At 74.0% G+C, this 57,671-nt stretch carries 37 protein-coding genes (2 of these 37 running past the window's edge); 26 read left to right on the top strand and 11 right to left on the bottom strand.

Annotated elements, in window-relative coordinates:
• The 15 genes from AC0665_RS21120 to AC0665_RS21190 form a co-directional block, all read left to right on the top strand.
• Positions 1–2,976: the final stretch of an amino acid adenylation domain-containing protein gene (locus AC0665_RS21120; RefSeq protein ID WP_478705559.1), read on the top strand. It extends 3,501 nt beyond the left edge of the window; the window shows 2,976 of its 6,477 coding nt (coding positions 3,502–6,477); the start codon falls outside the window, past its left edge; it ends in the stop codon at positions 2,974–2,976.
• Positions 2,977–2,989: 13 nt separating this feature from the next.
• Positions 2,990–3,970: an ornithine carbamoyltransferase gene (locus AC0665_RS21125; RefSeq protein WP_478705560.1), complete on the top strand. Its 981-nt coding sequence runs from the start codon at positions 2,990–2,992 to the stop codon at positions 3,968–3,970.
• A complete protein-coding gene (locus AC0665_RS21130) occupies positions 3,967–5,388 on the top strand; it encodes an MFS transporter (protein WP_478705561.1) in 1,422 nt (473 codons plus the stop codon). Before AC0665_RS21125 ends, AC0665_RS21130 begins: the two co-directional genes overlap by 4 nt.
• Before the next feature lie 162 nt (positions 5,389–5,550).
• Positions 5,551–6,345, top strand: coding sequence for a Tat pathway signal sequence domain protein (locus tag AC0665_RS21135; protein WP_468402661.1), 795 nt, complete (start codon positions 5,551–5,553; stop codon positions 6,343–6,345).
• Between the two features lie 175 nt (positions 6,346–6,520).
• On the top strand, positions 6,521–7,723 hold the full coding sequence (locus tag AC0665_RS21140; protein ID WP_478705562.1) for an inositol-3-phosphate synthase: 1,203 nt from the start codon (positions 6,521–6,523) through the stop codon (positions 7,721–7,723).
• Positions 7,720–9,147, top strand: coding sequence for an SCO3242 family prenyltransferase (locus tag AC0665_RS21145; RefSeq protein ID WP_478705563.1), 1,428 nt, complete (start codon positions 7,720–7,722; stop codon positions 9,145–9,147). The genes AC0665_RS21140 and AC0665_RS21145 overlap by 4 nt, the downstream gene beginning before the upstream one ends.
• Positions 9,144–10,205 carry a sugar phosphate isomerase/epimerase family protein gene (locus tag AC0665_RS21150; RefSeq protein WP_478705564.1) on the top strand — a complete coding sequence of 354 codons (1,062 nt, stop codon included), beginning with the start codon at positions 9,144–9,146 and terminating at the stop codon, positions 10,203–10,205. Before AC0665_RS21145 ends, AC0665_RS21150 begins: the two co-directional genes overlap by 4 nt.
• A complete protein-coding gene (locus AC0665_RS21155) occupies positions 10,202–10,897 on the top strand; it encodes an EboA domain-containing protein (protein WP_468402669.1) in 696 nt (231 codons plus the stop codon). Before AC0665_RS21150 ends, AC0665_RS21155 begins: the two co-directional genes overlap by 4 nt.
• A 30-nt stretch (positions 10,898–10,927) precedes the next feature.
• A complete protein-coding gene (locus AC0665_RS21160) occupies positions 10,928–11,785 on the top strand; it encodes a TatD family hydrolase (RefSeq protein ID WP_468402671.1) in 858 nt (285 codons plus the stop codon).
• Positions 11,786–11,794: 9 nt separating this feature from the next.
• Complete coding sequence (gene eboE / locus AC0665_RS21165) at positions 11,795–12,955, top strand: metabolite traffic protein EboE (RefSeq protein WP_478705565.1); 1,161 nt, start codon at positions 11,795–11,797, stop codon at positions 12,953–12,955.
• On the top strand, positions 12,952–14,340 hold the full coding sequence (locus AC0665_RS21170; RefSeq protein WP_478705566.1) for an alkaline phosphatase family protein: 1,389 nt from the start codon (positions 12,952–12,954) through the stop codon (positions 14,338–14,340). Before eboE ends, AC0665_RS21170 begins: the two co-directional genes overlap by 4 nt.
• Before the next feature lie 31 nt (positions 14,341–14,371).
• Positions 14,372–15,187: a 4'-phosphopantetheinyl transferase family protein gene (locus AC0665_RS21175; RefSeq protein WP_478510818.1), complete on the top strand. Its 816-nt coding sequence runs from the start codon at positions 14,372–14,374 to the stop codon at positions 15,185–15,187.
• A 138-nt stretch (positions 15,188–15,325) separates the two neighbouring features.
• Positions 15,326–16,006 carry a hypothetical protein gene (locus tag AC0665_RS21180; protein ID WP_468402679.1) on the top strand — a complete coding sequence of 227 codons (681 nt, stop codon included), beginning with the start codon at positions 15,326–15,328 and terminating at the stop codon, positions 16,004–16,006.
• A 296-nt stretch (positions 16,007–16,302) separates the two neighbouring features.
• Positions 16,303–17,082 (top strand): ABC transporter ATP-binding protein, encoded by a 780-nt coding sequence (locus tag AC0665_RS21185; RefSeq protein ID WP_468402681.1) that lies wholly within the window; start codon positions 16,303–16,305, stop codon positions 17,080–17,082.
• Positions 17,082–19,643 (top strand): FtsX-like permease family protein, encoded by a 2,562-nt coding sequence (locus AC0665_RS21190; RefSeq protein ID WP_478705567.1) that lies wholly within the window; start codon positions 17,082–17,084, stop codon positions 19,641–19,643. Before AC0665_RS21185 ends, AC0665_RS21190 begins: the two co-directional genes overlap by 1 nt.
• Before the next feature lie 85 nt (positions 19,644–19,728).
• Here the strand turns inward: AC0665_RS21190 and AC0665_RS21195 are convergent, their stop codons facing one another.
• Positions 19,729–20,727, bottom strand: a complete 999-nt coding sequence (locus AC0665_RS21195; protein ID WP_363121941.1) for a TauD/TfdA family dioxygenase — start codon at positions 20,725–20,727, stop codon at positions 19,729–19,731.
• 196 nt (positions 20,728–20,923) lie between these two features.
• On the opposite strand from AC0665_RS21195, the gene AC0665_RS21200 reads away from it, so the two are divergent.
• Positions 20,924–21,952: a 4'-phosphopantetheinyl transferase family protein gene (locus AC0665_RS21200; RefSeq protein WP_478604291.1), complete on the top strand. Its 1,029-nt coding sequence runs from the start codon at positions 20,924–20,926 to the stop codon at positions 21,950–21,952.
• Positions 21,953–22,027: 75 nt separating this feature from the next.
• Positions 22,028–22,570: a hypothetical protein gene (locus AC0665_RS21205; protein WP_478705568.1), complete on the top strand. Its 543-nt coding sequence runs from the start codon at positions 22,028–22,030 to the stop codon at positions 22,568–22,570.
• Between the two features lie 122 nt (positions 22,571–22,692).
• Here the strand turns inward: AC0665_RS21205 and AC0665_RS21210 are convergent, their stop codons facing one another.
• The 3 genes from AC0665_RS21210 to AC0665_RS21220 form a co-directional block, all read right to left on the bottom strand.
• A complete protein-coding gene (locus AC0665_RS21210; protein WP_478705569.1) occupies positions 22,693–24,543 on the bottom strand; it encodes an AfsR/SARP family transcriptional regulator in 1,851 nt (616 codons plus the stop codon).
• 220 nt (positions 24,544–24,763) lie between these two features.
• Positions 24,764–25,039 carry a DUF3253 domain-containing protein gene (locus AC0665_RS21215; RefSeq protein ID WP_468402691.1) on the bottom strand — a complete coding sequence of 92 codons (276 nt, stop codon included), beginning with the start codon at positions 25,037–25,039 and terminating at the stop codon, positions 24,764–24,766.
• A gap of 63 nt (positions 25,040–25,102) precedes the next feature.
• Entirely contained in the window at positions 25,103–28,339 is a 3,237-nt protein-coding gene (locus AC0665_RS21220) for an AfsR/SARP family transcriptional regulator (protein ID WP_478705570.1), read from the bottom strand.
• A 174-nt stretch (positions 28,340–28,513) separates the two neighbouring features.
• Here AC0665_RS21220 and AC0665_RS21225 point away from each other — a divergent pair, with 174 nt between their 5' ends.
• From AC0665_RS21225 to AC0665_RS21240, 4 genes are all read left to right on the top strand, one after another.
• Complete coding sequence (locus AC0665_RS21225) at positions 28,514–29,188, top strand: NADPH-dependent FMN reductase (protein WP_468631493.1); 675 nt, start codon at positions 28,514–28,516, stop codon at positions 29,186–29,188.
• On the top strand, positions 29,131–29,919 hold the full coding sequence (locus tag AC0665_RS21230; RefSeq protein WP_478705571.1) for a thioesterase II family protein: 789 nt from the start codon (positions 29,131–29,133) through the stop codon (positions 29,917–29,919). The genes AC0665_RS21225 and AC0665_RS21230 overlap by 58 nt, the downstream gene beginning before the upstream one ends.
• Positions 29,920–29,948: 29 nt before the next feature.
• A complete protein-coding gene (locus AC0665_RS21235; protein ID WP_478705572.1) occupies positions 29,949–32,513 on the top strand; it encodes a BTAD domain-containing putative transcriptional regulator in 2,565 nt (854 codons plus the stop codon).
• Positions 32,514–33,059: 546 nt separating this feature from the next.
• The gene (locus tag AC0665_RS21240) at positions 33,060–33,653 is read left to right on the top strand and encodes a hypothetical protein (RefSeq protein WP_478604271.1); all 594 of its coding nucleotides are present in this window, start codon (positions 33,060–33,062) and stop codon (positions 33,651–33,653) included.
• Here AC0665_RS21240 and AC0665_RS21245 read toward each other — a convergent pair.
• Both AC0665_RS21245 and AC0665_RS21250 read right to left on the bottom strand, forming a co-directional pair.
• Positions 33,606–36,011 carry a BTAD domain-containing putative transcriptional regulator gene (locus tag AC0665_RS21245; protein ID WP_478705573.1) on the bottom strand — a complete coding sequence of 802 codons (2,406 nt, stop codon included), beginning with the start codon at positions 36,009–36,011 and terminating at the stop codon, positions 33,606–33,608. The genes AC0665_RS21240 and AC0665_RS21245 overlap by 48 nt on opposite strands.
• Before the next feature lie 193 nt (positions 36,012–36,204).
• Positions 36,205–37,806 carry an aspartate aminotransferase family protein gene (locus AC0665_RS21250; RefSeq protein WP_478705574.1) on the bottom strand — a complete coding sequence of 534 codons (1,602 nt, stop codon included), beginning with the start codon at positions 37,804–37,806 and terminating at the stop codon, positions 36,205–36,207.
• A 188-nt stretch (positions 37,807–37,994) separates the two neighbouring features.
• On the opposite strand from AC0665_RS21250, the gene AC0665_RS21255 reads away from it, so the two are divergent.
• Positions 37,995–38,540, top strand: coding sequence for a flavin reductase family protein (locus tag AC0665_RS21255; protein ID WP_468402706.1), 546 nt, complete (start codon positions 37,995–37,997; stop codon positions 38,538–38,540).
• A 133-nt stretch (positions 38,541–38,673) separates the two neighbouring features.
• Here AC0665_RS21255 and AC0665_RS21260 read toward each other — a convergent pair whose 3' ends face one another.
• From AC0665_RS21260 to AC0665_RS21280, 5 genes are all read right to left on the bottom strand, one after another.
• Positions 38,674–39,867, bottom strand: a complete 1,194-nt coding sequence (locus AC0665_RS21260; protein ID WP_478705709.1) for an acyl-CoA dehydrogenase family protein — start codon at positions 39,865–39,867, stop codon at positions 38,674–38,676.
• A 57-nt stretch (positions 39,868–39,924) separates the two neighbouring features.
• Complete coding sequence (locus tag AC0665_RS21265) at positions 39,925–40,362, bottom strand: YybH family protein (protein ID WP_468402710.1); 438 nt, start codon at positions 40,360–40,362, stop codon at positions 39,925–39,927.
• Positions 40,363–40,409: 47 nt separating this feature from the next.
• Positions 40,410–41,834, bottom strand: a complete 1,425-nt coding sequence (locus AC0665_RS21270) for a flavin monoamine oxidase family protein (RefSeq protein ID WP_468631505.1) — start codon at positions 41,832–41,834, stop codon at positions 40,410–40,412.
• Between the two features lie 108 nt (positions 41,835–41,942).
• Complete coding sequence (locus AC0665_RS21275) at positions 41,943–42,323, bottom strand: YybH family protein (protein ID WP_468631506.1); 381 nt, start codon at positions 42,321–42,323, stop codon at positions 41,943–41,945.
• Between the two features lie 260 nt (positions 42,324–42,583).
• Entirely contained in the window at positions 42,584–43,171 is a 588-nt protein-coding gene (locus AC0665_RS21280; RefSeq protein ID WP_468402716.1) for a maleylpyruvate isomerase N-terminal domain-containing protein, read from the bottom strand.
• Positions 43,172–43,417: 246 nt separating this feature from the next.
• On the opposite strand from AC0665_RS21280, the gene AC0665_RS21285 reads away from it, so the two are divergent.
• The 4 genes from AC0665_RS21285 to AC0665_RS21300 form a co-directional block, all read left to right on the top strand.
• The gene (locus tag AC0665_RS21285) at positions 43,418–44,593 is read left to right on the top strand and encodes an acyl-CoA dehydrogenase family protein (protein ID WP_363121960.1); all 1,176 of its coding nucleotides are present in this window, start codon (positions 43,418–43,420) and stop codon (positions 44,591–44,593) included.
• 85 nt (positions 44,594–44,678) lie between these two features.
• A complete protein-coding gene (locus AC0665_RS21290; RefSeq protein WP_468402718.1) occupies positions 44,679–45,566 on the top strand; it encodes an NAD(P)-dependent oxidoreductase in 888 nt (295 codons plus the stop codon).
• 189 nt (positions 45,567–45,755) lie between these two features.
• Positions 45,756–47,177 (top strand): flavin monoamine oxidase family protein, encoded by a 1,422-nt coding sequence (locus AC0665_RS21295; protein ID WP_478705575.1) that lies wholly within the window; start codon positions 45,756–45,758, stop codon positions 47,175–47,177.
• Positions 47,178–47,426: 249 nt separating this feature from the next.
• A protein-coding gene (locus AC0665_RS21300; protein ID WP_478705576.1) for a type I polyketide synthase crosses the window boundary here: on the top strand, positions 47,427–57,671 show its 5' portion. Its footprint extends 3,441 nt past the window's final position; 10,245 of the gene's 13,686 nt are visible here — the first part of the coding sequence; its start codon is at positions 47,427–47,429; its stop codon lies beyond the right edge, outside the window.

A 57,671-nucleotide genomic window follows, 5' to 3' on the forward strand; every position in this document is an offset into this window, starting at 1 on the left:
GAACTCCCCTTCGACCCGGCCGCGTTCCAGCGGGCCGCCGACCTGATCGCCGAGCGGCACGAGGTGATGCGCACCTCCTTCGCCCTGACCGGGTACTCCCAGCCGCTCCAGCTGGTGCACGCCGCCGCCCGCATGCCCGTCGTCCACGAGGACCTGCGCCACCTCCCCGAGGACGCCCGGCAGCAGGCGCTGTGGGACTTCGCCGACCGGGACCGGGCCGAGCTGTTCGACCTGACCCGGGCACCGCTGATGCGGATGGCCGTGCACCTCCTCGACGACGAGAGCTGGTGGCTGTCGATCACCGAGTGCCACCCCGTCATCGAGGGCTGGAGCTACCACTCCCAGCTGATGGAGATGCTCCGCGCCTACCGCGCCCTGCGCACCGGCGGCGAGCCCGCCCCCGCGCCGCCCGCGCCCGCCGTCCGCTACGCCGACTTCATCGCCGGGGAGCTGCGCGCCCTCGACGACCCGGCCGACCAGGAGTTCTGGCGCGGGATCGTCGAAGGACACGACAAGTTCACCGTGCCGCCCGGCTGGGCGGGCGACCCCGCGGGACCCGACGAGCGCTACCGCATCGACCTGCCGCTGACCGACCTGGAACCTGGCCTGCGCGCCCTGGCGACCGCCGCCGAGGTGCCGTACAAGAGCGTGCTGCACGCCGCGCACAGCAAGGTGCTGTCGCTGCTGACCCGCTCCGCCGCCTTCCGCGGCGGCATGGTCGCCGACGCCCGGCCCGAGGAGGCCGGCGCCGAGACCGTCTCCGGCATGTACCTCAACTCGGTGCCCTTCCCCTACGAGCGGACCGCCCGCACCTGGGGCGAACTGGCCCGGCAGGTCTTCGGGCACGAGGTCGCGCTGTGGCCGCACCGCCGCTACCCGATGCCCGCGATGCGTGTGCCCGGCGGCGAGGCCCATCTGATCGACGTGCTCTTCCACTACCTGGACTTCCACCAGGTCGACACCGAGCTGATCGACATCATGGCCAGCCGCGACGACAGCCCCAACGAGTTCCCGGTCGTCGTCGGCACCCCCGTGCGCGGTCACCTCTCCCTCGCCTCCCGCACCCGCACGCTCTCCCGGACCGCCGCCGACCGGCTGGCCGCGCTGTACCGCGCGGTGCTCACCGAGATGGCCCGCGCGGGCGCCGACGGAGACAGCACCGGCGCCTTCCCCGACCGTTACGAGAGCGCCCGCCTCAAGGCGCCCGCCCTGCCCCACCCCGAGACCCCGGCCGACGTCCTCGGCGCCTTCGAGGCTCAGGCCGCCCGCACCCCGGCGGCCACCGCCCTGCACGGAGAGGACTTCCGCCTCTCCTACGGCGAGCTCGACGCCCGCGCCAACCGGATCGCCCGCCGGCTGCTCGCCCTCGGCGCCGGCGCCGAGACCCGGGTGGCGGTGCTGCTCGACCGCGGCCCGGACCTGGTCGCCGCCCTGCTCGGCGTGTGGAAGGCGGGCGCCGTGCAGGTGCCCCTCGACCCGGGCGCACCGGACGCCCGGCTCGCCGGGACCGTGCCGCGGATCGCCGTCACCCAGCGCTCGTACCTCTTCCGGCTGCCCCTCGCCGAGGTGCTGCTCGCCGAGGACGCCGCCCACGAGGGCGACCGCTCACCACTCGGCCTGCGGCACGACGCGGACCGGCTCGCCTACGTCCTGCACACCTCCGGCTCCACCGGCACCCCCAAGGCCGTCGAGGTCTCCCACCGGGCCCTCGCGCACTACCTCGACTGGGCCGTGCGCCAGTACACCGAGGCCGGCCCCGGCGGGGCGCCCTGGTTCACCCCGGCCGGCTTCGACCTCGGGATGCCCGCGCTGTACGCGCCGCTGATGACCGGGCAGCCGGTACGGGTGCTGCCCCAGCGGTACGGCACGGAGGAGTTCGGGCCGCTGCTGCTGCGCGGCGCGCCGTACGCCTTCGTCGGCCTGACGCCGGGCCATCTGGCGCTGCTGGAACACCAGCTGACCGACCGGGAGCTGGCCGGGCTGGCCGGGCTCGCGGTCTGCGCCGGGGACGCCTACCCCACCGCGCAGGCCGAACGGGTCGCGGCCCGGATCCGCGCCGGCGGCGGGGGCATGGCCCTCGGCGCCGAGTACGGGCCCACCGAGGCCACCGTCGCCGCCACCTACGGCCCCGTACGCACCCGGTCCGCGCGGGCCCTGGTCCCGCTCGGCGCCGCACTGCCCGGCGTCCTGGTCCGCGTCCTCGACGCGGAGCTGCGGCCCGTGCCCGACGGCGTCACCGGCGAGGTGTTCCTCGGCGGCGACGGACTCGCCCGCGGCTACGGCGGCCGCCCCGACCTGACCGCGCTCGCCTTCCTGCCCGACCCGTACGGACTGCCCGGCAGCCGCCTCTACCGCAGCGGCGACCTGGCCCGGCGACTGCCGGGCGGGCACCTGGAGTTCGCGGGCCGTACCGACAGCCAGGTCAAGATCCGCGGCCACCGGGTGGAGCCCGGAGAGGCCGAGGCCGCCCTGACCGCCGACCCGGCCGTACGGGAAGCGCTGGTCACAGCGGTCCCGGCCGCCGACGGCGGGAAGCGGCTCGCCGCCTGGGTGGTGCCCGCCGAGGACCACACCGTCGAGGTCGCAGCGCTCCGGGACCGGCTCCACACCCTCCTGCCCCCCGCGCTCGTCCCGGCCACCGTCGAAGTGGTCGCCGCCCTGCCGCTCACCCCGCACGGCAAACGCGACCGGGCCGCCGTCGTGGCCCGCGAGGCGACCGGCGCGGGCGCGGCACCGTACACGGCACCGCGCACCGCCACCGAACGGCGGCTCGCCGCGGTCTGGGCCGAGGTGCTCGGCCTCGAACGGGTCGGCGTCGACGACGACTTCCGCGAACTGGGCGGCGACTCGCTGCTCGTGCCGCCGCTGCTGGTCGCCGCCCGCCGCGCGGGCCTCGCCCTCGACCTGACCACGGCCCTGCGCCACCACACCGTCGCGCGGCTCGCCGCCGCCCTGGACCACTCCGCAACCAGCTAGGAAAGGCTGAACCATGGAAGTCCCCCGGGACGTGCGCCGCGCGCGCCACCTCATCTCCGTCGACGACCTCACCGACCACGAACTGCACCGCGTCGTCGCCCGCGGCGCCGCGTTCTCCGCCGGCCTCGCCGACCCGGTCCGCCCGCTGGGGGGCCTGGTCACCGGCGTCTACTTCGCCAAGACCTCCACCCGCACCCGGACCGCCTTCTCCTCCGGCGCGCTGCGCCTGGGCGCCTGTCTCGTCTCCTACGGGCCCGGCGACCTCCAGCTCAACACCGGCGAGACCACCGAGGACACCGGCCGGGTGCTGTCCGGCATGCTCGACGTGCTGGTGGCCCGCACCGCCGGGCCGGAGGAGGAACTGCGCGGCTGGGCGAGCCAGCACCGGATGGCCGTCGTCAACGCCATGAGCGCCGAGGAACACCCCACCCAGGCGCTGACCGACCTGACCACCCTCGCGCGGCACTTCGGCCGCATCGAGGGCCTGCGCGTCCTGTACGCCGGCGAGGGCAACAACACCGCGGCGGCCCTCGCCCTGGCCCTCGGCCGCTACCCCGGTGTCCACCTCGACCTGCGCACCCCGCCCGGCTACGGCCTCACCTCGTCCGTCGCCGCCCGGGCCGCGGCCCACGCCGCCCGCAGCGGCGCCCGGATCACCGAACGGCACGACATGGCCGCCCTCGCGGGGGCGTACGACGTCATCTACACCACCCGCTGGCAGACCACCGGCACCAGCAAGCCGGACGCCGACTGGCGGGAGATCTTCGCGCCGTTCCAGGTCGGCCGGTGGCTGTGGGACGACTCGCCCCGCGCCGTCTTCATGCACGACCTTCCGGCCCATCGCGGCGAGGAGGTCACGGCTGACGTCCTGGACGGCCCGGCGAGCATCGCCTTCGCGCAGGCCACCAACAAGATGCACAGCGCCATGGCGGTCCTGGAGCACGCATGCGCCCCGCTGACGGCCCGCGTGCCCGAACACGCCGTCGCCCGATGAGCGGCACCACGGGCCGTCCGGCCACGGACCCCTCGGAAGTGCCGTGGCTGATGACACAGGAGACGCGCGAGCCGAGCGGAAGCGGGGTGGGTACGGTCACCGAGGCGTCCGGGCCGGCACCGGCCACCGCACCGGAGCCGGCGCCCGCCGGGTCCGCGCCCCACCCGCCGCTGCGCCGCAACCGGGACTTCACCTTGCTGTGGGGCGGCGCCGGACTGTCCCTGCTGGCCGGGCGGGCCACCGCCGTGGCGTACCCGCTGACCGTGCTGTGGGCCACCGGGTCGCCGGGGGACGCCGGACTGGTCGGCACCGCGCTGCTGCTGCCGATGCTGCTGATGCAGCTGCCGGGCGGGGTGCTCGTCGACCGCTACGACCGGCGGCGCATCATGATCGGCGCCGGGCTCGGCCAGGCGCTGATCGCGGTCGTGGTGACCGCGCTGCTGCTCAGCGGACGCACCTGGCTGTGGGCGCTGCTGATCGCCGCGTTCGCCGAGGGCGCCCTCGGCGTCCTGCACCAGCTCGCCGAACGGGCCGCCGTGCCGGCCGTCGTGCCGCGCGAACAGCTGCCCGCCGCGCTCACCGGCAACGAGGCCCGCACCCGCGGCGCCGCCATCGCCGGACAGCCGCTCGGCAGCGGACTCGTCGCGCTCGGCGCCTCGCTGCCCTACGCGGCCGCCGCCGTCAGCCAAGTGGCGTCCGTCATCTGCCTGTTCGGAGTGCGGGGCAAACTCCAGCAGCAGCGCACCGGACCGCCGGCCCGGCTCGGCACCGAGATCCGCGAGGGCCTGGTGTGGATGTGGCGCCAGCCCTTCCTGCGGGCCGTGATGACCGCCGTCGCGGTCACCAACATCCTCTTCCAGGGCCTCAACCTGGCCGTGATGGCGGGCATCCAGGATCGGCACGGCACCCCCTTCGAAGTCGGCCTGGTGCTCTCGCTCAGCGGCGCCGGCGGACTCGTCGGCGCGATCACCGGCGGCTGGTGGAACACCCGGTTCCCGCTGCGCACCCTGGTCCTGGGCGGACTGCTCGCCTGGACCGCCTTCATGGTCCCGGTGGCCGTCGCCCTGGACACCCCCGTGCTGCTCGGCGCCCTGTTCGCGGCGAGCGGCTACGTCGGCGGTGTCTTCAACGTCGCCGGCGGGGTGCTCCTCGTCAGGGCCGCGCCCGACCAGCTGCGCGGTCGCGCCAACTCCCTGGCCAACCTGGTGGGTTCGGGCGCCATGGCGGCCGGGCCGGTCGCCGCCGGCTTCCTCCTGGAGTCCATGGACGCCCTGCGCACCGCCCTCGTCCTCAGTGCCGTCATGGCGCTCACGGCGCTGGTGGCGCTGGCCTCGCCCGGCCTGCGCGCGGCGCCGTTCCCCGAGCCGGGGGACACCCCCGCCGGCGCCCCCGGGGACACCTCCCGCAAGCGTCCCTGAGACCTACCGGAAACCGGCTCTGACCTGCCAGTTTCCGGTATAGGTCGCCGATAGGGCCATACGCGAGAGTCATAGCACGCAAGCAATTGGGCCACCGGCCCACAGCCCCGCCCGAGACACCCGTGATTCCGCCCCTTCCGCCCCCGTGTAAGGAGAACGCGCATGACGCTCAACACCCTGGACCGCAGGAGTGCGTTGCGGGCCGCCCTCGGCGTCGCCGGAGCAGCCGCCACGGCGTCTCTCATCGGCGCCACGCCCGCCGAGGCCCACGGCCGCCATCACCGCCACCCCTCCCTGCCGGAGGTCCCGGGCATGGTCGGCGACCGCTGGGCGAACGAGTTCTGGTACCAGTACGACGAGATGTCGTACTACACCCCGTCCCAGGAGATGAAGGACGCGGTCTACGCCATCGTCGCGCCGTTCGGCGGCTTCACCAAGACCTACGACGCCTGGGTCGAGACCCGCAAGAGCGGCCGCTACCCGCGCAGCTACATGGAGCTGATCAGGCCGAACAAGGCCGCCTTCGAGGTCATCTCGCGCGAACAGATCAAGGTCTACGACCAGTTCTACGGCCGCGACCCGCGCGGACTGCTGTTCGCCTTCCAGGAGTACGGCCAGGGCACGCTGTTCGACCCGCGCCGCCCGGACGGCCAGAAGGTCCACATGATGAACTACACGCCGCCGTCGCCCACCCACGCGTACCACCGCTGGCACCCGTTCCTGGCCGGCTTCGCGCTCCTCGGCATCAAGCCGCACTACTGGACCCACATCAACCGGCTCGTCGGCGTGGCCTGGGAACTGCAGTCGCTGGCCCAGCCGATCACGGACCGCAACGACAACCCGCACCTGCCCAAGCGCACCGTCCGCCGCGTCACCGCCAAGTGGATGTGCCGCGACCGCGCCGAGCTGGACAAGGCCTTCGACGTCTTTCCCTTCCCGGCCGACCTCGGCAAGTAGCGGCAAGCGGCGGCAGGCACCGACACCACCGGGCAGGGGCGCCCTCCGCGGCGCCCCCACCGGCCCCCGCCGCCCAGGCTCAGCCCCGTCGCAACCCGGCTCGGCACCGTCCCGACCCGGCTCGGCCCGTCTCGACCCAGCTCAGGCCCGTCCCAGCGCAGGAGGCACGCTCACCATGCAGGACACTGCCCGCTCCCTCGGATCCTCTCCCCGCATCGGCGTCTGGCTGGTCGGCGCCCGAGGCTCGGTCGCGACCACCGCCGTCGCCGGCGTGGCCGCCATCGCAGCGGGCCTCGCCTCCGCCACCGGATGCGTCACCGAGTCCCCCGACTTCGCCGGCGCCGGCCTGCCGGACCTCGCCGACCTCGTCTTCGGCGGCCACGACGTCGTCGACGTGCCGCTGACGGTGAGGGCGGGCGAACTGGCCCACGCGGGCGTCCTGCCCGCGCCCCTCGTGGCCGCGGTGCGCCCGGCCCTGGAGGCCGCCGACGCCGCGATCCGCGACGGCTCGCCGCTGCCCGACGAGCCCCAGTACACCACCGCGCGCCGCCTCGCGGCCGACATCGACGACTTCCGCACACGGCGCGGCCTGGAGCAGGTCGTCGTCGTCAACGTCTCCTCCACCGAACCGCTGCCCGAGCCCCACCCCGCCTTCCTCGACCTCGCCGACCTCGACAAGGCCCTCGCCGCGAGCACGGACCTGCTGCCGCCGAGCGCGCTGTACGCCTACGCCGCCTTCCACGCCGGCTGCGCCTACGTGAACTTCACCCCCTCCGCCGGTGCCGGGCTGCCCGCCCTGGAGGAACTCGCCCGGCTGCGCGGCGTACCGCACGCGGGCCGTGACGGCAAGACCGGTGAGACGCTGGTCAAGAGCGCCCTGGCGCCGATGTTCACGCAGCGCGCGCTGCGGCTGCGCTCCTGGTCCGGCACCAACCTGCTCGGCGGCGGCGACGGCGCCACCCTCGCCGACCCGGCCGCCGCGCGCAGCAAGACCGAGTCCAAGCAGCGCGCCCTGGAGGAGACCGTCGGACACGCCGTCGAAGGCGTCGTGCACATCGACAACGTGCCGGAGCTGGGGGAGTGGAAGACCGCCTGGGACCACATCACCTTCGAGGGGTTCCTCGGCGTGCGCATGACCCTCCAGTTCACCTGGCAGGGCTGCGACTCGGCGCTCGCGGCGCCGCTCGTCCTCGACCTGGTCCGGCTCGCCGCGCTGGCCCGCCGCCGCGGGGAGAGCGGGGCGCTGCCCGCGCTCGGCTTCTTCTTCAAGGACCCGGCGGCCTCCGCGGAGCACAACCTGACCCTGCAGTACGGAGCCCTGACCGCGTGGGCGGCCACCTCCGCCGAGCCCGCGCGCCGGTCCGAGGTGGCGCGATGACCACCGCGACCGCAGCGCCGCCCGCCGCCGGTGGCTCCGGCGCCTCGGCACCCCCGCGGCCGGGCCCCCGCCGCCGTACCCTGCGTGAACTGACCCGCGGCGCCCGTGACACGCTCACGGCGTGCCGCGCGGCCGCCCGGGCGGCGTCGACGGCGTTCCGGACGGCGCGGGGGACCGACACCACCCCCTCCGTTTCCCCCCGCCCCCGGTACGACACCGGGTACCGGCCCCGTTCCGTCGCGGTCCGGCAGCACGCCACCGCGGTCGCCGAGCTGGTACGGGCGCCCGCCGCGCTCACCGTCCCCGGCGACGTACTGGCCGGTGCGCTCGGCGCCGGCCGCCCGGCGGGCGGGCGGACCCTGCTCCTCGCCGCCTCCTCCGTCAGCCTGTACTGGGCCGGCATGGCTCTCAACGACTGGGCCGACCGCGAGGAGGACGCCCGCGAACGCCCCGAACGCCCGGTGCCGTCCGGGCGGATCAGCGCGGGGGCTGCCCTGGGCATCGCCGGCGGGCTCACCGCCACCGGCCTCGCCCTGGGCGCGCTCGCCGGCGGCCGCCGCGTCCTGCTGCGGCGGACCCTGCCGCTCGCGGCGACCGTGTGGGCGTACGACCTGGGCCTGAAGCACACCCCGCTGGGACCCGTCGCGATGGCGGCGGCCCGTGCCCTCGACGTGCTGCACGGCACCGGCCCCTCACCGGCCGGTCCCGCGCTGCACGCCGCGGCCACGGTCGGCGCCCACACCTGGGCGCTGACCCGACTCAGCCGCCACGAGGTGAACGGCACGGCGGGCCGCGAGCCCCTGCTGTCCCTGGCGGTGACGGCGGCGGTGACCCTGGCGGCGACGGCCGGCACCTCATATGCCTCCGGGCGGGGGCGCCCTGACCCGGCGTCCGCCGCGACGAGGCAGGCGCCGGACGGCCCACCGGCCACCGCGTCCGCCGTGCCGCGTCACCTCGCCGACTTCACCGCGCGGTCGGCCCCCGGCGTCGCGCCGGACGGCTCACCGGTCGCCCTGTCCGCCGTGGGGCGTCACCTCGCCGACTTCGCCACCCGGTCGGGCCCCGGCATCGCGCCGGACGGCCCACCGGCCCCCCTGTCCGCCGTGGGGCGTCACCTCGCCGGTTTCACCGCGCGGTCGGCCCCCGGTGTCGGCGGCGACGTGCCGCGGCTGCCCGGCCGGTCCCTCGCCGTGACCGTCCTGACCTCCGCCGTCTACGCGGTCACCTGCGCCCGCGCCCAGTGGGCGGCCCTGCGTGACCCGGACGCCGCGCGGACCCGGGCCGCGGTCGGCGCCGGCATCCACGCGCTGCTGCCCCTCCAGGCCGCCCTCGTCTCCCGCACCGGCTCTCCCGGGCTCGCCGCCCTGCTCGCCGCGGTCCTCCCGCAGACAGCCCGCCTCGCCAGGAAGGTGTCCCCGACATGACAGCCCACCAGGGCCCCCGCCCCGGCACGCACCCGGCTGTCACCGGGGGCAGCCCGGCAGCGACCGAAACCCACCCGGGCGTGGCACCCGGCACCGGCCCGGCAGCGACCGAAACCGTCCCCCAGGAGGAGGCACACCCCGCGCCGACGGAGCGCCTCCGCTTCGCCTACGGCACCAACGGCTTCGCCGACCACCGGCTCACCGACGCCCTCGAGGTCCTCGCCGACCTCGGGTACGACGGGGTCTCGCTCACCCTCGACCACCAGCACCTCGATCCGTACGCGCCCGGCCTGGCGGCCCGTGTCCGGGACGCGGGGCGGGCGATCGGGCGGGCCGGGCTGGCCGTGGTCGTGGAGACCGGGGCGCGCTATCTGCTCGACCCGATGCGCAAGCACCGGCCGACGCTGCTGAGCGCCGAGCCCGAAGGACGGGCCGCCCGGCAGGAGCTGCTGCGGCGCGCGATCGTCATCGGGGCCGAACTGGGCGCCGAGGCCGTGCACTTCTGGAGCGGCACACCCGACCCCGGCACCACCCGCGAGGAGGCGTGGCGGCGGCTGGAGGAGGGCTGCGCGACGGCCCTCACCGACGCCGAGCGGGCCGGGGTCCGGCTCGCGTTCGAGCCGGAGCCGGGCATGCTCGTCGCCGACCTGGCGGGGTACCGCAGGCTGTGGCGGGCGCTGGGCGCACCGGACCGGCTCGGGCTGACCCTGGACATCGGACACTGCCGGTGCCTGGAACCGTACCCGGAGCCTAGGTGCGTCGAGCTGGCCGCCGAGTCGCTGGCCCACGTGCAGATCGAGGACATGCGGCGGGGCGTGCACGAGCACCTGCCGTTCGGCGCGGGGGAGATCGACTTCCCGCCGGTCCTCGACGCGCTGCGCGCGGCCCGCTACCGCGGCCTGGTCTCCGTGGAGCTGCCCCGGCACAGCCACGCCGCGACCGCGACGGCCCGCCACAGCATCGAGTTCCTGCGCGCCGCGGCGGCCCGTACCGCCGTACCCGCGCCCCGCACCCCGCGTGCGCCCGCACACCTCTCGAAGGAGGTCACACCGACATGACCGCACCCACACTGACGCAGGCGCCCGGGGCCGTCCACGACGCCCTGACCGTGCGCACGCTGAGGGAGTCCCTCCTCTCCGTCCTCTCCCCGGACCAGCGGAACCGTTTCGCCCGGGACACCGCCGCCGTCGCCGAACAGGGCGCCGCCGCCCTGGACACCCGCTTCCCCGCCGCCGGCCGGTACTACGGCCGCGGCCCGCTGCCCGGCTGGGCCGGATGGAGCGTGGAGGACGGCATCCGTACCGTCCTGCTGCTGCGGCTCCCGGCGCAGGGCGGCGACCCGGCCGCGGAGGCCGCGGCCCGCTACCACGGCGGCGACGCCGCCGAGCGCCGGGGCGTCCTGCACGCCCTGCCCTTCCTGCGCATCGGCGCCGCCGGCCTGACGCTCACCGACGACGCACTGCGCACCAACGACACCCGGCTGATCTCGGCCGCGCTCGGCCCGTACGCGCGCGCCCACCTGGACCAGTACCGCTGGCGCCAGGCGGTACTGAAGTGCCTGTTCACCGGTATCCCGCTGCACAGGGTCGCCGGGCTGCACGAACGCCGTGACGCCGAACTCGCCCGCATGGCACAGGGGTTCGCCGAGGAACGGCGGGCCGCGGGCCGGACCGTACCGGCCGACCTGTGGCTCGTCGCCACGCAGGAAGCCGCGGACGTCACCGCGGACCGCGCCCCGTACGACGCCTGACCCCACCCACCCCGAGCGGAAGCCACGGCCATGCGCATCTTCGATCCCCACATCCACATGACGTCCCGTACGACGGACGACTACAAGGCGATGCACGCCGCGGGCGTCCGGGCCCTGGTGGAGCCCGCGTTCTGGCTCGGCCAGCCCCGCACCCACCCGGCGAGCTTCACCGACTACTTCGACTCGCTGCTGGGCTGGGAGCCCTACCGGGCCGCCCAGTTCGGCATCCGCCACTACTGCACGATCGGCCTGAACCCCAAGGAGGCCAACGACCCGCGCTGCCTGCCGGTCCTGGACCTGCTGCCGCGCTACCTGGCCAAGGACGGTGTGGTCGCGGTCGGCGAGATCGGCTACGACACCGTCACCGACGCCGAGGAATTCGCCTTCGCCCGGCAGCTGGAACTCGCCGCGGAGCACGGCCTGCCCGCCCTGGTGCACACCCCGCACCGCGACAAGGCGGGCGGTACCGGGCGTTCCCTGGACGTGATCCGCGCCTCCGGCATCGACCCGGCCATGGTCGTCCTGGACCACCTCAACGAGATCACCGTCGGCGAGGTCGCCGACAGCGGCTGCTGGATGGGTTTCTCCATCTACCCCGACACCAAGATGACCGCCGAGCGCATGGTCGCCGTCCTGAAACGGTTCGGCACCGAGCGCGTGCTCGTCAACTCGGCCGCCGACTGGGGCCACAGCGACCCGCTGCTGACCCGCGCCACCGCCGAGGCGATGCTCGCCGCCGGCTTCGACGAGGACGACGTGGACCGGGTCCTGTGGCGCAACCCCGTCGGCTTCTACGGGCAGTCGGGCCGCCTCGACCTCGACGGCTACAACGAGACCCAGGCCGCCGGCCTGTTCGCGGGCAACTCCATCGCCCGCGGCGGGAGCTGAGGCCCCCTCATGCGCTTTCGACACCCTGACGGCAGCACCGTCCACCTGGCGTACTGCACCAACGTGCACCCCGCCGAGACCCTCGACGGCATCGTCGGCCAGCTCGCCGCGTACGCCGAACCGGTGCGCGTCGCCGCCGGCGCCCGGCTGATCGGCCTCGGCCTGTGGCTGCCCGCCGAGACGGCCGGCGCGCTGGCCGCCGACCCGGCCGGCGTGGCCCGGCTGCGCCGCGAGCTGAGCACCCGCGGCCTGGAGACGGTCACCCTCAACGGCTTTCCCTACCGGGGCTTCCACGCTCCCGTCGTCAAACGGGCCGTGTACTACCCGGACTGGTCGGAACCGGCCCGTCTGGAGTACACGCTGAACCTGGCCCGGGTGCTCGCCGGACTGCTGCCCGAGGGCACCTCACGCGGCTCGATCTCCACCCTGCCGCTGGCCTGGCGCACCGTGTGGACCTCGGCACAGCGCACCACAGCGGCCCGGCAACTGGACGCGCTCGCGGAGGGGCTCAAGCAGGTCGCCGCCGACACCGGCAAGACCATACGGGTCGGCATCGAACCCGAGCCCGGCTGCGTGGCGGAGACCACCGAGCAGGCCGTCGACGTGCTGGCCGGTACCGACCCGCAGTGGATCGGCGTCTGCCTCGACGCCTGCCACCTCGCCGTCGCCCACGAGGAACCGGCCGCCGCGCTGGCCCGGCTGCGCGAGGCGGGCGTCCCGGTGGTCAAACTCCAGGCGTCCACCGCGCTGGAGGTCCCCGACCCCGCCCAGGACTCCGTGCGCGAGGTGCTCGCACCCTTCGCGGAGCGGCGGTTCCTGCACCAGACCAGGGAGGCGGGCCCCGGCGGGGCGCTGCTGGCCTGCGACGACCTCGGGGGCGCGCTCGCCGGCGCGCTGCCGGGCCGGGCGCCCTGGCGCATCCACTACCACGTGCCCCTGCACCAGGAGCCACCGCCGCCGCTGGCCGGCACCCGCGAGGTGCTGCGCGCGACCCTGCGGACGCTGTTCGCGGGGGAGCGGGCGGTCACCGACCACGTCGAGGTGGAGACCTACACCTGGTCCGTGCTGCCCGGCCACCACGACGACGACCTCGTGACCGGCCTGGCCGCGGAGATGACCTGGATGCGCGACGAGTTGACGGCCCTGGGTCTCACGCAGGTGACGTCGTGACCGGCGAGAGGGCGGGCCGGCGGGTCGCCGTCCTGTGCACGGTCGGCCTGACCCGGCGGCTGCTCGACGAGATGCCCCATGTGCGCGCGATCGGCGAACAGGGCTTCACCGCCCGCCTGGACACGGTTTTCCCGGCCGTCACCGCGACCGTGCAGGCCACCCTGACCACGGGGTCGCTGCCACGCGAGCACGGGGCGGTGGCCAACGGCTGGTACCACCGCGACCAGGGCGAGGTCATGATGTGGCGCCAGCACAACGGGCTGGTGCACGGCGAGAAGGTGTGGCAGGCGGCCCGCCGCCGCGACCCGGAGCACTCCACCGCCTACCTGTGCTGGTGGTGGGCGATGGGCGCCGACGTCGACACCGTCCTCACCCCCCGCCCCGTCTACCACCACGACGGCCGCAAGTCCCCGGACTGCTACACCGTCCCCGCGTCTCTGCGCGACGAACTCACCGTCGCGCAGGGCGACTTCCCGCTCTTCCAGTACTGGGGCCCGACCGCGTCGATCGCTTCCACCCGCTGGATCGCCGGCGCCGCCCGGTACGTCGTCGACCGCCGCCGCCCCGACCTCACCTTCGTCTACGTCCCGCACCTCGACTACGACCTCCAGCGCTACGGCCCGGACAGCCCGCAGGCCGTCCGCGCCGCCCGGGAGACCGACGCCGCCCTCGCCCCGCTCCTCGCCGACCTGCGGGAGCGCGGCACGACGGTGGTAGCGCTGAGCGAGTACGGCATCAGCGCGGTGAGCCGGCCCGTCGACATCAACCGCGCCCTGCGCCGCGAGGGACTGCTCTCGGTGTCCACCCAGCGGGGCATGGAGTACCTCGACCCGCACACCTCGCGGGCGTTCGCCGTCGCCGACCACCAGGCCGCGCACGTCTACGTGGCCGACCCCACCGACGTCCCGAGGGTGCGGGACGTGCTGAAGGCGCTGGACGGTGTCGACGAGATCTGGGACCGCGCCCAGCAGGCCGACCACGGCATCGACCACCCCAACTCCGGTGAGCTGGTGGCGGTCTCGGAACCGGACGCCTGGTTCACCTACTACTACTGGCTCGACGACGCCCGCGCACCCGACTTCGCGCGCGGCGTCGACATCCACCGCAAGCCGGGCTACGACCCCGCCGAGCTCTTCTTCGACCCGTCGATCCCGGCGGTGAAGGCGAAGGCGGCACTGACCGTGCTGCGGAAGAAGGCCGGGATGCGCGCACCGCTGACCGTGGTGCCGCTCGATCCCGGCCTGGTCAGGGGCAGCCACGGACGGCTGCCCTCCGACGACCGGGAGGGGCCGCTGCTGCTGTGCTCCGACCCGGTCCAGGAACGGGACCGCTACCACGCCACCGAGGTGAAGGAACTCCTCCTGCGCCTCAACGGACTGGCCTGAGACCGGCCGTGACGAGAAGAGAGGAGGAGAGATGGCATCACTATCGGCCCCGGCCGCAGCGCACATCGATCACGCGGCGGACATCAGCGACGTGTACGTGCCGGAGACGGCACGCACGGTGGTGGCCCGGCTGGGGGAGAACGGCGCGGCACACGTGTGGTGGTGGCCGCTGAACGAGGCCGTGGACCCCGTCGACTTCGCGCTGCTGGACGAGGCGGAACGGGCCCGTGCCCGCCGCTTCCACGCGGCGCGGGACGCGGCGGCCTTCACGACCACCCGGGCCGGCGCACGCCGGGCCGTGGCACAACTGCTGGGCGTGGCTCCGCAGTCCGTCCGCTTCGGCCGGCGCATCTGCCCCGGCTGCGGTGACGCCGAACACGGTCCGCCCGCGGTCGTCCGGCCGCCCGTCCCGCTCGCGGTCAGCCTGTCCCGCACCACCGGCTGCGGTGTGCTGGCGGTCCGGGCGGGCGACTGGGTGGGCGTCGACGTGGAGGCGTACCGCGCGGTGGAGTCCGCGGCACTGGCGGAGCTCGTCCTGACGCCGGACGAACGCGAACAGCTCCTGTCCTTCGCGGAGGGCCCGGAGCGCACCAGAACCTTCCACCGGGCCTGGACCCGGAAGGAGGCGGTCGTCAAGGCGGTCGGCCTGGGCCTGATGGGCATGCCGCTGAACACCCTGGAGGTCGACCCCTCCGCGGACGGCCCGCTGACCGTGCGCCACGTGCACCGCGAGCGCACCACGACCTGGCACGTCGAGGACCTGCACCTGCCGGGCCCCTGGTCGGCGTCCCTGGCCCGCCCGTCCGCCGGCCCGCTGGGCCCCGTCCACGTCCATCCGCCCGCCTGACCCCCGTACCGGCCCCGTCGGTACGGTCCGCCCCGGGGAGCGTCCCCCGGCTCCCGGGGCACCACGGTTCCCGGCCCCCGGCCCTCCCCGGCGGAGGCCGGGAACCGTCCCGGTCGGCATCCCCGCGAGGGAGGAACGATGACCCACACCATCGGCACCGCCAGCCCGGTCCTGACCCCGCCCCCCGAACCGCCGCCCACCCGCAAGGGCCCCCCGCACACCCCGTCCCCCGGCGCCGCTCTGATCGGCGGCGGACTGGCCGCGGCCGGTGCCGCCCTGCTGACCGGCGTGCTCGCCGCGGGCGCCCTGCGCGACTTCCTGGACCGGATGGCCGGCGTCGTCGCCCTGGTCGCCCTGTCCGCCGCCGTCATGCTCGGCCTGGCCACCGCCCTGCGCGGACTGCTGCCGCCGCCGGTCCGCTCCCACGCGCAGCGCCTGCACCGCGCGGTCGGCGTGGTGGGCGTCGGCGCGCTGCTGACCCACATCGGCGTGAAGGTGGCGGGCGGCCGGGTGGACGCCGCTGCCGCCGCGCTCGGCTGGGGCAGCGGCGACGCCCTGGTCGGCCTGGGCACCCTCGCCTGCCACCTCTTCCTGCTCGCCCTCGCCACCGGCGTCTGGCGCGGCGTCTTCGCGCGTCGCCGCTGGATCCGCCCGTTCCGCTTCCTCCACGGAGCCTCCTACGCCGCCTGGGCCGCCGCCATGGCCCACGGCCTCACAGCGGGCCGCACACCGGCCCCCTGGGTCGTCGCCGCCTATATGACGAGCGCCGCGGCGGTGGCGGCCACGCTGATCCTGCGCCGGATCGGACGCCGCACCTGACACCGAACGCGGCCGACCCCCACCACGGCGCCCGCCGGTCCGGCCGAAGGCCGCCACCGGTGGGCGCCGCAGTCGATCCGGACGCGCCGAGCCAGGGGCGTCCGAGCCCCCGCACCTGCCTGCTTTCGGACGATCCTGCGCGTCATCGACCGAAACCCATGCCCTGATCCACCCGTACGGGCCCTTCCCATAGGGCCGATATAGATCGGGCGGCCAGGTTCGATCCGATGCACTTTCCGCTGTCGGCGGAGGTGCTCACGCCCCACGCGACGATGGATGGAGAGGACTGGTCACGCATGATGACCGAGAGGACCAACACCGAGCCGCGCAGCGGCACCGTCACCCGGAGCCACGCCCTGCGGCTGGACGAGGTCAGCAAGGTCTACGGCAGGAACGGCCGTGGCGTCCGGGCCCTCGACGGCGTTTCCGTGGGCATCGAGCGCGGCTCGTTCACCGCGGTCATGGGCCCGTCCGGCTCCGGCAAGTCGACCTTCCTGCACTGCGCCGCCGGCCTCGACAAGCCGACCTCCGGCCGGGCCTGGATCGGCGACACGGAGCTCGGAGGGATGAACGAGACCCAGCTGACCAAGCTGCGGCGCCAGCGCATCGGATTCGTCTTCCAGGCGTTCAACCTGATCTCGTCCCTGTCCGTGCGCCAGAACGTCGAGCTGCCCCTGCGGCTGGCCGGCGAGCGCCTGGACAAGCGGTGGCTCGAGGAGATCCTGACCCGCGTCGGCCTCGGCGGCCGGGCCGGCCACCGCCCCGCCGAACTCTCCGGCGGCCAGCAGCAGCGCGTGGCCATCGCCCGCGCCCTGATCACCCGCCCCGACGTCATCTTCGGCGACGAGCCGACCGGCGCCCTGGACACCGTCACGGCGAAGGAGATCCTCTCGCTGCTGCGGTCCTGCGTGGACGACACCGGCCAGACCGTCGTCATGGTCACCCACGACCCGGTCGCCGCCTCGTACGCCGACACCGTCCTGTTCCTCGCCGACGGCCGCCTGGCCGACCGTATGCACGCCCCGACCGCCGAGCGCGTCGCGGACCGGATGACGCACCTGGGAGCGTGGGCCTGATGCTGCGTTACGCCTTCCAGACCCTCAAGGCGCGCAAGGGCGGATTCATCGGCGCGTTCCTGGCGCTGATGTGCGCAGCGGCCCTGGTCACCGCGTGCGGCATCCTCCTGGAGACCGGCCTGCGCGGCACCATCGGCACCGAGCGGTACGCCGCCGCCCCGGTGATCGTCGGCGGCGACCAGAACGTCCACCAGACCACCGTCAAGAAGAAGAAGGGCAAGACCAAGACCAAGCACAAGGCCAAGCCGCTCGGCGAACGCGTCTGGCTGCCCGGCTCCACCGTCACCGCGCTGGAGAAGGTGCCCGGCGCCCGGGCCGTCGTACCCGAGATCACCTTCCCCGCGTACGCGGTCGGTCCCGACGGCCGCGTCGTCGAGGGCGTCGACGGCAAGCCCTCCTACGGGCACGCCTGGGCCTCGGCCGCCCTCACCCCGTTCAAGCTGGTCGACGGCGGCGCGCCCGCGTCCGCCGCCGACGTCGTCGTGGACCGCGAACTCGCGGGCCGCACCGGCCTGAAGCCGGGCTCGAAGCTCACCGTGCAGTCGACCGACGCCCCCCGCACCTACACCGTCAGCGGCATCGCGGCACCCGCCGGCGGCGACCTGAAGCAGCAGACCTCGCTGTTCTTCTCCACCCCCGAGGCCCAGCGGCTCTCCGGCCGCGACGGGCAGATCACCGCGGTCGGCGTGCTGCCCGCCAAGGGCGTCGGCACCGCCGAACTGGCGGACCAGGTGACGAAGGCGCTGGACGGCACCACCGCCCAGGTCGTCACCGGCGGCGACCGCGGCCCGGTCGAGTTCCTGGACGCGGCGAAGGCCCGCATCAAGCTCGTCTCCATGGGCGGCGCCATCGGCGGCACCTCGCTGCTGGTCGCGATCCTCGTGGTCGTGGGCACCTTCGCCCTCTCCATCCAGCAGCGCTACCGCGAACTCGCCCTGCTGCGCGCCATCGCCGCCACCCCCAAGCAGGTACGGCAGCTGATCGGCCGCGAGGCCCTGATCGTCGGTCTGCTCGCCGGGGTGCTCGGCGCCGCCGCCGGACTGCCGATCGCGTACTGGCTGCACCACAAGTTCGTCGGCTTCGGCACCATCCCCGACACCCTCGAGGTCACCTTCAGCTTCTTCCCGTTCGCCGCCGCCATCGGCGCCGCCCTGCTGGGCGCCTGGGCCGCGGCCCGCATCTCCGCCCGCCGCACCGCCCGTATCCGGCCCGCCGAGGCGCTCGCCGAATCCGCCATGGAGCGGACCGGCTTCGCCTGGGGCCGCTTCCTCGCCGGAGCGCTCACCCTGGCCGGCGGAATCGTGCTGCTGGCCGTGCTGAGCGTGCTGAAGACCGAGCCGGCCTCCACGCCGGTGACGTTCCTGACCGTCGTGGTGCTGGCGGTCGCGGTCGCCCTGCTCGGCCCGGTCATCGCCCGGCTCGCCGTCGCGGTCCTGGGCGTGCCGCTGCGCGCCTCGCGCGTCGCCGGCCACCTCGCCACGGCCAACGTCCGCGCCAACACCAAACGGATGGCGTCCGCGATCACGCCGCTGGCCCTGCTCATCGGCATGGCCTGCACGGTGCTGTTCGTGCAGACCACGATGGGCGACGCCGCCTCGGCCCAGGCCAAGGACGGCAACCGGGCCGACTGGGTCGTCGCCTCCTCCGGCCCCGGCGTGCCCGAACAGGCCGCCGACGCCCTGCGCGCCACCCCCGGCGTCACCGCGATCACCGAGGTGGTCCGTACCACCGTCCGCGTCGGCCTCGACAAGTACCCCTCGCAGGGCCTGTCCACGGACGGCCTGCGCAAGAACTGGGACCCGGACGTCAGCGAGGGAACACTGGCCGGGTTCGGCACCCGCAGCGTCGCGCTCAGCGAGGTCGCCGCCGACCACCTCGGCAAGAAGCCCGGCGACTCCCTCAAGATCACCCTCGGTGACGGCACCGTGGTCACCTTGAAGGTGGCCGCCGTCTACGCCCGCGGACTCGGCTTCGGCGACCTGACCATGGCCCACGATCTGGTCGCGCGGCACGTCGACAACCCGCTCGCCTCCTCCGTCCTCGTCAAGACCGCCGACGACGGCACGGTGGGCCGCGAGCAGCTCCAGAAGGCCGTGGGCGCGTTCCCGGGCGTCGGCGTCCTGGACCGCGGCCAGGTCGAGGACCTCCAGGCCGAGGTGCAGCAGTCCAACGCCGAGGTCAACTACGTCGCCATGGGGCTGATCATCGCGTTCACCGCGATCGCCGTGGTCAACACGCTCGCCATGTCGGTCTCCGACCGTTTCCGCGAGTTCGCCCTGCTGCGCCTGGTCGGCACCACCCGCCGGCAGGTCATGGGCATGCTGCGCATCGAGTCCCTGGTCGTGGTGCTCATCGCCGCGGCGCTCGGCAGCGGCATCGCCTTCGCCGTGCTGACCGCGTTCAGCATCGGCATGACGGGTTCCGCGGCCCCCTCCGTCGACCCGTGGATGTACCTGGGTGTCCTCGGCTTCGCCGGTCTCCTGGCCCTGCTGGCGACGGTCGTGCCGGGCCGGCTGTCGCTGACCGGCCGCCCCGCGGACGTCATCGGCTCCCGCCAGTGACGGCACCGCGCCGCAGCACGCACGGCTGAAGGGCCGGCCCCGCGGGGCCGGCCCTTCAGCCGTGCGTCGCCTTCACCGTCCTGTCCTAGTTCAGGACCGGGCCACCACCCCTGCGGTCCACCCGGCTACGGCGGTTGTCCAGGTGCGCGTAGACCCGCTCCAGCCAGCGGTCCGCGCCGTCGTAGCGCGGAACGAAGGAGGTACGGCCGTGCACCGCGATCCGGTTGTCCACGACGGCGAAGTCACCGACCCGCAGCCGGTGCGCCGTCATCGTCTCGACCAACGCGTCCCGCAGCTCCGCCATCGCCGCCTTCGCCGGGTCGTCCAGCGGGTGGGTCGCGGCGAAGTCGACGAGCACGTTGGGGTCCTCCCGGTCGCCCAGGAGCACCGGGTGCGCCGACCGGACGCTGTCGAGGCTGCCGAACGACGGCGGCGGCTCGGTCAGGAACCGCGGCTCGGCGAGCACCCGGCGCGCCTCCTCCGACAGCAGCGGCAGCGCGCGCCGGACGGAGGAGGTGCACAGTTTCGCGTCGCCGGTCGGGTCCTCCCGTATGCACAGCAGCCCCACGTAATCGGGCCGGTTGTCGTGGAAGGCGTTTTCCACGTGCAATTCCAGCAGTACGGAACCGGCGTTGCTCTGTGATTCCTCCCGGCCCGGCACCGGCACCACGTTCTGCACCAGGGCGCCGTTCTTCTCACTCCGGAAAGCGATCACCTCACCGAGTTGCAGCATCAGCGAGGTGATGACGGAGGCCGCGGTCGTCGGAACGCGCTCGACGGAATTCGGCACACTCGGCGTGGGCGGCAGCGGATCACCCGCCACCACCGGCAGATTGCGCAGCAGCAGCACCCCGTCCTGACCCGGATCGTGCCGGAACGCGCGCAGCGTGGCCAGCAGCGTGCGCGGCATCGACGAGGAGGCGGCGAGGGCCGCGCCCAGCCATTCGGAGCTGTCGATGAGCGGATGCGCCGGGCCGGTCAGCCGGCGGGTCAGGGCCACCAGCTGCTCCCTTTCCCGTTCGCTGAGTTCATACCCGGTCACCGTGCTCGAGGCGGCCGGCCCCAGCATCTGAATCTGAGTCATAGGAGAGATTCCTCAGGTGGTTGTCGGCAATGTCCCGGGCAATTCTGGGAGGCCGTCCTATCGCGCCCCTATGGGACGTCGGTATAGGCCGTCAATAGTCCTGAGGAGGAGGCTCGAGAACAGTGACCGTACGCATCGAGCACATCCGAACAGCCCGGTCGCCCCGGCGGACGGGCGGGGAAAGGAGACGCGGGACATGACACTCCCACGCGATCGAAGCCGGGCGGAGACCCCTGGCAGGACACACGAGCGGGACCGCACCACCGCACGCGCGGCGGCCGGCCCCCGCGGGACTGGCGCCACGAGTCGGTATGCCGGCCACGGCGAGGCCCGCGGCGCCGACGGAGCCGCCCACCGCGGCACGGAGGCCGACGACGGCGGCGTCGCTCACCGGGCCGGCGGTCACACCGCCGGGGAGGACCCCCGCCCGGGCGACCCCGTCCCCGAGGCTCCCGGCGTGGTCCGCGCCGACGTGGACCCGAAGAGCCCCGCCGACCGGATCATCGCCCGGGGCGAGGCACACGTGTGGTGGTGGCGCTGCCCCGAGCGGGTCGACCCCGCCGACCTCGCGCTGCTGGGCACGGACGAGTTCCGGCGGGCCCTCGGCATGCTCGCCGAACGGGACGCTGCCGAGTTCGTGCGCACCCGGGCCGGAGCCCGGCGCGCGCTCGGCGAACTGCTCGACATCACCCCGGCCACCGTCCGGCTGGGGCACCGGCGCTGCCCGGGCTGCGGCGCGGACGACCACGGCCCGCCGCTGCTGGTGCGCCCCGAACTCCCGCTGGCGATCAGTCTGAGCCGTACGGCCGGCTGGGGTGTCTTCGTGGTGGGCGCCGGCCTCGCCATCGGCGTCGACGCGGAGGCGCTGCGCCCGGTGCACGAGACCCTGTTCGCCGGGTCCGTCCTGACCGCGGCCGAGCGGCGCCATCTGGACGCCATGGCGCCGGGCCCGGCCAGGCACGCCGCGTTCCACCGGGTCTGGACCCGCAAGGAGGCCGTCGTCAAGGCCGTCGGCGTGGGCCTCGTCGGCACGGAACTGGACCAGCTGGAGACCCACCCCGACCGGGACGGCCCGCTGCGCGTCACCCACCACGGCGTCGGCCGCCCCACCGAGTGGACGGTGCAGGACCTGCGTCTGTCCGACCACCTGGCGGTGGCCCTGGCCCGTGCGGCCGGCCCCGCGGCCCGCGGCCCGGTCCACCTCCACCCGCCCACCGGCCCGTGACCCGGCGGCCCGTCCCCGGCACCCCGGGCTCCGGCCGCAGTCCGGACCGCACTCCGAGAGAGGACGTCACGCATCATGACCACGGAATCCGTAGCACCGCCGGCCCGTCCCGCCGACCTCGACACCGCACTCCGCGGCCCCCGCGCAGGTCACCTGCCGGCCGCCGAACTGGCCGCGTACTTCGACACCCTCGCCGAGGCCGTCCAGCGGATCGACCCCGGCCCGTCCGCGCCCGGCGGCTGGGAGGAGCGGGAGCGGCTGCGCTTCTCCACCTGGGTGCGCGCGGCCTACGAACACCCCCTGTCGGCCGCTGTGTTCGGCCATCCCGACGCCGCTGCGGCCCGTCGCGCGCAGCACGCACAGGCCGCCGGACTCGGTCTGCGCATGGAGGTCTCGGGCACCGGTATCCGCCCCGCCCGGCCGACCCCCCACGTCCGCGCCGCCGCAGCCGTGGCCGCGGTCTGGTCGGTCACCGCGCTGGCCGTCACGCAGTCCCCGCGGCCCCCGCGCGAGCGCGTCGTCTCCGACGCCTGGCGGATCGCCCAGGAGATCATCGCTCCCGCCCTGCTGACGGCCGGCCCCGGCTTCACCCGCGCCCGCGCCCGCGGGGCGTGGTGAGGTGCCCGGCTCACCGGACACCTCACGCGAGGGCGACGCCGCGCAGGAGACCGCGTACAGGCACACGCACACGGGTACCGCCACGTACAGGCACAGGAACAGGGACAGCGACACGGCCCGGCTCACCCCGCCCCGGTGACGGGTGTGCCCCGCCGGGCCGCGGGCGCGAGCACCGGCGCGGACTCCTGCTCGCGCGCTCCCCGCGGCTCCCACGGGGACGCCGCCGCGAGCAGCCGTACCAGCTCGTGGCAGTGGTACAACGGCCGTCCCTGGTCGTCGAGCCCGGACAGTTCGAGCAGCGCGGCGTCGACGAGGGACTCCAGGGCGTTCTCCGCCGTGTCCTCCGGCAGCCCGAGCCGGTCCCCGGCCCACCGCGCGGGGAACGGCTCGCCGTCCGCTTCGCCGAGCACCCCGAACACCGACCGCTCGACCGCTCCGAGCTGCTCCACCGAGGACGCCAGGACCCGGCTCAGGTCGAGGTCGCCGAAGGCCAGTTCGGCCAGCCGGGCGGCGGGGTCGGCGAGCCGGCCGGCCAGCCGGGCCGCCGTCCAGTGCGGCCGGGCCGCCAGCCGGGCGCCCGCGATGGCCAGCGCCAGCGGCAGCCCGCCGCAGTACGCCACCAGGTCCTCGGCCCGGTCCGGGTCCTCCAGCAGCCGCTGGCGTCCCGCACGGGCGGCCAGCAGGTCCAGCCCCGCCTCCTCGTCCAGCAACGGCAGCGCGAACGTGTCGCCCGCCGTCACCCGGGCCAGCCGCCGCCTGCTGGTGATGAGGACGGCGGACGGCCCGGCCGGCAGCAGCGGAGCGAGCTGCCGGTCACCGGAGACGTTGTCCAGCACCAGCAGCAGCCGCCGGCCGGCGGTCCGCGTCCGGTACAGCCGTACCAACTCGTCCAGATCGCCCGCGGGCAGGTTCGGGTCGCCCTCCCCGAGCGCCCGCAGCAGCTGCGCGAGTACGGCGCGCGGAGCCCGCGGGGCACCGTCCGAGCCGCACAGTTCGGCGAAAAGCAGCCCGTCGGGGAAGTGCTCCCCGTTCTCGGCGGCGGCCCGTACCACGAGCGCGGTCTTGCCGATGCCGGCCATGCCGGTCACCAGGATGCGCCGCTGCGCGGGCTCCTCATGACCCAACCGGCCTCGCAGAGCCCGCAGTTCGTCCTGCCGCCCGACGAGTTCCCCGTCGGAGGCCGGCAGCATCGAGGGCACCGGACCGATCCGCCCGGCTCGCGCCCCGGCGGTCCGCCCGAGCCCCAGCTCTCCGCCCAGCACGGCCTGGTACGTCGAACCGAGCACCTCGCCGGGGTCGATGCCGAGCTGCTCGGCGAGGACGCCGCGCCCCTCGTAGTAGACGTTCAGGGCGTCCGCCTGCCGGCCGCACCGGTACAGCGCGGTCATCAACTGGGCGCGCAGCCGCTCCCGTACCGGGAACGAGGCCACCAGCCCGGTCAGCTCCGCCGTCACCTGCTCGTGCCGCCCCAGCTCCAGATCGGCCTCGATCCGGGACTCCAGGGCGAGCATGCGCTCCTCCTCCAGCGGCGCCAGTTCGGCGTCGAGCAGGTGCTCGGTGACGTTCGCGAGCGCCGGCCCCCGCCACAACCGCAGCGCCCGGCGCAGCGACTCCGAGGCCTCCTCGAACCGCCGCTCCGCCAGCGCCCGCCTGCCGTCCCGTTCCAGCCGGCGGAATTCGACCAGGTCGATCCGGGCGCCCGGAGCGCGCAGCACGTACCCCGGAGGCCGCCGTACGATCTCGGCCTCGTCGCCCAGTTGCTTGCGCAGCCGGGACATGTACGTGTAGATCTGCGCGCTCGCCGTCGCCGGCGGATCCCAGCCCCACAGCAGTGAGCTGAGCCGCGCGTCGGACACGACCCGGTCCTGCGCCAGCAGCATCGCGGCGAGCACCGTGTGAATCTTGGACCCCGAGAGGGCAACCCGCTCGCCGTCCCGTACAGCCTCCACCGGCCCTAGGACCAGAAACTCCATGGGGCACCCCCCTTCTGGTGCGGCCATTCCTACAGTTATAGAAGGTAGGAGGCGCTGTTATCGGTGGGTTATCGCCACGGCGCGTTCCGCTCCCCGGGGCCGCGCGGCGAGCTGAGCCGGCAGTCCGCTCGGCTCCTGCCGGGAGGCACGGGCACCCTCCGTGAGCGGCTGTGGGGTGGCCGCGTTCGCGGGTCGAGGCGGGTCGAGCCTGTCCGGGCCGTCACCGGCTCGCGCGTCGGATGCGAAGGGGCCCGCGCGCTTCGGTCTCCGTGACGGGCCGGCCGGCCCGGGTCACCTCGACCTCGCCGGCCGCCACCAGACGCCAGGCCGCTCGGCGGACCGGTTCCATCAGAGCCCGCCAGCCTTCGTCGTCGCCCTCGTAGGCCTCGCGGGCGGCGTCGGACGGACAGATCGAAGCCGTGGCCGCACGGCGCTCCAGCAGGTCCATGATGACCCGCTCCAGCCGCCGGGCGAGCTGCCGGTCCGTCTCCGCCACGCCATCCAGTGTGGCACCGTGCGCGCCGGGCAGCCCTGTTCCGGCCGGGGGAGGACCGCCGGCTCACGGTGTCCGCGTGTGCGTCTCCGCCAGGACTTCCGCCTCATGGGTGCGCCGGGTGCCGGCGCTGAACTCGCTCAGGTACCTCTCCTCGCCCATCGTGGCGCGTAGGCGGGCCGCGATGCGCTCCACGTCCCCCCGCTCCGCCGGAGGGTGCGGGGCGCCGGCCCGTTCCCGGGTCGCCGCCGCCGTGCCGAGCAGGCGGGTCGCCCTGGCCGGGGCCCCGGCCAGGGAGTACGCGCCTGCCAGGCCTTCCAGGGCCAGGGCGACCGAGCGGGGGTCCTTCGTCGTCGCGGCGGCTGCCAGACCGTCCCGGTGGCAGGCCAGGGCGCGCTCGGCGTCGCCGCGCTGTTCGGCGATGAAGCCCAGTTCCGCCAGCACCAGCGCGAGGCCCGGGCCGTCACCGCGGCGGCGGTTCCAGTCGAGCCAGGGCCGCAGCCACTCCTCGGCGGCGTCCAGGCGGCCCTGGCGGCGGGCGCTCAGGGCGAGGCCCAGTGCGGCGAACTGCTCGGCCGGCTGATTGCCCTGCCCGACCGCGATCCGCAGGGCGCGGGTGTGCAGGTCGTCGGCCTCGTCGTAGCGCTGGGTGAGCAGGGCGATCCGGCCCAGACCCGACAGTTTCGTGGACATCTCGGGCCAGGTCTCCAGGGCCTGGGCGATCCGCAGGCTCTCCCGGTGCAGCCGGGCCGCCAGGTCGTAGTCGCCGTTGATCTCGGCGAGCCTGCCGAGCACGTCCGTCGTCTTCAACCGGCCCCACAGATCGCCCAGTTCCGCGAAGTGGGCGCGGGCCTCCTCGGCGTTGCCGCGCAGCGACTCCAGGTCCCCGCGCGCCAGCGCGAAGCACGCGCGGGTGGTCAGCGCGGCGGCGGTGCCCCACGCGTCGCGCAGGGTGCGGAACCGGAGCAGGACACGCTCGACCCGCTGCTCGCCCTTGACCAGCGCCCCCACCGTCCACTGCGCGTGCGCCAGGAACCACTGGGCCCTGGTGGACTCCAGGGTCGACTCGGGAGGGTCCTCCGCGGGGGCGTCGCACTCCCGGTCGTGCTCGCCGAGCAGCAGACGGATGCCCGTGTACCAGAACTCCGCCTCCACACGCTCCTCGGGCGCGGCGTCGCCGGGGGTGTCCAGGGCCGTCGCCAGCGCCCTGCGGGCCTCGCCCAGCCGGCCGCGGACGTACCAGTACCAGGTCAGCGAGTTGACCAGGCGCAGCGCCTCCTGCGCGGCCCCGGACCGGTCGGCCTCGGCCAGTGCGCGCTGTACGTTCGCCGCCTCCAGGTCCAGGTACTGGAACCAGCGGGACTGCTCCCGTTCGTGCAAATGAGGCCGGGCCCGCTCGGCGAGGCGGACGCAGTGCCGCAGGTGCCGGGCCGCGATCTCGGCGTGCTCACCCGACGCGGCGAGCATGTCACGCGCGTAGACCGCGACCGACTCCAGCAACCGGTAGCGCGGTCCCTGAGGTCCCTCGGTGCGGACCGCCAGCGAGCGCTCCACGAGCAGGCTCAACGCGTCGAGCACGTCGGCGCGGGACACGCCACCGCCGGAGCACACCTCCTCGGCGGCCCGCAGACCGCAGCCCTCGCTGAACACCGACAGTCTGCGCAGCACGGTCCGCTCGCGGTCGTCGAGCAGGCCCCAGCTCCAGTCGAGCGTGGCCTGAAGGGTCCGGTGGCGCGAAGGGGCGTCCCGGTAACCGCTGTTGAGCACCTTGAAACGGTCGTCGAGCCGGTCGTGCAGTTCCCTGATGCCCAGCGATCTGACGCGGGTGGCGGCCAGTTCCAGGGCGAGCGGAATGCCGTCGAGGCGCCGGCACACATCCGCGACCAGCGGGGCGGTGGTGGCGTCCAGCACGAAGTCCGGGTCCGTCGCCCTGGTCCGGTCGAGGAACAGGCGCACGGCGCCCGAAGCGGTCAGCGCGTCGAGGTCAGGCCCGTCCTCCGGGGGCAGGGACAGCGGCACCACCGGATACACCGTCTCGTCCCGGGTGCGCAGCGGTTCCTGGCTGGTCGTCAGGATGTGCAGATGCGGGGCCCTGCCGAGCAGCAGGCCGGTGAGCCGGGCGACGGCCTCCACGACGTGTTCGCAGTTGTCCAGCACCAGCAGCAGCCGCCGGCCGGCCAGCGCGTTCGCGAGGCGGTCGGCGGGGCCCCCGGCGTCATCGTCCGAGGTGCTCTCCCGGATGCCCAGCGTCGCCATCACCTGCTCGGCCAGCGCCTCCGTGCCGGCGAACCGCTCCAGACCCCCGGCGTCCGCCAGCTCCACCAGCCAGGTGCCGTCACCGAACGCGCCCGCCAGGCTCTCCGCCATGGCCTGGGCGAGACGGGTCTTGCCGACCCCGCCCGGTCCGGTGAGCGTCACCAGGCGGCGCCGTAAGAGCAGGGGGCGGATCGCGTCCATCTCCCGTTCACGGCCCACCAGGGGCGAGGCCGAACCGGTCGGCCCCGGCCCCGTCCGCACCGCGGTGGCGGAGCGCACGGCCGGCTCCGGACGGGCCAGCACCGGATCGTGGCGCAGGATGGCCCGCTGCAACGCCTCAAGCGACGGTCCGGGCGTCAGCCCCAACTCCTCGTCGAGGCGGCGCCGCAGGTCGTTGAAGCAGTCGAGCGCGTCGGAGGAACGCCCCGCCTGGTACAGCGCCCACATCAGCGCACCCCGCAGCCCCTCGCGCAGCGGGTGCTGCGCCACGAGCTCCGTCAGCTCACCCACCAGCAGGCTGTGTTCTCCCAACTCCAGGCGCACCGCGGCGTGTTCCTCCACCGCCGTCAGCCGCTCCTCCTCCAGGCTCGCCGCTGTCGGCCGCACGGACGGCTGGTCGGTGAACTCGGCGAAGGCGGGGCCGCGCCACAGCGCCAGCGCCTCGGTGTACAGCGCCGCGCGGGTCACCGGGTCCTCACCGGACCTGGCCCGGGCGACCAGTTCGCGGAAGCGCCCCGCGTCGAGCGCTCCCGCCGGGACGTCCAGGACGTATCCCGGCGGCCGGTGCGCGACCAGTTCGCGGCCACCGGCCTCCGCGTCCTCCAACGCGCGCCGCAGCTGGGAGACTTTGGCCTGGAGCGACGCCGCCGGCCGGGCCGTGAACGTCGAGCCGCCCCACAGGTCCTCGATGAGCCGCGCCGAGGGGACGACCTGCCCCTGATGGGCGAGCAGATCGGCGAGGAGCATACGTACCTTGACTTCGGGTACCCGCACGAGACGACCCTCGTCCGTGCGCACCTCCAGCGGCCCCAGCACCCCGAATTCCATGATCTCAGCGTAACCGGCCGACGACCGGCGCAACCGCTGACGAAAAGGCCTCGGCCATCGGCCCGAAGGGCGTTTCCGAGGTGTTTCCGAAGCCGTCCGAAGCGAATCCGAAGGGGCATATGCCAGGCTTCCCCGAGGAATGCGATTCGGCGGGGGCGCGGAGGGCGGGGGCAGGTGGCCGAGAATGAACGACTGCGGCTGGCGATCATCATCGGCAGCATCAGGAAAGGCCGGTTCGGGCACGTCGCGGCGGAATGGCTGGCCTCCCGGGCCCGGTTGCGCCCCGACTTCGACGTCGACGTCATCGACCTCGCCACGGCCTGGCTGCCGGACGTGATGTCCGCCGACCCGACCGCGCCCCGACCCCAGGCGGTCAAGGACCTGGCCCCCTGGCTGGCGTCGGCCGACGCGTTCGTGGTGGTCACCCCCGAGCACAATCGGACGTTCCCCGCGTCGCTGAAGAACGCCATCGACTGGTACGACGAGGAATGGCACGCCAAACCCGTCGGATTCCTCTCCTACGGCGGCCCCTCCAGCGGCCTGTGCGCGGTGGCGGCCCTGCGCCAGGTCTTCGGCGAGGTCCACGCCGTCACGGTGAACGAGACCGTGAGCTTCCACAACTACTGGGAGCGCCTCGGACCCGACGGAACCCTGGCCGCGTCCGACGACTGGGACGCCTCGGCCCGGCTGATGTTCGACCGCCTCAGCTGGTGGGCCGGTGTGCTGCACCGGGCCAGGGCAGAGCGCGGATACCACGTACCCCAGGTGAACAGACAGGAGCGCAACGCGCCATGGACGCCCAGTGGTTCCGACGTTTCGGCGATCCCCAGCCCGACGCTCTCAGGCTGATCTGCTTCCCGCACGCCGGGGGCGCGGCCAGCGCGTACCAGCCGCTGTCCCGCAGTGTGCGACCCCACGTCGAGGTGCGGGCCGTGCAGTACCCCGGCCGCCAGGACCGCCGGCTGGAGACGCCGGTGGCGGACATCCGGGCCCTGGCCGCGATCGTCGCCGGGAAGCTGGAAAGAGAGCAGAAGGAGGAGGAGAGGGCGGCGCCCTTCGCGTTCTTCGGCCACAGCATGGGGGCGCTGGTGGCCTACGAGACCGCCCGGATCCTGGAGGAGCACGGGGCCCGCCCGCCCCGCCGGCTCTTCCTGTCGGCGCGGGGGGCGCCGGGGCCGCGACGCAGTGCGCACGACGCGCTGCCGGACGACGACGCGATCCTGGCCGCCGTACGCCGGCTCGGCGGACCCGGCGTGGCCCTGCTCGACGACCCCGAGCTGGTGGCGATGGTGCTGCCCGCTCTGCGAGCCGACTACGCGGCCCTCGCCGCGTACTCCTTCACGCCCCGGGAGCCGCTGCACACGCCGGTCACCGTGCTGTGCGGCGACGCCGACCCGGTCGTCTCCGTCGAGGAGGCGTCCGGCTGGCGGACGTTCACCCGCGCCGAGACCGAGGTGCGGGTTTTTCCCGGCGGTCACTTCTATCTGGACCAGCGGCTCGGCGACGTCGCCGAGGTGGTACTGAGCGGCGTCCGCCCGGCGGGCGCCGAACGATCGGGCAACGGCGCCCGCCATGAATGAACACGGGTGTTCGACGTACGGGGGTAGGCGTGGAGTTCAAGGTTCTCGGTCCGCTTGACGTGGTGAGCGGCGGGCGGAGTCTGCCGCTGGGCGGGGTCAAGCAGCGAGCGGTGCTCGGGCTGCTGCTCCTGCACGCCAACCAGGTGGTCGCCACCAGCCAGCTCCTCGAGGCCCTGTGGCCCGAGGACGCCAGGCCGGTCACCGCGCGCAAGATGGTGCAGAACGCCGTCTGGGGGCTGCGCGCCCTGCTGGAGAGCGGCGACCCCGAGGGGCACGAGCCGCCCAGGCTGCTCACCCGGGCGCCGGGTTATGTGCTGCGCGTCGACCCCGAACAGCTCGACGCGACCCGCTTCGAACGCGCCGTCGCAGCGGGCCGGGCCCGCCTGGACGCCGGTGAGGCGGCCGAGGCCGCCGAGCTGCTGGGGGAGGCCCTGGCGGAGTGGCGCGGCTCGGCCCTGTCGGATCTGGCCGAGCAGGGCGTGGAGTGGGCCGAGCTGACGGCGTTGCGCCAACTGCGCCTGGACGCCATGGAGGACCGCTTCGAGGCGGAGCTGGCGTGCGGCCGGCACCACGGCGTGCTGGGCGAACTCACCTCACTGGCCGAGGCCGAGCCCCTGCGGGAGCGATTGTGCGGGCAGTTGATGCTCGCCCTGTACCGCTGCGGGCGGCAGGCGGAAGCGCTGAGCGTGTTCAGCAGGGTCCGGCTCGCCCTGGTGGAGGAGTACGGCCTGGAGCCGTCCGCCGCCCTGCAGAACCTGCAACGGCGCATCCTGCGCCACGACCGGACGCTGGCCTCCCCGGACGCCCCGGTACCGGAACCCCGGCGGGTGCCTGCCCCGGAGGACGCCGACGACCGCACGCGCACGCCGCTGCCGGCCGGTGTCGCGCAGGGGGCGGGCCCCTCGCGCACGGCGCCGTCCGCCGGGGGGTTCGTCGACGCGGGCCCGACCGGCGGGACGTCGCCCTCCGGGCTCGTGCCGGACGGTGTCCGTGCGAGCGCGGTGTCCTCGTACGGCGTCGCCGAGGGGGGCGGTCGCCCGAGCGCGGCGTCCCCGTACGGCGGCGCGCGGACGGGCGATCCGTCGGGCGGGGTGTCCTCGCTCGGGGGCGCCGACGCGAGCGGGACGTCTTCGCACGGGGGCATCGGCGTGGGCGGGACCTCTTCGTACGGCGGCGCCGGCGTGAGCGGGGCGTCCTCGTACGGCGGCTTCGGCGGCGGTGAACGGCCGGGGCCGGCTGGCGCCGAGGGGGGCGCGGTCGCCGAACGGCGGGACGTGTGCGTGCTCGTGGTGTGCACCGAGTCCGCCGGGGACGCGGCGGCCATGGAGAGCGAGCAGCTGGACACCTCCCTGCACGACGCGGTCACCGTGCTCACCGAGAGCGTCGAGACACGCTCCGGCACCGTCGTCGGCTCCATGGGCGGACTGTGCGCCGCCCTGTTCGGGCTCCGGTCCGAGCGCCCCGAGGCGTCGCTGAACGCGGTGCGCGCGGCCTTCGCGGCCCGTGAACGGCTGGCCGCCCGCGCGGGGATGGTGATGCGCGCCGTGGTGATCTCCGGCAAGGCGATCGTGCGGCACGACCCGCACGACCCGCGGGCCGCCGTCTCGGTGGTGGGCACCCTGCTCGACAAGGCGCACGGACTGCTCACCGGCGTCCCGGAGGGCGAGCTGTACGTGAGCGAGGACGTGGCCGGCGACACCGGCGCGTGGGTGAGCTACGACGACACCCCCCTTGCCGCCGACGGCGCCGTCGTCATCCGCAGGGCCCGGGCGCTGCACACGGGCGAGCCCGCCGCGGCCGGCACCGGCGGGCGGCCCCGGCCCGAACTGGCCCTGCTGGAGAACCTCCTGGACTACTCGCGCCACCATGACGTGCCCTCCATGCTGACGGTGCTCGGTGACCACGGGGTCGGCAAGACGGGCCTGCTCGCCCAGTTCGAGCGCCGCCTCGCAGGCGACTTCGACGAGGTGCGGGTCGTACGGCCGCGCGTCCCCAAGGGCATTCAGGACGCCGTGGGCACGGCAGCCGCCGTGCTGGACGCGTGGGCGCCGCCCCAGGGAGCGCGGCCGGATCCGCCGGAGCAGCGGATCCGGGCCGTGGTCCGCTCCGCCGTCGACTCCGACGTGGTGGCCGCCCGGCTGCTGCGGGTGCTGGCTCCCACGCCCCACTCCGGGCCGCCCGTGCGCGGGGCCGACCTGCTCGCCGCCTGGCGTGAGGTCATCGAGCACGAGGCGCGCCACCGTCCCCTGGTCCTGTGCCTGGACGATCTGCACCTCGCCGACGAGGCGGTGCTGGACTGGGCGGAGACTTTGGCCGTCGCCGGTACCGGGGCGCTGCTGGTCGTCGCGTGCGGCCACTCCGACCTGCTGCGCCGACGGCCGTTCTGGGGCAGCGGCAGCGAGCACGCCAGCCGGCTGACCCTGCCGCGGCTGCGCGAGCCGGCGGCCCCGCTGCCCCGGCGCACCCTGCCCTTCCCGGACTGCCGCCCCCGCCGCCAGGAGGAACGGGCGAGACCGTCCGCCCGGATCCACGCCGGGTTCCGGGCCAAGGGGGCCGAGCCGGTCGAGGTACGGCCCGGACGACGGGCGGTGTGAGACCGGGCCCGGGCCCGGGGGAGGTCGGGTGCGGCTTATGCGGCGGGTCGTGTGATGGCCGGGTCGGTCGGGCGCGGGTTGCGGGGCGGCGGGCCGTGTGCCGATCGGGCCGGTCTGAGGCGGGTTGCGGGGCGGGGCGTGTGTTGACCAAGTCGGTCAGGCACGCGCTGTGTGGCGGGTCGTGAGCTGACCTGGCCGGTCGGGTGCGGGTTGCGGTGCGGGGCGTGGGCTGACCGGGTCGGGTGTGGTTGTGGGGCGGCCGGCGGTGTGATGACCCGGCCGGCCCGTCGGCCTCGGGCTGCGGGGCGGGCCATGGGCTGACCGGGTCGGTCGGGCGCGGGCTGCGGGGCGGCGGGCAGTGAGAGACCCAGCCCCTCGGCCTCTGGCTGCGGGGCGGGCCGTGTGATGACCGGTCGGTCGGCTGCGGGCTGCGGGCCGTGTGATGGCCGGGTCGGCCGGGTGGCGGCCGCGCGGCGGGGCGTGGGATGACCGGGTCGAGGAGTCGCGAATGGGTGGCGTGTGGGCGGGACTTGATGTGCTGTCCGCATGGACATCGCAGCCCCACAGACCCGCCGCCCCACGCACGCCTCACCCCGGCCCGGGCGTTCGTCCGGCGCCGGAGAGATGGACACCCCGCTGGCCGTCTTCGTCGGCGCCCGGTTCGCCGCGGCCCTGCACGAAGGACTGAGCCGGGCCGGCCGCCCCCGGGACGCCGGCCCGGCACGGCCGGACGACTCCGCACCCCTCGCCCGCCCGCCCGGGCGCACGGGGGTACGACGAAACACGCTGCTCGCCGAGCACACCGGGGAGATACTGGCCCGCTTCGCCACCGGCCTCCGTACCGTGCCGGGCGTCACCGCGGCGGACCGGAAACGGATGAGCACGTGGGCGCGGCGGGTGCTCGGCACGGCGGTGACCGCCGGGTCCGCCGGCCCGGTGCGCGCGGGCGCGGCGGCTCCCTGGGAGGCCCTGGCGGGGTCGCTGCTGGTCGAAGCGGCCGCGGACGTCCTGCCCGAGGGCTCCGCCGACGTCACACGGGCCCTGGGCGCCCTCGCCCGTGCCATCCGCCTCACCGGCACGGGCGGGACGCGCTCAGGCGACCTCCGACTCCCGGACCGGCGGAAGCAGCGACTGAAGTAGCCGGTCCAGGGCGTCGCCCGGCTCCGGGCCGAGGCTCAGGCTGAGGGTCACCGTGCGCGGGTGCGCGGTGGCCCAGCCCGGACGCCGCTCCGGCAGCCGGGAATCGGCGCCGACGACGACGAGCAGCGGCACCCCCGCATGGGTCTGCGTCAGCCGCTCCACCATGTCCAGCAGCGCCCCGTCGGCGTACTGGAGGTCGTCCCAGATCAGCACCAGCGGCTGCTCGCGCGCCGCCCGCGCCAGGAACTCCGCCCAGGCCCGCAGCATCTCGGCGGAGTTCTCCCGCTCGTGCGCCGCCCGGTGCGGCGACAGCAGCCGGGCCAGGGGCGTGTACAGGTCCGCCCCGGCGGCCGGGCCGGAGCCCAGGCGGTTCAGCGTGGCCCGCAGCCGCGCCGAGGCGTGGGCCTCGGGGCCGCCGGGAACGATGCCGCAGTAGGCGGCCAGGATCTCGGCCGGCACCGACAGGGCCGAGGCGGTACCGGGTGCCGGGACCGTCCCCGCCAGCACGCGCGCGGGAGCGCCGTGGTTCTCCTCGACCCGCCGCTGGAACTCCATCAGCAGGCGTGTGCGGGCCCGGCCGGACCCTTCGATGAGGGTGATCAGATGTGCCGCCGAGCGCTGCCGGGTGTGTAGCAAAGTGTGACGCATCAGTTCCAGTTCGCTGCCGTGGGCGGCGGAGCCGGCGTCCGGGCCCCACGAGAGACCGGTCACGTCATCGTGCAGCGCGTGCAGTTCCCACGGGGCGAGGGCCGACGCGCAGGCCCGCCGGAAGGTGGCCACCCGCTCGACCAGGCGGTGGGTCTGCGCGCAGACGTGGATCTCCCCGGCCTGCACGTGGGCGAGCATCGACCGGCAGGTGTCGACGAGCCTGCCGCCGCTCCAGGGCGGCGGCGGGTCGTCGGACGGCCTGCGCGGCAGCAGGGCCTCGCCGGACGCCACGGCCGCGTGGACGGTGAGACCGTGCACGGCGGCCTGCGGAGGCGTGAGGGTGCCGGTGGGGACACTGAGGTTGTCACGGACGGCGGACGCGGTGCGGACCGCGCGCTCGGCCCTGTCCGCCGGGTCCGTCCCGTCGGTGAACACGGCGAGCACCGTCGAACCGAGCACGGCCGTCACCCGGCCGCCGTGGAGATCCGTCTTCTCCCGGGCGACCTGGGTCAGCGCGTCCACCACCCGGTCGCGGTCCTCGGCCAGCACCCGTTCCAGTTCCGCGCCGAGCCCGAAGCGGAACATGACCACGCTGGCGGTACGGGACTCGTGCCGGCCGGGCGAGGAGTGCTCGACGCCCGGCGCGGTCCGCTCCGCGGGCCCGGCCGGTGCGGTGCGCGCGGGCGGGTCGGTGCACGCGACCCGCTGCATCGGCGCGGCCGGTCCGGCGGGCAGAACCTGCCTCGCGGGAACGGCCGGCTCGGTGGGCACGGCCTCCCCGGCGGGTGCGGCCGGTCCGGCAGGCGGGTCCGGCTCGGTGCGCACGGACGGTACGGACACCGGCGCCGCCTGCGCGGGCACCGTGGGGTCGGGTAGGGCGGGCCGGGGGACCGGGGTGAGCCGCACCGGCTCCCGGCCGCCCCCCGTGCGGGGCGCCTCCAGCACCGGGTCCTGAGTGAGGATCGCCTGCTGCAACCGGTGCAGTTCGCGCCCGGGTTCCAGCCCGAGCCCCTCGACCAGCGCGGTGCGCACCCGGCCGAACACGGCCAGCGCCTCGGCCTGCCGCCCGCACCGGTACAGGGCCACCATCAGCTGCCCCGAGGCGCGTTCCCGCAGCGGCTCGGCGGCCACCAGGCTCTCCAGGTCGGGCAGGACGAGCTGGTGCCGGCCACAGGCCAGGGCGGCCTCGAAGTGATCCTCCATGACGTCGAGCCGGCGGTTCTGCAGGGCCGTCAGCTCCGGCCAGCAGATACCTTCCTCCACCAGGTCGGACAGGACGGGCCCGCGCCACAGCCCCAGCGCCTCACCGAGCGAGCGGCGGGCGCGTTCCACCTCGCCCGCCGCCAGGGCGGCGCGGCCCGTCACCACCCGCTGTTCGTAGTCGAGCAGGTCGACGCGCTGCTGGGGTACGCGCAGCAGATAGCCGGGCGCCCGGGTCAGCAGCTCCGGGCCGTGCTCGGCCCGCGGCGGCCGCGACAGGACACCGCGCAGTTTCCAGACGGCGTTCTGAAGGATCTTGCGCGCGGTCATGGGCGCGTCCTCGTCGGGCCACAGGGCCGACAGCATCTGGCTGGTGGACACCACCTTGTTCGCCTGCAACAGCAGATACGCCAGGACGGCGCGTTGCCGGTGCCCGCCCAGATCCACCAGGCCGCCCGGCGGTCCCCCCGCATGCTCGACCTCGAGTGGCCCCAGTAAGCGGAACTGCATGAGCTCCCCCGTTTCGCTTGCTCCGGCGTGCTGCGTTTCCCCGGAACCGGACCGCGCGTGACAGGTCGTCAACGCCGTCCGCTTCCCGTACTGCTCCCGGCCGAAGGCGCCGGCCCGGTCACGGCCGGCGGCGGCCGGAATGTCCCCCGGGAGTCCGCCGGTGGGGGGAGGCGGCGGACCCGTCAGGGGTGGATCAGCGGCCCGCGGCGATGAGTTCGTCGCCGGCCTGCTTGCGCAACAGTGTGCACACGTCATGCAGTCCGGCGTACAGCTGACCGAGTTCGGCGTCTGTGACATATATCGAGGGTTCGAAGCGCAACGTGCCGACCGCGCTGGCCGTCGGGAACGTCCTCACCCGGTGCCGGCGCAGCAGGTGGCCCGCCAGGAAGTAGCCGAACAGACCGCTCTGCGCGATCCGGCTCAGTTCCGGCGACGAGGCGCCGGACTGGTCGTGGAACTCCAGGCCCTGCATCAGCCCGTGCCCGCGCACGTCCGCCACCACGTCGGGGAACTCCTCGCGCAGCGCGTCGAGCTTCGCGCGCAGCGCCGCACCGCGTTCCTCGGCCTGCCGGTAGGCCGCGCCGCCGTCCCTCTCCAGCAGTTCGAGGACCTTCAGCGCGATGTGGCAGGAGAAGCTGTCCTTGGCGAAGGTCGAGCTGTGCACGATCTCGAAGTCCCGGCGGTAGCGCTTCTCGCGCACCAGCATCACCGACGCCTTCGCGACGCCGCCACCGAGCGTCTTGGCCAGGGTGTAGTAGTCACCGCGCAGGCCGATCCGGGAGCTGGCGAGCAGGGCGCCGGTGCGGCCCATTCCGCTCTGGATCTCGTCGACGACGACGGGGCAGTCGATCCGGGCGCAGAACTCCTGGATCTCCCGGGCGAACTCGGCCGACAGGACACGGATCCCGCCCTCGCCCTGGACGGGCTCGACGAGGAAGGCGCAGAAGACGGGGAACTCGTGCTCCGTCACCGTGATCCGGCCGTTCTCCACGCCCAGACCGAGCAGCACCCGGCGTTCACGCGCGTGGACGGCGTTCAGGTCCTCGGGGCTGTCGTGCGGGACGAACCGCGCCTGCGCCCCGAGCGACTTGAAGGGCAGCCGGTAGCCCTCGTTGTGGGTCAGCTGCACACTGCCGGCGAGTTTGCCGTGGAAGCCGCCCTCCAGGGCGAGGAACAGCGGCGGGGCGGCGGCGACCTCGTCGTTGCGGCGCCTGATCGCCGTCTCCAGGACGCCGACGGCGTCGTTGCCGTCGGCGGCGAGGGCGACCCCGAGCCGGGCGGCCGCCTCACCGTGCACGGTGGCTGTTCCCCCGGCCACCGCGGCGCGGGCGGCGGCCAGTTCGGCGTCGACGGAGCGCAGCAGCTCCGACACGCGTAGACCCCGGTCCAACTCGGCGTGCTTGACGGCGGCTTCCACCGCTTCCGCGCCACTGTTGCCGAAGATGGCGTAATAAGGCTCGTCGTCGGAGAGTTCACGCGCGATGATGCGGTTCAGTTCGGCGGCCAGCCGGTTGGCGTAGGGGTGGCGCGAGAACTGGGCGTGGATCGGTGTATGTTCGGCGAGCAGCTGACGGGCGTACGCGGTGATCTCGGGGTGGTGGTGGCCGAGCAGTACCGAGCCGTAACCGCCGGCGAAGTCCACGACCGGGACCTCGGTGCCGTCGTCGTCGCGTAGGTACAGGCTGTTTCCCTCGGCACGCACGTATTCCACCGCCAGTCCCGCGGTGTCGAGTACCTGGCGCAGATAGGGCTCGGCGAGTTCGCGTACCGCGGCCGCGGCGGAGGTCTCAGTCATGACCTCAGGGTCCGATGGCCGGGTAAACGTCCGGTCACTGAGAGGTCATCGGTCACGCCCGGTCACTGAAGGCCCACCGGTTACCCGGGCATGAAGTGACCGCGAGACACCGCGGTTACGTTGATGGCGCCGGCTGCCCCTGATGTGCGGACGGCCCAGACGTGTCCCGTGACCCATCGGAGAGTGGCATGAATTCCGCGTCCGCCGAACTCGATCACGCCGCCGTGCGTTCCGGTCACGAGCCGGTACGCCCGGACCGGTTGCGTGGGGTGATGTCCCGCTTCGCCACCGGTGTCACGGTCCTCACCGTGGGCGGGGAGCACCTGCACGCCATGACGGCGAACGCCTTCAGCTCGGTCTCGCTCGATCCCCCGTCGGTGCTGTGCAGCGTCGGGCACAGCGCGGTCATGCACGATGCCCTCACCGGCGCCGGGCGCTTCGCCGTGAACATACTCGGCGCCCACCAGGAGTCCCTCGCCCGGCACTTCGCCGACAAGAGCCGCACCCTGGGCGCCGCCCAGTTCGAGCGGGTGGACTGGCGTGCCGGCGAGCACACGGGCGCCCCGCTGCTCGAGGACTCGGTGGCGTGGCTGGAGTGCGAGCTGACCGAGTCCCACGCGTTCGGCGACCACACCATCTTCATCGGCACCGTGCTGGCGGCGGGCCAGGGCGCGGCCGGTGACGAGCTGCTGTTCGTCAACGGCCGCTTCGGCAAGCCCGCCACCGTCTCCTGACCGCGCCGGTCCCGCCGGCCGCCGCCGGGACCGGCGGACGCGGCAGGGGCGGCACCACCTCACCGGTGGTGCCGCCCCTGCCGCGTGTCACGGCCCCCGCCCTCGCCGGGGGCCGTGCGTCACGGGAAGTCCGTCACAGGAAGTACGTGCCCGGGTCCATGCCGACCAGGACCCGCCCCTGTACCTCCAGGTTGGCGTCCCGCTGGACCAGGGCGTGCAGCGAGAAGCCCTGGATGTCGCGGTGGAAGCGCTGCAGGGGGACCTCGCGCCGGATGACCGAGCCGCCGCTCGCCGTGTACAGCAGCTCCACGGCCTCCTTGGCCAGCTGCGCCGCGTACGCCGTCCGGCCGCGGATCACGGCCTTCTGCTCGTCGGTGGGCTGCTCGCCGGCGTCGGCCCGGCTCTGGAGGACCTCCAGCCAGAGGTCCGCCAGGGCCTCGGCGGCGTCGATCTTGTTGGCGGCGGTGGCGACCTGGATCTGCGTGAGCGGGTGCAGCTTCTGGTCGGTCCAGTCCGTGTACGTGATGCCGCGGCCGGGCAGCCGCTCCAGGAACAGCTCGTAGGCGCCGCGCGCGATGCCGGTGAACGCGGCGGTGACGCCGGAGAGGACGTAACCGAGCAGTCCGTAGTTGCGGCCGGTGGCGCCCGTGTTCTCGCGGTCACCGGTCGCGCTGACCATGGCCTCCTCCAGGGAGACCACGCGATGGGCGGGGACGAAGACGTCCTGGGCGGTGGTGGTGCAGCTGCCCGTGGCGGCTCCCGCGCTGACGTGCCAGTCGTCGGTGACCTCCAGCTCGGAGACCGGGACCAGCGCGACGAGTTCCTCGTGGGTCCCGTCGGGACGCTCCACCATCGCGGCGAGCAGGTCCCAGTCGGCGCCCCGGACACCGGAGTTGTAGCCCCAGGTGCCGTTGAGCCGGTAACCGCCGTCGACGGGGGTGAGGGTGCCGGTCGGGGCGAAGACGATGGACACCCGGGTGCCGCCCCCGGCGAACACCTCCTGCTGGGCCCGGTCGGGGTAGAGGGAGGCGCACCAGGTGCTGGTGAGCCACACCATGGTCAGCCACCCGGTGGACGGGCAGCCGCGGGCGACCTCGGCGATGACCTTGAACTGGTCGGCGACGCCGAGGTCGAGCCCGCCATGGGCGCGGGGCACCGCGGCGCGGAACACCCCCGCCTTCTCCAGCAGCCGGATGTTCTCGTCGGGGATCCAACGCTGTTCCTCCGCGTCCGCGCCGTTCGCGCGCAGCGTGGGCACGGCGTCGCGTACGGCGTCCAGCACGGACGCCAGGGCTTCCTGATCGGTCACTGTCTCTCCTCGGGCCATCGGGATTCTCGGCATGGCGGAGCCCCCCTGGGGTGCCAGGGGGGCTCCCGGGACGCGCTAGTCGGCGACGAGACCGGTCGCGGCCACCGGACGGTCGATGGCCATCAGCCAGCGGCCGTCCTCGGTCTTGCGGAGCACGTCGGTGCAGACGCCCTCCAGCCGGACCGGCTCGCCGTCGGGGCCGGTGGTGTCGATGGAGTACTCGACCCCGATCAGGGCCACGTCACCGGCGACATAGGAGTGGGTGACACTCGCCTTGAGGGTCGGCTTCGAGGCCAGGAACTCCTTGAAGAACGCCAGCCGGTCGGCGCCCGTCAGGGGCTCGCCGGAGAAGTTCGACACCGAGTCCTCCAGGTAGAGGCGGTTGAACAGCTCGCCGTCGCCCGAGTTGAAGACCTGGATGAAGATCTCGTTCTGGATGTCCGTGTCGGACGTGAGGTCGGGGCGTTCCGGGTCGAAGGGCACGGTGAAAGACGTGGCCGGCGTGGTTGACATGGGGATGCGGTTCCCTTCCGGGGGGTGGGTGGGTGATGCCTCGGTGGTCATTCCTCGCCCGCTGCCTGCCGGGCGGCACGCAGACCGGACTCGATGGCGCCGTCGATGTAGCCGCTCCAGCCGTTGGCTATGTCGCCGCTGGCGAAGGAGAGACGCCCGCTGGTGTAGGTGACCTCCGGGTAGAGCGTGGTGAGCTGCCGCGGCTTGCGGAACGCCCAGCCGCCGCGCGCGTACGGGTCGCGGCCCCAGTCGTGCGCCTTGACGCCGATGACGTCCAGGTTCACGCCGAGCTGCTGCACGGCCTTCTTCACCTGGGCCGTGCTGGTCGGATCGAGCTGGGGATCGGTGCTGAAGGCGACGTAGAGCATGCCGTCGGAGGTCTCCTTGAACGGCAGCAGCATGGGGATCGGCGAACCGCCCTCGGCGCCCTGGCCGTAGACGCGGCCGGCTCCCTTGCGGGCGTGGATCCACAGCTTGACCGCGTTCGTCACGGCGATGCCCTGACTCGTCGCCGTGGTGAGCGCCGGGGGCAGGGACGGGCTGAACTTGACCGTGCTCAGGGCGTTGACCGGCATCGCGACGACGACCGCGGTGGCGCTGTAGCGCGTGCCGGAGGTGGTGGTGACGTACACCAGTGACCCCGTGTCGTTCACCGAGGCGACCGGCGAGCTGAGCCGGATCGTCGGTTTGGCCTCGTCGACCATCGCCTGGAGCAGCGCCTTGGTGCCCTTGGCGATGCGCCAGCGCATGGTGTCGTTCCAGCCGGCGTTGGTGTGACCGGCCAGGGCCCACCAATGGGCGAACATGGTGAAGGCACCGGCTGTGCTCGAGCCGCCGGCGTAGACCGCCGTCTGCCCGTTGACGAGGAGTTCCTCCTCGGGCGTCAGGGCGAGCTGGGTCAGGCGGTCGCGCAGCGTCAGCTTGTCCAGGCTCTGCAGCAGGTCGGCCCGGTGCAGGGGCTGGAACGGCTTGTCGAAGTACGTCCGCGTGCCGTCGAACATGCGCTCGAAGACGGTGCCCATCCGGCCGAAACCGTCCTCGGGCGTGAACTGCCGCGGGCCGTTCGGCGTCGGCAGCCAGGTGGTCGAGATCGGCTCGTCCTCCTCCAACGCCAGCTTGTAGCGCGTGAGTTCGGCGCCGAGGTAGGGCTGGGTCGGCTCCACCCAGGTCCCGCCGCGCTCGATCAACTGTCCGCCGTAGGTGTCCGTCCAGGTGCGGCCGCCGATGCGGTCGCGGGCCTCCAGGACGAGCACCCGCTTGTTCCGGGCGCGCAGTTCGCGGGCCGCGGTGATGCCGGCGAAACCCGCGCCGATGACGATGACGTCCCAGTCCGCCGCGGCGCCGCGGGTGGCGGCCGAGGCCGCCGGGGCGATCGGGGCGAGGGCGGGTACCGTGACGGCGGCCGCCCCGGCCGCCTTGAGCAGGGTGCGGCGTGTCGGCCGCCGCCCGCTGATGGGTCCGGTGCTGTGCATGGTGCTGTGTGTCCCCCGTGTACTAAGTGCGGGCCCGCCGTGCGGAACCGGCATCTCACTCATGAGCCAAGGTGTTCTCGGTGCTGCGTGCCGTGGCGCTCGCGCCGGTCAGCTGGCCTGGCCGTACGGGTCGTCGATGGCGTAGCGCCACACCCCGTCCTCGCCGCGGGTCAGCACGTCCACCCCGACACCGGCCAGGTGCTCGGTGGCGCCGTCGGCGCCGGTGATGTCGATCGTCCAGTCGACGATCATCAGCGCGGTCTCGCCGGTCACGAACACCTGCCGGGGCTTGGCCGCCATGCGCGGCCCGGCCTCCAGGAATTCCCGCTGGTACTTGCGGCGTTCGTCACCGCTGAGCGGCTTGCCCGGTTCCCAGACGGCGATCGCGTCGGCGGTGTAGAACTTCTCGACCGTCTCGTAGTCGCCGGCGTTGACGGCCTCCACGTAGCGGGCGGTGTGGTTTTCCAGTTCCGCGATGAGCTCGGACATGGCGGAAATCGACCTGCCTTCTTGGCTGGAGAAACGTTTGAGGGGAACGTCCAGAGGAAGAAACGTTCCACGCGGGTCCTGCACGGTGGTGCGGGTGCTCGTGCATTTCCGTGGCCGACACTATTCGGGCGAGTTCAACGTTCCAGCCACGCTGCGGTAATGCCGTGGTCTCCCGGCGGGCGGGGCCGGACACGACAGTGCCGCCGGGCGACGGTGTGCGAGTCGCCCGGCGGCACGTGAACGGGAGGGCGGGGGCGGCCTCAGGCCTGGCGCACCCGGCCGTCCCAGCGCCAGGCGCCGCGGCGCGGCAGCCCGGGCAGGGTGGCGCGTCCTGTGCACCACAGCAGCGTCTCGGCGGGGGAGTGGCCGGTGGGCGCGTCGGGGAAGAGCCGCTCGACCACGGGCGCCGCCAGGGTGTCCGAGGGCGTGTACTCCACACCCACCCCCTGCGCGATGTCCCGCCCGTGCACGACGAGTTCGAGCACGCCCATCGCGGCGAAGCCGGCCGCGTCGGAGTGGCCGTAGGGGTGCCAGGCACGGACCTCCGGCGGGGTGTCGCGGACGGTGCCGGCGAGCAGCGTGCCCGCGATCCGGATGCCCTCCAGTGCGGCCGGCACCGGGGCATGGCCGTCGATCGAGGAGAAGAGGGTGATGTAGCGGTCGGTCGGGCGGGCGATGAGCAGGCCCGCGTACCCCACCACCCCGAGCGCGATGTGCGAAAGCGTCTCCCGGCAGCTCCAGTCCAGATCACCCGCCTTTCCGTGCCAGTTCTGATCGGCTCCCTTTTCGAGTGCCGAGGTGGTGTCCTCGGCCGCCGTCCGTACGAGTTCGGGCCATGAAAGAGTCATGCTGGGATGGTCCCACACCGGCCTTTGCGAGCACCCTCCGATCATTTTCCGTCCACTGTCCGGTAATTGCCCGGTAATGGCGCGTCAGATCGCCTCCGGTTTCCGGAGGTACGGCAGTGATGACCGGCCGATGAGTGTGCCCTTACTCATTTCCCCGAGCCCTTCAGTAAGGTTTTGAACTGCCGGGGAGCGTTGGGTTCTCACGCCTCTCGACCGGCAGTAGGAATCACAATCGAGGAGCCGTAAATGGCCACGAACGACGACCTGGCAGCCGTACTGGAAGCCGTGGACAGCATCGTCCCGACCCTGCGGGAGAACGGCCGCGCCGCCGAGGACCGCGGCTGGCTGCTCGACGAGAGCATCGAACTCCTGGAGAAGGCCGGGGTGTTCCGCATGGCCGTGCCGCGCCGGTTCGGCGGGCTCGACCTGCCGCTCGCCGACCAGGCCCGGGTCATCACCGAGATCGGCCGCGGCTGCCCGGCCGCCGCCTGGGTGACGATGGTGTGGGTGACGAGCACCTGGACGGCGACGCTCTACCCCGACCGGGCCCAGGAAGAGGTCTTCGCGGCCGGCTCCGTCAAGATCTCCAGCGCCTTCGCGCCCACCGGCGTCGCCGTTCCCACCGAGGGTGGCTACCTCCTCAACGGCACCTGGAAGTTCAACACCGGCTGCAAGGGCGCCGACTGGGACTTCACCGCCGCGATGGTGCGCAACCCGGACGGCACCGAGGGCGAGATCATGGCCCTCGTCCCCATGTCCGACCTCAGGATCGTCGACGACTGGGACGTCTCGGCAGGCGCCGCCACCGGCAGTGCCACCGCGATCGCCGAGGACGTCTTCGTGCCGGCCCACCACGCCGTGTCCTTCGAGGAGGTCATGGTCAGCGCGACCGGTGACCGCTCCAACACGGGCGCCACCGGCCGCAACTACGGACTGCTCAGCTTCGTCATGGCCGAGTGCGCCGCCGTGTTCATCGGCATCGCGCGCGGCGCCTACGAGCTGTTCCTGGAGCGCCTCCCCGGCCGCGGCATCACGTACACCGACTGGACCGACCAGAAGCTGCACCCGCTCACGCAGATCCAGGTCGCCACGGCCGCCAACAAGATCGACGCCGCCGAGGCCCTGTCGACCCGCTGGCTCACCCTCCTCCAGGAGCGCGCCGACGCCGGCGAGCAGCCCACCGACGAGGAGAAGGCCATCGTGCGCGGCCAGACCGGCTTCGCGGCCCAACTGGCCAAGGAAGCCGTGCAGATCCTCTTCGAAGCCGGCGGCGGCTCCGTCATCCGGCGTGACGTCCACCTGCAGCGCTTCCACCGCGACATCCAGGGCTTCTCGCTGCACGCGCTCGCCAACGCCGACGTCAACCTCGAACTCCAGGGCCGCGTCCTGGTCGGCCTGGAGCCCGGCACCGTCTTCCTCTGAGTCGACGCCCCGGACCCCTCTTTCACCGGCGCGCCCGGCGCGCCGGTTCGCTCAGCACACCACTTCGTACTGGAGGAACTGATTCATGGGTGACAACCACACCTCGGTGTCGGTGCTCGGCCTCGGCCTGATGGGGCAGGCCCTGGCCGCCGCCTTCCTGAAGGCGGGCCACGCCACCACCGTGTGGAACCGCTCGGCGGACAAGGCCGACGGCCTCGTCAAGGACGGCGCCGTCCTCGCCGCGACCCCCGCCGACGCCGTCGCCGCGAGCGACCTGGTGGTCGTGTGCGTGTCGACGTACGACGTGGTGCACGACGTCATCGGCTCGCTCGGCGACGCCCTGCGCGGCAAGACCGTCGTCAACCTGACCACGGGCTCCTCCGAGCAGGCCCGGCAGACCGCCGAGTGGGCCGAGAAGAACGGCGCGCAGTACCTCGACGGCGCCATCATGATCACCCCGCCCGGCATCGGCGCCGAGACCTCCGTCCTCTTCTACGCCGGTGACCAGGCCGTCTTCGACGCCCACGAGCCCGTGCTGAAGCTCCTGGGCGGCGGCACCACCTACCTCGGCACCGACCACGGCAAGCCCGCCCTGTTCGACGTGTCCCTGCTCGGCCTGATGTGGGGCGCCCTCAACAGCTTCCTGCACGGTGTGGCCATCGTGGAGACCGGCGGCGTCAAGGCGCAGGAGTTCCTGCCGTGGGCCCACATGTGGCTCGACGCCATCAAGATGTTCACGGCCGACTACGCCGCGCAGATCGACGCCGGTGACGAGAAGTTCCCGGCCAACGACGCCACCCTGGAGACGCACCTCGGTGCGCTCAAGCACCTCGTCGAGGAGTCCGAGGCGCTCGGTGTCGACACCGAGCTGCCCAAGTACTCCGAGGCGCTGATGGAGGGCATCATCGCCCAGGGCCACGCAAAGAACAGCTACGCCAGTGTCGTGAAGGCATACCGCCGCCCCGCCAAGTGACCGGGTCCGGTATTCGCCTCACCCCCTGACGAAGGGGCCGTTTCCGAATCCCCCGTCGGAACCGGCCCCTTCCCCATGCCCGGAACACCGGCGTTCCGTATCGGCCGCGCCGCTCTTCCCGTGTTTTCATCCGCCGATTCCGAGTGCTTTCCGTCCGGCATTTCCCGCTCTTCGCGAAAGGTGTGTTCCATGACCGAGAACGGCGACAGCACGACCCCTCGCGCCCACGGGCGTCCCACCAGACGAACGCTGCTGAAGGCGGCGGGCGCCACCGCGCTCACCGCCGGTGCCGTCACCGCGGCGGCCTCCTCCGCCGCCGCGGACGACAAGCCCTACGACGCCATCGTGATCGGCGCCGGTTACGCGGGTGGCACCGTCGCCCGCGAACTGGGCGCCCGCGGCATGAGGGTCCTGGTGCTGGAGGCGCGCGGCCGGATCGGCGGCCGCATCGAACCCGGCACACTGGCGGGCCAGCCCATCGAACTTGGCGGCGGCTGGTTCGGCCCCGGCCAGAACCTCGTGGCCCGCGAACTCAAGCGCTACTCGCTGACCACCAGCGAGGACGTGCACGCCACCCGCATGGTGATGCCCGGCCCGAACGGCTACACCAGCCACTCCCCGCAGGAGGCCGGAGCCCGGCTCAACAGCCTGTTCGCGGACTTCTACGCCGGCTCCGAGCAGTACTTCGAGCGGCCCTACGAACCGCTGTACCGCAAGGACCTGCTGGCGTCCGTGGACCGCCTCTCGCTCGCCGACCGCATCGCCCAGCTCCAGCTGACCGGGGTCGACCACGACTGGGTGAGCGGCGCCACCTCGGTGTTCGCCGGCGGCAACCGCACCGGCTCCCTCACCGGCCTGGCCCAGTGGTACCAGCTCGCCGGCGGCACCTACGACAAGTTCCTCTCCGTGATGAGCGAGCTGCCCGAGGGCGGCATGATCGCCGTCCTGGAACGCATGCTGCGCGACTCCGGGGCGACCGTCAGCCTCAACTCGCCGGTCACCGCCATCCGCGAGCGCGGCGGCCTCACCCATGTCGAGGTCCGCGGCGGACGGGTGTACCAGGCCCCGGTGGTCGTGCTCGCCACGCCCGTCAACATGTGGTCCACGCTCACCTTCGAGCCGGGCCTGCCCAAGGTGTACGCCGACGCCGCCCGCGAGGGAATCGGCGTACCGCACGCCACCAAGCTGTGGCTGCGGGTGCGGGGCACCTCCGAGGCGGTGTCCGCCCAGGCCCCCGAGGGCGCCCCCATCCTGCTGCTGATCCCGCAGAAGCAGCTGCCCGACGGCCGCATCTTCGTCGCCTTCACCGGGCCCGCCCTCGACGTGTCCGACCCGCAGGCGGTGCGCGCCGCCGTCCGCGGGCTGCTGCCGGAGGCCAGGGTCGTCGAGTACCGGGCCAAGGAATGGCACAAGGACCCGTACGCGCGCGGCGGCTGGGGCCTGCGCAGGCCGGGACAGCTCCTTCGTCAACTGCCGGACATCCAGCAGCCGTTCGGACGCATCGTCTTCGCGGGCGGTGACATAGCGAGCGGCTGGAACGGGGCCTTCGTCGAAGGCGCCCTGGAGTCCGGCTTCCGTGCCGCGGAACAGGCCGCCACCCTCGCCGGCTGACCGACGGCAGCGCCATGACCGGGCGGTGGGACACGGGGAGTGCGGTCCCCGTCCACCGCCCGGTCATGGCGCCTTCTCTTTTTCTCCTGTCCCTTTCGGCCGCACATCTCTCGTACGTCGCTCGCGCCGAATTACCGAAGCGAGGACGGACACTGAGAAGGGGGAGAGACCCCCCTGCCTACGATCGGGCCGAACATTTCCCCACTCAGCAGTCTTGCGGTAATGCGGCCGAAAGGGCAGTCGAGCGCGATGACGAATCAGCACCCGTCCGAATCGATCGAAACGCGCCGTGCACGGAGCGAGGAAATCGCCGTCGTCGGCCTTTCCTGCCGTCTGCCCGGAGCCGGGGATCCCCAGGCGTTCTGGGACCTGCTCAGCACGGGCTCCTGCGCCATCACCCCCGCCCCGGCGGACCGGTGGCGGTCCGCGACCGGCGAGGCCGCGCCCGAGGGCACCGCACCCGGTCTGCGCCACGGGGGTTTCCTCGAACGTGTCGACACCTTCGACGCCGGCTTCTTCGGCATCGCCCCGCGCGAGGCCCGCGTCATGGACCCGCAGCAGCGCCTCGTGCTCGAACTGGCCTGGGAGGCCCTGGAGAACGCCGGGATCGTCCCGGCCACCCTGCGCGGCAGCCGCACCGCCGTCTTCGTCGGCACCCTGCGCGACGACTACGCCGCCCTGCTCTACCAGCACGGCGCCCGGACCGTCACCCAGCACACCATGACCGGCGTCAACCGCGGCGTGATAGCCAACCGCGTCTCCTACCACCTCGGACTGCGCGGCCCCAGCCTCACCGTCGACTCGGCCCAGTCCTCCTCACTGGTCGCCGTGCACCTGGCGTGCGAGTCCCTGCGCGCCGGCGAGTCCGACGCCGCCATCGTCGCCGGGGTCAACCTCAACATCCTCGCCGAGGCAGCGGTGGCCGGGGAGCGCTTCGGCGGCCTGTCCCCCGACGGCACCACCTACACCTTCGACGCCCGCGCCAACGGCTTCGTACGCGGCGAGGGCGGCGGAGCCGTCGTCCTCAAGCCGCTGTCCCGGGCCCTCGCCGACGGCGACGACGTCCTCGGCGTCATCCACGCCAGCGCCGTCAACAACGACGGCGCCACGCCTGGACTGACCGTGCCCGGCCAGGACAGCCAGGAGCGGGTCCTGCGCGAGGCCTACGAACGCAGCGGCCTCGACCCCCAGGCCGTCCAGTACGTCGAACTGCACGGCACCGGCACACCGGTCGGCGACCCCGTCGAGGCCGCCGCACTCGGCGCGGTGCTGGGCGTGGCGCGCTCCGACGCCGGTCCGCTGCGGGTCGGGTCCGCCAAGACCAACGTGGGCCACCTGGAGGGCGCCGCGGGCATCGTCGGCCTGATCAAGACCCTGCTGGCCCTGCGCCACCGCCGCCTGCCCGCCAGCCTCAACTTCGAGACCCCGAACCCGGCGATCCCGCTGGCCGAACTCGGTCTGGAGGTGCAGCGCGAGACAGGCGACTGGCCCGCTCCCCACCGGCCGCTGATCGCCGGTGTCTCCTCGTTCGGCATGGGCGGCACCAACGCCCACGTCGTCGTCGGTCAGGCCCCGGCCACGCCGTCACCGGCCACACCGGCGGCCGCCGCCCCCGAGCAGGACGGCGTCCTGCTGCCCTGGGTGGTCTCCGGGCGCGGCACCACCGCCCTCGCCGCCCAGGCCGACCGGCTGCGTGCCGCCGTGACCGCCGAACCCGCGCCCCGTCCCGAGGACGTCGGCCGCTCCCTGGCCACCACCCGCACCGTCTTCGAACACCGGGCCGTCGTCCTCGCCGACGACCGTGCCGGCATGGTCGCCGGCCTGACCGCCCTGGCCGAGGGCCGGCCCGCGCCGCAGGTCGTCACGGGCACCGTCCGCCCCGGCACGACGGCCTTCCTCTTCACCGGCCAGGGCGCCCAGCGCACCGGCATGGGCCGGGAACTGCGCGCCGCCTTCCCGGTGTTCCGCGCCGCCTTCGACGAGGTGTGCCAGGCCTTCGCCCCGCTGCTCGACCGGCCCCTGGCCGAGGTGGTGGACTCCGGGACCGGCCTGGACGACACCGCCTGGACCCAGCCCGCGCTGTTCGCCGTCGAGGTCGCCCTGTACCGCCTGGTCACCTCCTGGGGCATCACCCCCGGCCAGGTGGCCGGCCACTCCATCGGCGAGATCGCCGCCGCCCACGTCGCGGGCGTGCTGTCCCTGGACGACGCGGCCCGCCTGGTCGCCGCCCGCGGCCGGCTGATGCAGGAACTGCCCGCCGGCGGAGCCATGGTCGCCGTCGAGGCCACCGAGGACGAGGTGCTGCCCCTGCTCGCCGCGCAGGACGGGCCGGTGGCCGTCGCCGCCGTCAACGGGCCGCGCGCGGTGGTGCTCTCCGGCGCACTCGACGGCGTCACGGCCGTCGCGGAGCAACTCGCCGCGCGGGGCCGCAAGACCCGTCGCCTCACCGTCAGCCACGCCTTCCACTCGCCGCTCATGGACCCGATGCTGGAGCCGTTCCGCGCGGTCGTGGAGGAGCTGACCTTCCACGAGCCGCGGATCCCCGCCGTGTCCACCGTCACCGGCACCGCCGTCGAACCGGGCCAGTGGACCTCGCCCGCCTACTGGGTCGAGCAGGTGCGCCGCCCCGTGCGCTTCCTCGACGCCGTACGCACCCTGGAGAGCCTGAGCGCCGCCACCCTGCTGGAGCTGGGCCCCGACGGCGTCCTCACCGCACTGGCCGCCGCGAGCACCGGGGACACCGCTCCCGTCGCCACGCTGCGCGCGGGGCGCGCCGAGGTCCGCTCCCTGCTCAACGGCGTCGCCGCCGCGTTCGTCCGGGGCACGCGGGTCGACTGGGCGGCCGTGCACGACGGCGCCCCGGGCCGCCGCGTCCCCCTGCCCACCTACGCCTTCCAGCGCGAGCGCCACTGGATCGACGGCCCCGCCGCCCCCGCTGTGCGGACACCGGGACCGGACCGGCCCGACGCCGAGCCCACCGCACTCCCGGCCGCCCCGGCTCACGACGCCACCGCCCTCGTGCTGGAGCGGGTCGCGGCCGTCCTGGAGCACACCGACGCCGGGCGGGTCGACCCGCACGCCGCGTTCAAGGACCTCGGCTTCGACTCCCTGATGACGGTCGAGCTGCGCGACGCCCTCGCCGCCGCCACCGGCCTGAAGCTGCCCAGCGGGCTGCTGTTCGACCATCCCACCCCGGCCGCCCTCATCGCCCACCTCACCACCCTCCTCGCCGGCCCGGACACCGCCGCCGCCGACGACGACCGCGCGGACACCACCGGCGACATGGCGCACGAGCCCATCGCCATCGTCGGCATGGCCTGCCGTTACCCGGGCGGTGTCACATCCCCCGAGGACCTCTGGCACCTGGTCGCCGAGGGCCGGGACGCCATCTCCGGCTTCCCTGGCGACCGGGGCTGGGACGCGGACCTCTACGACGCCGACCCCACGCACGGCGGGCACAGCACCGTCCGCGAGGGTGGCTTCCTGCACGACGCCGCCCTGTTCGACAACGAGTTCTTCGGGATCTCGCCCCGCGAGGCCCTCGCCATGGACCCGCAGCAGCGCCTCCTCCTGGAGACCGCCTGGGAGGCCGTCGAACGGGCCGGGCTGGACGCCGCCGCCCTCAAGGGCAGCCGTACCGGCGTGTTCGTGGGCGCCACCGCCCTCGACTACGGGCCCCGGATGCACGAGGCCCCCGACACCGTCGAGGGGCACCTCCTGACCGGCACCACCCCGAGCGTCATGTCCGGCCGCATCGCCTACCAGCTCGGACTGCTCGGCCCGGCGGTCACCGTCGACACGGCCTGCTCGTCCTCGCTGGTCGCGCTGCACATGGCGGTGCGCTCCCTGCGCTCGGGCGAGACCAACCTGGCCCTCGCGGGCGGCGCGACCGTCATGTCGTCGCCCGGCATGTTCGTGGAGTTCTCCCGCCAGCGCGGCCTGGCCGCCGACGGGCGCTCCAAGTCCTTCGCCGCCTCCGCCGACGGCACCTCCTGGGCCGAGGGGGTCGGCCTCCTCGTCGTCGAGCGCCTGTCCGACGCCCTCCGCAACGGGCACCGGGTGCTGGCGCTGGTCCGGGGCAGCGCGATCAACCAGGACGGCACGGGCAACGGTCTGACCGCCCCCGTCGGCCCTTCCCAGCAGCGCGTCATCCGCGACGCCCTGTCCGACGCCCGTCTCACGCCCGCCGAGGTGGACGCGGTGGAGGCGCACGGCACGGGCACCCGGCTGGGTGACCCGATCGAGGCGCAGGCGTTGCTGGCGACGTACGGCCAGGACCGTGAACGTCCTTTGCTGCTGGGGTCGTTGAAGTCGAACATCGGGCATGCGCAGGCTGCCGCCGGTGTCGGTGGTGTGATCAAGATGGTGCAGGCGATGCGGCACGGTGTGCTGCCAAGAACCCTGCACGTGGATGAGCCGTCGCCGTTCGTGGAGTGGGACGCGGGTGCGGTCGAGTTGCTGACCGAGGAGCGTGAGTGGGCCGCCCGCGAGGGTGTGCCTCGGCGCGCGGGTGTCTCGTCGTTCGGGATCAGCGGGACGAACGCGCATGTGGTGGTCGAGGAGTTCGTGGCACCCAAGGAGGAGGCGGTCGTCGAGCGGCCGGAGCCGTCCGGTCCTGTTCCGTTCGTGCTGTCCGCGCGGGACGAGACGGCGCTGCGCGCCCAGGCCCAGCGCCTGCACGACCACGTCACGAAGAGCGGCACGCACCCCGCCGACCTCGGCGCCTCCCTCGCCCTCACCCGCACCGCCCTGCCCCGGCGCGCCGTGGTCACCGCCGCCGACACCGACACGCTCCTGACCGGGCTCGCCGCCCTGGCCCGGGGCGAGGACACCCCCCGGATCGTCATCGGCGACGCCACCGGCGCGGGCCGGACCGCCTTCCTCTTCACCGGGCAGGGCGCCCAGCGCGCCGGCATGGGCCGCGAACTGTACGCCGCCTCCCCGGTGTTCGCGGCGGCCCTCGACGAGGTGTGCGCGGCCCTCGACGAACACCTCGACCTGCCGCTGCGCACGGTGATGTTCGCCGACGCGGACAGCGAACCCGGCCGGCTGCTGCACCGCACCGCCTGGACCCAGCCCGCGCTGTTCGCCGTCGAGGTCGCCCTGTTCCGGCTCCTCGCCCACCACGGGACCACACCCGACCTCCTCGCCGGGCACTCCATCGGCGAACTCGCCGCCGCCCACGTCGCGGGCGTACTGTCGCTCGCCGACGCGGCCCGGCTGGTCGTGGCCCGTGGACGGCTCATGGAGGCGGCCCGGCCGGGCGGCGCCATGATCGCCGTGGAGGCCACCGAGGCCGAGATCGCCCCCGACCTGGAGAAGTCGGCCGGCCGCCTCGACCTCGCCGCCCTCAACGCCCCCGACTCACTGGTGATCTCGGGCGACGAGGACGCCGCGGAGGAACTGGCCCGGCAGTGGCGCGACCGGGGCCGCCGCACCCGCCGGCTCCAGGTCAGCCACGCCTTCCACTCGCCCCACATGGACGACGTCCTGGACGAGTTCCGCGCCGTCGCCGAGAGCCTCACCTTCCACCCGCCGCGCATCCCGATCGTCTCCACGGTCACCGGTGACCTCGCCGGCCCGGACGAGCTGACCTCGCCCGCGTACTGGGCGCGGCAGATCCGCCGGCCCGTCCGGTTCGTCGACGCCGCCCGGGCCCTGCACCGGCACGGCGCCACCGTCTTCGTCGAGACCGGCCCCGACGCCGTGCTCGCCCCGCTGACCCGCGCCGCACTGGCCGACACGGACGCGGTCACCGTCCCGCTGCTGCGGGCCGCGCGCCCCGAGCACGAGACCTTCCTCGCCGGTGTCGCCGCTGCCTGGGCGGGCGGCGCGCCGCTCGCCGCCGAGACCTTCCACCCCGGCGCCCGCCTCGTCGACCTGCCGACGTACGCCTTCCAGCGGGAGCGCTACTGGCTCGCCCCCGAACGCCCCCGCGACGCACGGGGACTGGGCCTCGAGCCGGCCGGCCACCCGCTGCTGCACGCCTCGGTGCACCTGGCCGGAAGCGACGGGCTGGTGCTCACCGGCCGCCTCGCCGCCGCCGACCAGCCCTGGCTCGCCGACCACACCATCACCGGCACCGTCCTGGTGCCCGCCACGGCGTTCCTGGAACTGGCCCTGGCCGCCGCGGGCCGCCTCGGCATCGACCGGATCGACGAACTCACCCTGGAAGCCCCCCTGGAGCTGCCGGAGCAGGGCGCCGTGCGCGTCCAGGTCGCCGTCGGCGCACCGGACGCCTCGGGCAGCAGGCCGGTGGAGATCCACGCCTGCCCGGACAACGGCCCCGACGCCGAGCGGCTGTGGACGCGGCACGCCTCCGGCACCCTCGGCGGCACCCCGCAGACCGGACCCGATCTGAGCCAGTGGCCGCCCGCCGACGCCGACGAGATGCCCCTGGACGACGTCTACGAGCGACTGGCCGCACTCGGCTACACCTACGGCCCGGCCTTCCAGGGCCTGACACGCCTGTGGCGCACGGCCGACGCGTTGTACGCCGAGGTCACCCTGCCCGGCGCGCACCAGGACGGCGCCGGCCGGTTCGCCCTGCACCCCGCCCTCTTCGACGCCCTGTTGCACCCGGTCGTGCTGCACGCCGCCGACGACGACACCGCGGCGGACACCATCCGGCTGCCGTTCGCCTGGTCCGGAGCGTCCCTGCACGCCGGCGGCGCGGACACCCTGCGGGTACGGATCGAGCCCGGCGGGTCCGGCACCTACGCCCTGTACGCGGCGGACGCCGTCGGCGCCCCCGTCATGAGCGTGGAGTCCCTCGCCCTGCGCCCGGTCGCCAAGGACCGGCTCCGTTCCGCCCCACGGCTCGGCGACGCCCTGTACGCCGTGGAGTGGACACCGGTCACGGCACCCGAGGGCGACACCCCGCACATCGTGGAGGCCGCGGACCTCACGCAGGTGGACGCCACGGCGGAGGTGGTGCTCGTCCACGCCCCCGCCCGTGACGGACGCGACGACGTGGCGGCCGGCGCCCACCACACGACGGAGGCCTTCCTGCGCCTCGTGCAGGACTTCCTCACCGACGAGCGCCTGACCGACGCACGCCTCGCTGTGGTCACCCGGGGCGCTGTCGCCGCCGCGGCCGACGAGGACGTCACCGACCTGACCCAGGCCCCGCTGTGGGGTCTGCTGCGCAGCGTGCAGTCCGAGCATCCGGACCGGGTCGTCCTGATCGACGCGGACCGGTCCGTCGACGACCGACTCCTGGCCGTCGCTGTCGCTTCGGGTGAGGCGCAGGTGGCGGTGCGGTCGGGTGGGTTGGTGGTGCCCAGGTTGCGGCGGGCTGTGCCGGGTGATGCCGGTGAGGTCGTCTGGGGTGAGGGTCCGGTGCTGGTGACCGGTGGTACCGGGGGTCTGGGTGCTGTGGTGGCCCGTCATCTCGTGGGGGTTCATGGGGTGCGGTCGCTGGTGCTGGTGAGCCGGCGTGGTGAGGCGGCTCCGGGTGCGGGGGAGTTGCGGTCGGAGTTGGAGGCCGCGGGTGCTTCGGTGACGGTGGCGGCCTGTGATGTGACGGACCGGTCGGCGCTGGCCGGACTGCTGGCCGGGGTGGGTGAGTTGTCGGGTGTGGTGCATACGGCGGGTGTGCTGGACGACGTGACGGTGGAGGGGCTGACCGCTGAGCGGTTGCAGGCGGTGTTGCGTCCGAAGGTGGACGCGGCGTGGCATCTTCACGAGCTGACCCGGGGCATGGGTGTGAAGGCGTTCGTGCTGTATTCGTCGGTGTCGGGTCTGCTGGGGACGGCGGGGCAGGCGAACTACGCGGCGGGCAACGCGTTCCTGGACGCGTTGGCGGCGCATCGCCGGGCGGCCGGACTGGCCGCGACCTCCCTCGCCTGGGGCCTCTGGGACGGCACCCACGGCATGGGCGGCACCCTCGGCGACGCCGACCTGGCCCGCTGGACCCGCCAGGGCATCCGGACCCTCACCCCCGAGCACGCCCTGGCCCTGTTCGACGCCGCCCTGGCCGGCGACGACGCGCTGCGCGTCCCCGTGGTCCTCGACCAGCGGGCGTTGCGTGCCGACTCCTCGCCCCTGCTGCGCGAACTGGCCCCGGCCCCCCGCTCCCGGCGCACGGCCGCCCGGGCGGCCGACGCGGACGCCGAGGGCACCACCTGGGCCCAGCGGATCGCCGCCCTGCCGCAGGAGCGGCGGCGCGAGACCGTCCTCGACCTGGTCCGCGGCATCGTGGCCGGCGTCCTCGGCCACACCGACCCGCAGCGTCTCGATCCCAAGCGCGCCTTCAAGGAGAGCGGCTTCGACTCGCTCGCCGGCGTCGAACTGCGCAACCGCCTGAACAACGCCACCGGCCTGCGGCTGTCCGCCACCGTCGTCTTCGACCACCCCACGCCCGACGCGGTCGCCGACCACCTGCTCAGCCGCGTCGCGGACACCGCGGCCCCGGCACCGGCCCGCACCGCGCCACGCGCCACCGCCCATGACGAACCCATCGCCATCGTCGGCATGGCCTGCCGCTACCCGGGCGGTGTGGCCTCACCGGACGACCTCTGGCGGCTGGTCGCCGAGGGCGGGGACGCCATCAGCGAGTTCCCCGGCAACCGCGGCTGGGACCTGGACGGCCTCTACGACCCGGACCCCGCCCACACCGGCACCTCCTACGTCCGGCACGGCGGCTTCCTGCACGACGCCGACCGGTTCGACCCCGCCTTCTTCGGGATACCGCCGCGCGAGGCGACCGCCATCGACCCCCAGCACCGGCTGCTGCTGGAGACGGCCTGGGAGGCGTTCGAGCACGCCGGCATCGACCCGACCGCTCTGCACGGCTCCGACACCGGCGTGTTCACCGGCGCCATGTACGACGACTACGCCTCCCGCCTCGCGGCGAGCCCCGAGGAGTACGAGGGCTTCCTGCTCGCGGGCAACCTCTCCAGCGTGGTGTCGGGCCGGCTCTCCTACACCTACGGTTTCGAGGGCCCGGCGGTCACCGTCGACACCGCCTGCTCGTCCTCCCTGGTCGCCCTGCACCTGGCGGCGAACGCGCTGCGCAACGGCGAGTGCTCGCTCGCCCTCGCCGGCGGCGTGACCGTCATGGCCGGACCGGGCGTCTTCGTCGAGTTCTCCCGCCAGCGTGGTCTGTCGCCCGACGGCCGCTGCAAGTCCTTCGCGGCCGCCGCCGACGGTGTGGCCTGGTCGGAGGGCGTGGGCCTGCTGGTCGTGGAGCGCCTGTCCGACGCGGTGCGCAACGGGCACCGGGTGCTGGCGGTCGTCCGGGGAAGCGCGGTCAATCAGGACGGCGCCTCGAACGGCCTGACGGCACCCAACGGCCCGTCCCAGGAGCGTGTCATCCGCCAGGCGCTGGCCTCGGCCGGACTGTCCCCCGCCGAGGTGGACGCGGTGGAGGCGCACGGTACGGGCACCCGGCTGGGTGACCCGATCGAGGCGCAGGCGTTGCTGGCGACGTACGGCCAGGACCGTGAACGGCCGTTGCTGCTGGGGTCGTTGAAGTCGAACATCGGGCATGCGCAGGCGGCTGCCGGTGTCGGCGGTGTGATCAAGATGGTGCAGGCGATGCGGCACGGTGTGCTGCCAAGAACCCTGCACGTGGATGAGCCGTCGCCGTTCGTGGAGTGGGACGCGGGTGCGGTCGAGTTGCTGACCGAGGAGCGTGAGTGGGCCGCCCGCGAGGGCGCGCCGCGGCGCGCGGGTGTCTCGTCGTTCGGGATCAGCGGGACGAACGCGCACGTGGTGGTCGAGGAGTTCGTGGCACCCAAGGAGGAGGCGGTCGTCGAGCGGCCGGAGCCGTCCGGTCCTGTTCCGTTCGTGCTGTCCGCGCGGGACGAGACGGCGCTGCGCGCCCAGGCCCAGCGCCTGCACGACCACCTCGACAACCACCCCGAGCAGCCCCTCGCGGACGTCGGCTGGTCCCTCGGCACCCGCAGGGCCCGGCACAGCCGAGGAGCCGTGGTGGTCGCCGGGCACCGCGCCGAACTGCTCGACGGACTCGCCACGCTGAGCCGCGGCGCGACCAGTCCCACCGCGCAGCGCACCCCCGCGTCCCCGCGCGGCAAGACCGCCTTCCTGCTGACCGGGCAGGGCGCCCAGCGCCTCGGCATGGGCCGCGAACTGTACGCCGCCTCCCCGGTGTTCGCGGCGGCCCTGGACGAGGTGTGCGCCCACCTGGACCCCGAACTCATGCGCCCGCTGAAGTCGGTGCTCTTCGCCGCGCAGGACAGCGCGGACGCCGCACTGCTCGACCAGACGGCGTTCACCCAGACCGCGCTGTTCGCCCTGGAGACAGCGCTGTTCCGCCTTGCCGAACACCACGGTCTGACCCCGGACTTCCTGCTCGGTCACTCCATCGGCGAGGTCACCGCCGCCCACCTCGCGGGCGTCCTCGACCTGCCCGACGCCTGTGTCCTCGTGGCCGAACGCGGCCGGCTGATGCAGGCCGCGCGGGAGGGCGGCGCCATGGCCGCCGTGGAAGCCGGAGAGGACGCGGTTCGCGCCGCACTCGCTCCCTAC

The sequence above is a fragment of the Streptomyces sp. NPDC043685 genome (assembly GCF_056436585.1).

Coding starts and splice junctions, on each gene's coding strand:
- AC0665_RS21125 (WP_478705560.1), top strand. CDS start 2,990: ATGGAAGTCCCCCGGGACGTGCGCCGCGCGCGCCACCTCATCTCCGTC.
- AC0665_RS21130 (WP_478705561.1), top strand. CDS start 3,967: ATGAGCGGCACCACGGGCCGTCCGGCCACGGACCCCTCGGAAGTGCCG.
- AC0665_RS21135 (WP_468402661.1), top strand. CDS start 5,551: ATGACGCTCAACACCCTGGACCGCAGGAGTGCGTTGCGGGCCGCCCTC.
- AC0665_RS21140 (WP_478705562.1), top strand. CDS start 6,521: ATGCAGGACACTGCCCGCTCCCTCGGATCCTCTCCCCGCATCGGCGTC.
- AC0665_RS21145 (WP_478705563.1), top strand. CDS start 7,720: ATGACCACCGCGACCGCAGCGCCGCCCGCCGCCGGTGGCTCCGGCGCC.
- AC0665_RS21150 (WP_478705564.1), top strand. CDS start 9,144: ATGACAGCCCACCAGGGCCCCCGCCCCGGCACGCACCCGGCTGTCACC.
- AC0665_RS21155 (WP_468402669.1), top strand. CDS start 10,202: ATGACCGCACCCACACTGACGCAGGCGCCCGGGGCCGTCCACGACGCC.
- AC0665_RS21160 (WP_468402671.1), top strand. CDS start 10,928: ATGCGCATCTTCGATCCCCACATCCACATGACGTCCCGTACGACGGAC.
- eboE (WP_478705565.1), top strand. CDS start 11,795: ATGCGCTTTCGACACCCTGACGGCAGCACCGTCCACCTGGCGTACTGC.
- AC0665_RS21175 (WP_478510818.1), top strand. CDS start 14,372: ATGGCATCACTATCGGCCCCGGCCGCAGCGCACATCGATCACGCGGCG.
- AC0665_RS21180 (WP_468402679.1), top strand. CDS start 15,326: ATGACCCACACCATCGGCACCGCCAGCCCGGTCCTGACCCCGCCCCCC.
- AC0665_RS21185 (WP_468402681.1), top strand. CDS start 16,303: ATGATGACCGAGAGGACCAACACCGAGCCGCGCAGCGGCACCGTCACC.
- AC0665_RS21190 (WP_478705567.1), top strand. CDS start 17,082: ATGCTGCGTTACGCCTTCCAGACCCTCAAGGCGCGCAAGGGCGGATTC.
- AC0665_RS21195 (WP_363121941.1), bottom strand. CDS start 20,727: ATGACTCAGATTCAGATGCTGGGGCCGGCCGCCTCGAGCACGGTGACC.
- AC0665_RS21200 (WP_478604291.1), top strand. CDS start 20,924: ATGACACTCCCACGCGATCGAAGCCGGGCGGAGACCCCTGGCAGGACA.
- AC0665_RS21205 (WP_478705568.1), top strand. CDS start 22,028: ATGACCACGGAATCCGTAGCACCGCCGGCCCGTCCCGCCGACCTCGAC.
- AC0665_RS21210 (WP_478705569.1), bottom strand. CDS start 24,543: ATGGAGTTTCTGGTCCTAGGGCCGGTGGAGGCTGTACGGGACGGCGAG.
- AC0665_RS21220 (WP_478705570.1), bottom strand. CDS start 28,339: ATGGAATTCGGGGTGCTGGGGCCGCTGGAGGTGCGCACGGACGAGGGT.
- AC0665_RS21230 (WP_478705571.1), top strand. CDS start 29,131: ATGGACGCCCAGTGGTTCCGACGTTTCGGCGATCCCCAGCCCGACGCT.
- AC0665_RS21240 (WP_478604271.1), top strand. CDS start 33,060: ATGGACATCGCAGCCCCACAGACCCGCCGCCCCACGCACGCCTCACCC.
- AC0665_RS21245 (WP_478705573.1), bottom strand. CDS start 36,011: ATGCAGTTCCGCTTACTGGGGCCACTCGAGGTCGAGCATGCGGGGGGA.
- AC0665_RS21250 (WP_478705574.1), bottom strand. CDS start 37,806: ATGACTGAGACCTCCGCCGCGGCCGCGGTACGCGAACTCGCCGAGCCC.
- AC0665_RS21255 (WP_468402706.1), top strand. CDS start 37,995: ATGAATTCCGCGTCCGCCGAACTCGATCACGCCGCCGTGCGTTCCGGT.
- AC0665_RS21260 (WP_478705709.1), bottom strand. CDS start 39,867: ATGGCCCGAGGAGAGACAGTGACCGATCAGGAAGCCCTGGCGTCCGTG.
- AC0665_RS21265 (WP_468402710.1), bottom strand. CDS start 40,362: ATGTCAACCACGCCGGCCACGTCTTTCACCGTGCCCTTCGACCCGGAA.
- AC0665_RS21270 (WP_468631505.1), bottom strand. CDS start 41,834: ATGCACAGCACCGGACCCATCAGCGGGCGGCGGCCGACACGCCGCACC.
- AC0665_RS21275 (WP_468631506.1), bottom strand. CDS start 42,323: ATGTCCGAGCTCATCGCGGAACTGGAAAACCACACCGCCCGCTACGTG.
- AC0665_RS21280 (WP_468402716.1), bottom strand. CDS start 43,171: ATGACTCTTTCATGGCCCGAACTCGTACGGACGGCGGCCGAGGACACC.
- AC0665_RS21285 (WP_363121960.1), top strand. CDS start 43,418: ATGGCCACGAACGACGACCTGGCAGCCGTACTGGAAGCCGTGGACAGC.
- AC0665_RS21290 (WP_468402718.1), top strand. CDS start 44,679: ATGGGTGACAACCACACCTCGGTGTCGGTGCTCGGCCTCGGCCTGATG.
- AC0665_RS21295 (WP_478705575.1), top strand. CDS start 45,756: ATGACCGAGAACGGCGACAGCACGACCCCTCGCGCCCACGGGCGTCCC.